Here is a 46,945-nt window from a genome sequence, read left to right on the forward strand (position 1 = left end):
GCGACGATTTGTTTATGGTATTGTGCGCCGTAGTGCTATTCATCGCACAGATATGGTGGTACGTAAAATGCAATTTCCAAGCCTCTTATTTTACGTTTTATAATGACAAGCTATTTTATAATTTCATGCAAGGTACAGAGCCCAATAAAATATGCAATCTTACGGATATAGAGAAAATAAGCTTTTACGTGCTTTCAGAGCTTATGGATAGCTTCGGTAGATTTCACTACTTTACCTCCTACGAGCTTTATAAAAAATCATCTATTGGAGTGCATATCGGCAAACTGGCGCTGTTTTTATACTATACGATAAATTTTATCTTGCTTGTTTTGCCGTTTAAAATTTTTATGTTGATTAAAAACAAAGAGCCGCTAAGTCTGCTAAATAAAAATATAGTAATTAGATTTAAAAATCGCAACTATTTTTTGATAAACATCTACTCAAAGCGCGAACTGGATGAAATTTTGCAGTATTGCAAAGATAAAAATATAACCGTAGTCCGACTATCAAACCCGAGGAGATGGGAAAATGGGTATTGCAAAGATAAAAATATAACCGTAGAGCAGAAAACAAATTTCATCCCGCATTGGCAAAATTTTACCTATTTCACTGATAAAAACGAAATTTGGAGCGATGATTTCGGTGATACGCAAATTCCAAAAGACACGTTTAAGCGAAAGCTTAGGCGATTTTTTAGCTTGGATTAAAGAGCGATTCCGTCCGTTTCAGCGTAAAATTTAGACCCGCGGGGTAGAATTACAAAAATTTTTACACGGAGCAAACAATGAAAAATTTCTTTCTAGCCGCAATAGTTTGCGCGCTTTTTAGCGGTTGTGCATATGAAGCGCAGTTTAATCAAAACGCCGATGTGGCGCCGTTTGACGATACTATAAGCGCGACTAACGCCATGCAAAGTGCGCTCATTTACATCCCTGGCGAGCTAATGGGGACGAAAAGCTACGCCGCAAGCTCGAAGTTAGGCAGAGACGATGAGCTTAAAATCGACGTCGGCGAGTTCGTCGCAGGCGAGGCAAAGCGCTTCTTCGGCACCTACCTAAGGCGCGTAAGCGTTACCGACGACGAAAAAGCGCTGCAAGGTAAAGGGCTCGTTATCGCGCCTGAGCTTAGCTCATTCGGCTTTGGCTTTTACAGCTCCGACGGCATCGACGTTTCGGCAAAGCCCTACGTGCGCTACAATCTACGTCTAAAAATGTTTAAAAACGGGAAGCCGATCTACAACCAAAATATCGCCGTGAACGAGCGCAACTTCGGTGAAGAGGAGTTTTTCGGCGGCGGTCAGGGCTCATACGCGCAGATCGGCGGGATCTTTCAAAAATCGATGGCGAACGACTACGCCGTGCACGCCAGAGAGATTTTGGACGTAATCAACGATAACTAATCGCGCTTGCGCCTTTGTGCGTGGTAAGCGACATCTGGTTGCTTATTTTTACCTGCCGTCTTGTGGTAAAATTTGTCGCGGCGATCTTGCGACACGCACTTGCGGATCGTCGCGCCTAAGCTCTATCTAGCGATATAATTAACATGGCTTTAAGGCGCCCATAGACGCGCTTTCTTGCGGGATTTACTCATCTGCGACATTAAATCCTTTTGATACCGAGTTTACCAGCGCTCTAGGCATAGAATTTATTTCGCAAGCTGGGTTAAATTCCGTAAAATGCGTTATGAAATTAACTTGGCAGCTTATATTTAAGTGCGGCAAGCCGATAAATTCCGCACCTTGACATACCGCCTAATTCCGTATTTTAGGGCCAAATCCTGCAAATAAATTTTTCGCGTTCGCTGCTACGCTTGCATAAAATTCCATATTCGCAGCACCAAAAAATTCGCCCTAAATTTAAAGCACCGATTAATATTAATTTTTATGTCATTACTAAATTTTTTAAGGAGAGAATTATGAAAAAGTTTTATTGCTTCCGTTTGTTTTCGCGGCGCTTTTTGCGGCACCAAGCTGCGATAATGTCCAACTCAAAGCCGCCGTGGAAGGTATCAATAAGAGTGCGCCGCTGAGAGTCGATGAGATTACCACTTTAACGGGCGCCGAGTGCAAAGACGGCACTTTTATCTACAACTACGAGCTAAATGACGGCATGGGGATGAAATTTGACAGTGTCGGAAATGATCAAAAAACCGTGATACAAAATGTCATAGATAGCCAAAATAAGCAAATTTTTGCAACCAGATGAAAGTAATGCATCCGCTAATAAACAGCGCGATATGGAGCTATAAGATAAAAAGTGGCGAAGAATTTATAAGGGTAGAATTTAAGCCTAGCGACTGCAAGTAGGGCTTGCGCGAGATTTAAAATTTAGCGCGGCGTGAGCCTTTGCCTGTTCGCCTGCGCAGCATCCGTTTAAAATTTATTCGCTTCGCTTTTGATTTCGCCTGTGCAAAAGCAACATGCTAAAATTTCTGCTTAGCTTTTACAGCGCCGCCGCGTATAGTATGACGCGGATCAGCGTGCATTTCGTCGCCACAAAGCGCTAAAACGCGCCGAGTCCTTTTTGAGCCGCGATCTAATGCGTCAGGTTCTGCCAGTGGCGTTTTTCATTAAAATTTTACTATTTCACGCGGAATTATATCTGTGTAGCAACGCAAACACCGCGTAAAGCTTTCGCGCGAAATTCTATAATTTGCGCGGAATTTTATTTGAAATAGCATCGTAGATTTTGAGTCAAAATTTTAGGATTTATTACTACGCTGCACCTGCTGCGATGAAATTTTGCTAAATTTCGTTCGCGACCTGCTCGCATAAAATTCTGCGTCAAACCATGAGCTTGCTTGCGAGCTTACAGAGGCACCAGCTGCCAACGTGCCGTCACATAAAACGCGGCTAATCAAATGCCTCGCTTGGGTTTTAAAATTCACCGTTCGCAGCTATTTTTATCAAGCTTTAGCTGTATTGGCGGCAAGCCCTTTATTTCGTAATTTAACACCATCACTTTGCCAAGCTCCCGCAGGCGCCGCGAAAAATCCGTGCTGCAAAAGCTGACCTTCGCCTTGGCAAACAGCATCTCTTTTAAAATTTCCGCATCGCCCGCATCCAGTGCGCTGAGGTCTAAATTCGGCGAACTATTTAGCGCGTAATCGTATATGAAGCTACCCTCTTCGCATGCGGCGCCTTTTAAAATCGTAGCATCGTCGATCCTGCGCGGCGCGCCCTCGTTTATCCGCGATAGCGCATCTCGCACCTGTTTGCTTTCGCAGAAATTTCGCTCCAGCTCGCCGCGTTTTTTCTCCGCATAAAATTCCATCGCCACATTTGCCAAAATTCCGATTCCAAAAAGCACTAGTAAAATTTTAATCGGCTTATTTAGCCGCGCGCTTAAGCTTCGCGCGTCCATCATTGCGCCCTTTCGCAGCACAGCAGCGTGTGTCCGACGCCTAGTCCGTCGTGAATTTGCGAAATTTTAAGTCCCGCGCGCTGCGTAAATTTAACCATATCGTCCGAGTGATAAATTTTGCTATTGCCGTTTGCCATGGCTGCGAAATACACACTGATCTGCGTCATGCTATACGCGGCGGTTTCGTAGCGCTGCCTGTCCCAAAACGGCTCCAAAATATAAAGCCGCGCCTGCTCGCTCATCGACTCCGCCGCACGCGAGAGGATACTTACGATCTGCTCCTCTGCAAAGCAGTCCAAAAACTGACTGAGCCAGATCGCGTCAAAGCCGCTCGGAAAGCGCGTAGCGGGATCTAGCAGATCGGCCGCAAGCCCCTCTATGCGCTCAGCGCCCTGCGCGCCTGCGACGGCATCTTTCATCATCGAAATTTGCCCTGCAAGATCCATTATCGTGACGCGCACATTTTCGTCGTAGCCTACGCACCGCTTAGCAAAGCGCCCCGTATTGCCGCCGACGTCTAAAATTTTATCCGTCTTGCGCGAGAAAATGATCTTTAGCGCGGGCTCAAACGCCAAATCCGAATAAAAATGATCAAACGCGAGCCAACTCTTGCGCACATGCAGCGGCAGATGCGAAAGCGCCTCGTAGATCGTAGCCCACTGCCCAAAAACCTTTAGTCCCTCTGGTTTGCCCGATTTTAACGTCTCTTCGAGCCTAAAGAGCCCCTCGTAGCACACGTCGTGGATGAAGTCCATATCCACGCCGACGAGCTCGTCGGTGAGCAGAAAATATCCCGCCTTGCTAAGCCGAAATTTCTCGCCACTCAGCAGCACCGTGCCGATGCTAAGTGAACTTTCCAGAAGTAGCTTTAACGCGTATTCGCTAAGCGAGAGCTTCTTCGCGATCTCGCTTATACTTAGCCCGCCCTCCGCCTCATGAAGCACGCTTAAAATTCCAAATTTTTTCATCAGCCGCGAGACTTGAAAGACCACCGGCGCAAAGGCGATCTCATTCGCCGTCCGCTGCGCCTCGCCCGCGCTTTGACGCTCCACGGCGTAACGATCTAAAAGCTGTTTGGGAAGTTTCATTTTTGGTCCTGCTCGTGTAAATTTCGCAAAATTTTAGCAAAAAATTCTAACTTTTCTTGCGCCCGCTAAGAATTTACGCGTATCTTAGAATTTTGCGATGAAATTTTAATATTCCGTCTTAAAAATTTAAGTCGTTTTGCAGCTGTATGTTTATTGAGATAAATTTATAAATTTTGTTTTGAGATCTTGAAAAATTTTCAATTTCGCCGTACAAGATTTGCGGGCGAGAAAAAAGGCTAAAGCGCGATAAATTTCTAAAAAATGCGTGTGTTGCTTCACACACCAGCTTTAGACTTTTACGCGCTGTAAATTTAATACTCTAAAGCCACTTTTGACTTATTCGATCCACTTTACTACGTCATCCATGCTGCGGCGGATCTTTTGCGGTTGCGGTTTTACGCGGTAGCCGAAAGGCACTAGCAGCGCCACGCGGCGATCGTTCCAATCAATGCCTAAAATTTCATTTAGCGCCGCGCGATCAAAGCCCTCCATAGGGCAGCTGTCGATGCCGCGGCTGGCAGCCTCGTTCATCATCGCAAGTGCTGCGAACATGCACTGCGCGTGCGACCAATTAAATAGCTCCTCATCGTCGTTGTGAAAATAACCGCTTAAAAAATCTTGATAAAATTTATGCCTGTCGCCGATATATTTAGGCGCTTCATCTTTTTTACGCGTAATCATTCGCTCGATATAATCACTTCCTAGCTTTATATCCTTGATCTTTGCTAAAATCACGACCAGATGTGAGCAAGAGGTGATCTGCGGCTGATTCCACGATTTTTCGCGGATCTGCTCGCGCAGCGCCTTGTTTTGTACAACCAAAAAGTCCCATTGCTCTAGCCCCGTAGAACTAGGTGCTAAGATTCCTGCCTGCAAAATGGCGTCGAAATCGGCCTTACCGATTTTTTTGTTCTCGTCAAAAATTTTGCACGCGTGGCGAAATTTCATAATCTCTAAATGTGTCATAGTCTCTCCTTAATTAGAATTTTTGTAAATCAAATACCCGCCATCTTTGCGTCTGATGCTGAGGTTGCCCTCGCGCGAGCGCACGCCGATGCGGTAGTAGCCGTCCTCTTTGGTGACGTTGATGTCGCTAAAGCCGCCGATATTTACAGCAAAGCTCGCGCCGCTAAGCGGGATCTCTTGGCGCCAAAACTCCGCTTCAAGCGTGCCCGAAGCATTTGCGTCGGAGCTTTTGAAATCGTCTGCGGTGATGAGCTGCACGCTGTCTTTGCGAATGACAAATTTTAATCCATCGTCAAATTTAAGCGTCTCTAACGGCAGCTCCAGGCGCGGCGCGAAACTAGGCGTGATGCCACTTTGCGAGGCCTGCTTTTGTAAATTTGGATCAGTCGAAGTAACCGAGACGTCCAGTGCCCTATGTAGCGCGGGTTTGGCGCTAGCGCTTAGCACGAAGTCATCGTGCCAATCAATCGAGCGATTGATATCAACGATCTTTTCGTGTAAGACCCCGTCGTCGTCCCTATATCGCACGATCAGGCTTTCGATCGTAAGGGCGTCGGAGGGAAGCGCAAAGGTTTGCTGCGTAAAATTTTTAGGCGCGGGAGTATTTTGCGACGTGACGGCGGAGCTTTGCGCCGGATTGGAATTTTGCGGAGCAGATTGCGCGTTTTGTTGCATAGTGGAGTTTTGCACCGTAGAATTCTGTGCTGTAGAATTCTGTGCCGCCCTAAAATTTTGCGCTATCGTAGAATTTGGCTCGCTTACTTCTGGCACGATCGGTAACTCATCAGGAGGCGGAAGCATCGCAACTGAAGGCTGCGCAGAAGAGTTCAGCTCCGTTTTTATGACCTGCAAAGGAGCGCCGATGCCCGCTTTGGGGCCAGGAGCTTTTTTTTCGGTCTGCGAGAGCTGTGCGCTCACGGCTTTTTTGGCGGCGCTTGCTTTAATACTGGAATTAGCTTCTGCGGCGCTTTTTTGCATTGCTGCGGTAGGGCTTTTAGATGTTTCAGGTCTCATTATAGCTTGCTTTTTAGCGTTTGGGCTTTGCGCACCCTTTTTTGGCTCTTTAATCGCCAAATCGGTAGAATTTTGCTCTTTTACCGCGACGATGCTGGATTTCGTAGCGTTTGAATTTGCGCCATTTAAATTCTCTGCGTTTAAAAAAGCGCAAAGACCTAAAATTAGCAAAGAAATTTTTTTCATTTTTTAAGGTCCGGATCGAGTGAGCGACGCTCTAAATAAAGCTTTTGCAGCTCAGCGTTTTCCTCTTTCAATCGCTCAACATCGGTGAATAAAAACGCCTTTTCTTTTTGCAGCTGGCGCAGCACTTCAAACGATCGCTTGCCGAACAGCACGTCACCCACAAAGATGCCTGCAAAAACAACGCAGACGATCAGCGCAAGAGCTGCAAAAATCTGCTTAAGCGGTGAAAACGGATTGATAAAATTCAGCCGTTCTTTTAAATTTTTACGCTTTTTTAAAGTTTTTTTAGCGGCAGGGGCTGCATTTTGCGGCGCAAAAGAAAATCCTTGCGTGGCATAATTTATGTCTTGCGCCGCAAATCCCGTGTCATTAAAGCCGTGCTCTACGCTCTGAGCCGTAAAATCTGCGTCGTTTGGGAAGTGATTTTCTTTCGCGTATAATTCTGCACTCTTTAAATCGCCGCCCACAATAAATTCCGCGCTGTAAAAGCCCGCATCTGCTTGCGCGCTGCCTTCGTAGTTTCCGCTTGCAGCAGAGCTTTTGCCGCTTAAATTAGAACTGCTGCTTGTGGCTTCAGAGGCAGAACCTGCTTCGTCTATACCGCGCGAAGCTCCGTTGCGATTTTTCCGGAAGCCAGCCCCTACCTCGCTAAAACCTCCGCCAAAATTTTCATCGCTATAAAATTCATCATCGTCAAAAAAATCGTCCTCGTCAAGGTCTGCGTCTGAATATCTGCCTTGCGTATCCGCGTAATTCGCTCCGTCCGTGTAGGTGCGCTGCGCGCCGCCCTTTAAGCCCCGCTTGGACTTTTTTTTAAAAAACATTTTAAATTTGGCTTCCCAAAAACTCGTCCGTCTCGCGCTCGATTTCGAGCAGGCGGTTGTATTTTGCGTTGCGTTCGCTTCTTGAGGTTGCGCCCGTTTTGATTTGACCCGTATTCATCGCGACGGCGAAGTCCGCGATAAAGCTATCCTCGCTCTCGCCGCTTCTGTGGCTCATCACGCAGCGGTAGCCTTTGCGCTGAGCTAGGCGGATCGTCTGCATAGTTTGGCTGATGGTGCCGATTTGATTTGGTTTTATTAAAATCGCGTTGCCTACGCCTTTTTGGGTGCCTTCGCGCAAAATTTTCTCGTTCGTTACAAATAGATCGTCGCCCACAAGCTGCACTTTAGAGCCAAGCTTGCTAGTTAGCTTCGCCCAGCCTGCCCAGTCGTCCTCGCTTAGGCCGTCTTCGATCGAAAATATCGGATACTTCTCGCAAAGACGTGCGTATCGCTCGATCAGCTCTTCGCTGCTAAATTCCTTGCCTTCTAGCTTATATTTGCCGTTTTCGTACAGCTCGCTAGCTGCGACGTCGAGGGCTAGTTTAATCTGCTCGCCGGCTTTGTAGCCTGCTTTTTCGATGGCTTGCATGATTAGTTTGATCGGCTCTTCATTTTCGTTTAAATTCGGCGCAAATCCGCCCTCGTCGCCCACTGCCGTACTATGGCCGGCCGCGTTTAGAAGGCCTTTTAGCGTGTGGTAAATTTCGCTCGCCGCTCGCAGCGCATCGCTAAATTTATCAAATCCAAACGGCATAATCATAAATTCTTGAAAATCCACGCTGTTGTTCGCGTGCGCGCCGCCGTTGATGATATTAAACATCGGCACCGGCAGTACGCTAGCGTTTGCGCCGCCCAGGTAGCGATACAAAGGCACGTCAAGGCTTTTAGCCGCCGCGCGCGCTACCGCCATAGATACGCCAAGCACCGCATTTGCGCCCAAATTTGAGTAGTTATCGGTGCCGTCAAGCTCCCTCATCTCGTCATCAAGCGCTTTTTGATCAAAGGCATCCAGTCCGATCACGGCTTCGGCGATCTGCGAATTTACGTTTTCCACCGCTTTTAGCACGCCCTTGCCGCAGTATCTATCGCCCCCGTCGCGAAGCTCTAGTGCCTCGCGTTTGCCCGTGCTTGCGCCGCTTGGGACTATCGCGCTTGCTACGGTGCCGTCGCTTAGAGCCACAGTCGCTTTCACGGTCGGGTTGCCACGGCTATCTAACACTTCTATCGCATAAACATCTTCGATATAAATCATTATTCATCTCCACTTTGTAAATTTTCTTCATCGTCCGCGTCTGCGCTGAAATTTACGCTACCCATCTGCTCGCGGATCTTTGCAGTGATCTCTTCAGCGACAGCAGGGTTATTCTCTAGATAAATTTTAGCGTTTTCGCGACCTTGACCTAGCTTCGTATCGCCGTAGCTGAACCATGCGCCGCTTTTATCGACGATGTCGAGCTTGACGCCGTAATCGATCAGCTCGCCTACTTTGCTGATGCCCTTGCCGAACATTATGTCAAATTCCGCGATCTTAAACGGCGGCGCCACCTTGTTTTTCACGACTTTGACCTTGGCGCGGTTGCCGATGCTCTCTTCGTTTTGTTTCAAAGTAGCGATCTTGCGTATGTCGATGCGCACCGAAGCGTAAAATTTAAGCGCATTGCCGCCGGTCGTCGTCTCGGGCGTGCCGTAACCCATCGCGCCGATCTTCATACGGATTTGGTTGATAAAGATCACCGTCGTATTCATCTTATGCACGACGCCGGCGAGCTTGCGCAGCGCTTGGCTCATAAGTCGCGCCTGAAGCCCCACATGCTGATCGCCCATATCGCCCTCGATCTCGTTTTTCGGCGTGAGCGCGGCAACGCTATCTACGACGATGAGATCGATCGCACCGCTTTTTGCTAGGGTTTCTACGATGTCGAGCGCCTGCTCACCGAAGTCGGGCTGGCTGACGTAGAGATTGTCGGTATCGACGCCTAAATTTGAAGCGTATTTGACGTCCAGCGCGTGCTCGGCGTCTACGAATGCGCAAATTCCGCCCGCCTTTTGGCACTCGGCGATGATATGAAGCGTGAGCGTCGTCTTACCCGAGCTCTCAGGCCCGTAAACCTCAATGATACGCCCCTTCGGCACGCCACCGATGCCAAGCGCGATGTCAAGCCCTACAGAGCCCGTAGAGATGGCGTCTATCGGCTCGACCTGCTTATCGCCCAGCCGCACGAGCGTGCCCTTGCCGAAAGCTTTGTCGATTGATTTTAGCGCCGCATCCAGTGTCTTTTTCTTTCCCTCGTCCATGTTTTTCCTTAAAAATGAATTCATCTAATTTTACCAAATTTGAAATGAATTTTTGATTATTCGCTCAAATTCGGCGCGGCATCGGAATTTGAAATTTTTAAGGAGCGCAAAAGCTCTGCAGGACGAGCGGAGAGCATTAAATTTAGCCTTTTAAACGGGCTTAATTTTTCACGTTTTTCTTTAGAAATTCCTTATTTTTATGAGGGCTGTAGCAAAATTTCACTATAATTTTGCAACATTTTGGAATTAGGCCGCGCGCGAAATTTAAAGCGGAGCAAAAAGGATAAAATTTGAAGATTTTTAAGCATATAAACGTCGCCCACTCACCCGACGCCGACGATATTTTTATGTATAAGGCGATCGATTTCGGTTGGGTGAGCTCCAAAAATCTAAAATTTAGCGCCACGGCGCTTGATATCCAGACGCTAAACGACGAGGCGCTAAAAGGCACCTATGAGGCCACGGCGATTAGCTTCGCGCTATATCCGCTTATCTGCGACGAATACGCGCTTTTGCGAACGGCGGTGAGTTTCGGCGAGGGCTACGGACCAAAGCTGGTTAAGAAAAAGGGCGCGATTTTAAAGCGAAATTTCAAAGTCGCGCTAAGCGGCAAGCACACGACAAACGCCCTGCTTTTTCGCATGGCATACCCGCAGGCGCGCGTGATTTATAAAAATTTCCTAGAGATCGAGAGCGCTGTCTTAAGCGGCGAGGTGGACGCGGGCGTGCTGATACACGAGAGCATTTTGGACTTTTCGGACGAGCTTTGCGTGGAGCGCGAGATCTGGGATATCTGGAGCGAGCTAGCGGGCGAAAATTTACCGCTGCCGCTAGGAGGTATGGCGGTTCGCCGCAGCCTGCCGATAACGGACGCCATCGAGTGCGAGCGCGTGCTAACGGAGGGCGTGCGCATCGCCACCGCGCATAAGCCGCTTTTGTCGCAGATGCTTCTCGAGCGAAATCTCATCCGCGTGGACGACGCAAAGCTAGAAAAATATCTGAGCCTTTATGCTAACGAGGCCTCGATCGAGCTTTCGCAGGTGCAGATAAAGGCGGTAGATAGGCTATTTGCGCTTGGCTACGAGCGCGGATTTTACCCTGCGCCGATTAGCGCGCAGGAGAATTTTATCCCGCGCGAATATAACGAGATTCGCTTTACGGACTGCGGCGGGCAAAACCCGATGTAAAGCGAGCGAGGTTAAAATTTAGTTGAAATTTGAGCCTTGCTTCGGCTGATTTTGCTCGGAACACGCCCCTTCGTTTCGGCTAAATTTCTAGGCGTTAAGGGGTTTGTGCCTCGGCGAAAATTTTACTTTGGCGTAAGGGTAGACGCGAGGTAGAATTTTACCCCGCGTTCTTGCCGTGGCGGTGCAGCCCCTTCGCCGCTTTTGGGTTTAGCTGCGGAGTGCGACGTGAATTTAAATTTGCGCGTAAAATTTAGCGCCGAGCTTGCCGCGGATTTTGCCGCCAAGCTCGTCTCGACCGTACGCCATAGCGCGATCTGTCGCAGTACGATAGCCACTACGCTTTCAAATTTAGGGCTACGCGGCGATGGAATTTTACACGCGGAGGTACATTGCGCGGCTGTATTTTGTACCGCAGAGTGCGAGTTGCGCGTGTGACGTAGCGCGCCACTGAAAACGTATCGAAAGCGAGATAAATTCAATCGCGCTGGCAGCGCTAAATTTTGAAATAGCGTTTGCATCTCGCACCGCACCTCGCGGCGGTATCGCTAAATTTTAAAACGATACGTGGCGGGCGGCAAGCGTGAAATTTAGAAATGAAATTTAAAAGGCAAAATTTTGAAAACAAAGCAGATAGATTTTAGCAAATACACCTCCGTGCGCATCGGCGGAAGTTTTGCGGTGCAAATTTTAAAAGACGAGGCCGATTTTGCGGAGTTTGAGAGCATAGCGGGGGGCGCGATCATCGGCGGCGGCAATAATCTGCTCATCTCGCCCGCGCCGCCGCACCTTGCGATGCTAAGCGAGGAGTTCGATCGCATAAGCTTAAGCGGCGATGTCCTTAGCATCGGGGCTGCGACGAAGTCGGGTAAAATTTATAATTTCGCCAAAAAGCAGGGCCTCGGCGGCTTTGAGTTTTTGCGCAACATCCCAGGCCAGCTCGGCGGGCTAATCAAAATGAACGCGGGGCTTAACAGCGCTAGCATCAGCGATAGCCTGCTTGCCGTGCGCCTGGCTCGCGGCTGGGTGGAGCGCGAGCGGATAAGCTTCGGCTACCGAAGAAGCGGGATCGAGGAGCCGATTTTGGGCGCCGAGTTTAAAATTTCGCGCGGCTTTGATGCCGAACTCGCCGCGGATTTCGCCGCCAAACGCGCCAACCAGCCAAAGGGAGCGAGCTTTGGAAGCTGTTTTAAAAACCCGCCGAATGACGCCGCGGGCAGGCTGATCGAAGCGGCGGGGCTTAAGGGTCACGCGATCGGCGGAGCGAAATTTAGCGAGCAGCACGCCAATTTCATCATAAATTTCGGCGGCGCGAGCTTTGAGGATGTGATTGCGCTCATAAATTTAGCGCAAAGCCGCGTTTTTGAGGAATTCGGTATCGAACTGGAAACCGAGGTCGTGGTGCTATAAAAGGAAATTCGTATATTTTGCCCCGACTAAACTTACTCGGTTGTCCATTCCGTCTTTTTTGCACTGGATTTTTTTATGCTTTGAAATTTTAAAATACCGACGAAATCGTCAAATTTAAAAGCGCTCGAATACAGTGCGCCGATGATACTAACTGTCGTTTCATCGCTTAAAATAGTCGCTACAAAAATAGTCCGCAAAAGCAATCAATTTTATCCCGTTTATCTCGCCGTGAAAAACAGTTGTTGAATTTTACGCGCCAAACCGACGCGGCCGTCTAAATCGGCGTTCCGTAACCGTCTAAGCGAGCAACGAATTTAGCTCAGATAGTAACCCACAAAAGCCGCGGCAGCAACGACGATAGTAAGCGCGGCCGTTAGTTTATATAGCCGCAAAGCTCCCGCGCAGCGACTTTTCATATCGCGGATTTTAGGCGGCTTGCTAGCTAAATTTAGCGCCGCAAGCGCCGCGTCAAATTTGCCGCAATCAAGCCTCCCCTCCGCAAAATCTCTAAAAATAAGCGCGTCAAAATGCAGCCTTACGTGCAGATAAAATAGCCCCACAAAAGCCGCCAAAAAGCCTGCAATGACGGCAAGATGCGTAAAAATCGTAAGGCAGACGGCAAGCTGAAGTAAATTTAACAAGAAAAACAGCCTATGCGTCGCCAAAAACCTAGCCGTAACCAGCGCCAAGGCCCTGTCGTCCGTCCTTTGGCGGCATTCGCGCTCCCCGCCTTGCGCCGCTTTTTCGTTTTGCTCCGCATTCGTCATTTTCTCTCCTCATTTTGGGCGTTTGGTTAAATTTTCGTTCGTTTTCGCCGAGAATTTTGCAATGCCGCTTGTTTCTAGCCTGCAGATTTTTTAATTTTGATCCCTCAAACCGGACTTGATCAAATTTGGCCCGCATCTATTTCGCGCTTAAATTTGCCGCACTTGCTTTTGCGAATTTGGCCGGTCTTTACTCCGCTTTCGAACTTACGCGGGCTTCTGCGGCTAGCCGCGTTATCCTCTCGCGCAGCGAGCTAGCGACTGCGATCTTTTCGCGGCGAGATTTTAGTAAATTTAGCGCCTCGTCAAAGCCCAGTCCCGCATAAATCACCAGCCACGCAAGCAGCACCGACGCGCTCCTGCCGTAGCCCAGCGCGCAGCACACCAGCACCTTTTTGCCGTTTGTCTCGGCGGCTCGTTCGTTAGCGCCTGTAAGATTTTGGCCCGCCTCGGCGATTTCGCTTTCGTTTGCCGTGCCGCGGGTTTGCAGATTTGTCCGCGAGTCCACTTGCTCGTTAAATTTAAAATCTCGCCCGTGCGCGTAGCCCGCTTTGGTGTTAAAATTTGATCCCAGCTCCGCCGCCATTTGCGGTAAATTTTCGCCGCCGCAAAGAGCCCTTTTTGCGAACCGCTCGAGTTCGTCCGCGCCGCGTTTTAGCTCGTCCGCGCTCGGCGTTATCATATCTAGCATAGGCACGCTCGTATAAATTTGCGCGCCGCCAGGCCGCTCAAACTCGGCCGCACAGTCTAGTACCGCGTCAAATTTGCCCGCTTCCTTAACCGAGCCTAGATACAGCCCGGGCAAAATCTCGTCTGAAAGCCGGCGTCCGCGCAACCAAAAAATCGCATTTAACTGCGCGACGCAAAGATAGGGGAAAAGTAAAGCTTTAGCAGCAGCGGCGTGACGGCCTTGCCCGTTTTTAGCAAAAACTCCCGCGCCCAAAAACGCGTAACCGCAAGCGATCAGCGCAAAACTAAGGCTCGCCCAAGATAGCCACAGCATCCACGCGCCCCAAATTTTAGCCCCCAAAATCGCCGCAAAAAGCGTCAAAAACGCAAGCCCCAGATATAGCGCCGCCCATTTGTAGCGAGCAGCCTCCCTAGCTATAGCGAAACCAAGCGGCGCGCCCTCTAGCGGGCGAATCAGTAGCACCAAGCAGCCCGCGGCCAGCCCCGTCGGAATGTCGATAAAATGGTGCTGATACGTGGTCAGCACGCTAAGGCCGATGAGCGCAAACCACGCGACAAGCGCCGCCTTAAGCCAAACCGAGCGCGCCTTGCGAAGGTAAAATGCGCCCACCACGACGCAAAGTATGATGTGTAGCGAGGGAGCTTGATTAAACGGGAGGTCAAAGGCGGCGAGGCTTGAGAATAAAAAGCCGTTAAAGCCCGAAACTGCGGGCTTCTCCCACGACATTTGCAAAGGAAAAGCGATAAAAAACAGCGTCGCGATCATCTGAGCGACTAGCAGCTGCGTAACGTAGCGCGCGAGCTCCCCGGCGTCACGGCAGAGGAAAAATCCAAGCGCGTAGAGCAAATTTAGCGACCAATACGGCACGATACTCCACGCCCAAAACGGCACCGCGCGCTCCCACGCGAAATAAATCTCGGGCACGTTTGCGCGAGCGCTCGCGAGGGCGTTCGTGGCGCCGTAGCTAGCGTAAAATATCGCCGCAACGACGACTAGCGCGGCCAGCTGCGATAAAAACGATTTTGTTTTCATTTTTGCCTTTTTTGCTAATTCTATCAAATTTTATCGGATTTGCGCTTTGGCGGCTTAATGGGCCGAGATCGCTCGCTTGACGCAAAAGGCGTAAAATTTACTGGCCGAGACCCGTATCTTTAAGGTGCTAAATTTGAATTAGTCAAATTTATCGTTATGAATTAAACTTTTTGTGCAAGTCAATCTTTCTTGTTAAGGGGGAAGGGGCTTGAATTACGAAGTCGCTCCCTTCCCCCTTAACAATCCCCCAACCCCTACGACGTGAGAGGTTGCTGCACTGCGTGCAGGTTTATCTGGCGCTGTCGCGCCGAAAATTTAAATTTGACATTTTCAGGGTACAGGTCTCGGCGACTCAAATTTGCAAATTTGAGCGTAAAACGATAAGGCGAAGTATCGCGAGATGATTTTTCGAGTTTTGAAACAAAATTGAGCGTGCGCTAGGCATATAGCCTGCGGAGCGAAAATTTTGCGAAATCTCGGAAAAGCGCTCGCGAGACGAGCCGCTAAAGACTAAATTTTAACGGCCAAACTCACGCTAAATATCCCATCCCCATCTATCCATTCACGCACCTTTTTAAACCCCGCCTTTTCCACGAGCTGGTCCATCTCGGCCTGGCTGCGGCGGCGCATGATCCACGCAGCACCCTGCCTGTGACTGGATAGAGCGCGCGCGATCATCTCGAGCTGCGGGTGCCACGGCTGGTTGGTGTAGATGAGGTAGCCGCCGCTTCTTACGCTGCTTGAAAAGCCTTGTAGTGCGGTGCGCACGACCGAGTTATCCGGAAAGAGCTCAAACAGCCCCGACACGACGCCAAGCGTGTATGCGTCCTGCAGCCCCTCGTAGCTAGCGGCGTCAAAGGCGTTTGCCTGCGTAAAGCTCGCGACGTCCTGCAGCCCGCGCTCCTTTATCATTTCGCTGCCGGCTTTTACGTTTATGTCGCTGTAGTCGCGTAGCGTTATGCGCTCAAATTTATGCCCTTGCGCGGCGTCTAGTATGTATCTGCCGTGCCCCGAGGCGATATCGAGCAGTCGTAGCGGCTCACCTCGCTCCTGCAGATTTGCCACGGCTTGATCGATAGCTAGCTTGATATTTCGTTTGCGCTCTCTGATGCCGCGCCAGCCGATGGCGTTTAGGTAAAATTTGTCGATAAATTTAAAAAATTTATTCGCCCCTTGCGGTTCGTTTCGGTAGACGTAATCAAGCGTACTGCCGCTATCGTAGCCGGTATTTTCGCCGATCTTTAGCCCGCCGACCCACGGCGAAACGGCTTGCATAAATATCCGCTGAAATTTAAACCGCAAATTTTTCGGGCTAAATCTCGGTAGCGGCGTAGCTAGCCTATCGGCCTCCTCGCGGCTAAAGCCGTATTCGTCCGCATGCGTGCAGTCCACCTCGCTAAAAGGCGCTCTAAACCTCTCGCCGACGAACTCGCGCACTATCTCAAACGCCCTCTCCCGCTCGCTTTCGCCCAGCGTATCGTGGTAAAATCCCTCTAAAATCTCGCGCCTTTTTACGCGCGCGCCAAGAGCGTTGTAAAACTCGTGCTGCGGGGCGTGCTCTACGACCCAATCATCGCCTGAAACCAGCAGCAGCGTAGGCGTCGTGATAGCCGCAGCATCCGAAACCACGCGCTGCGCCGCTTCGTAAAGCCCCAGCAGTATGCGCACTGAGATCGCGCGAGTGATGAGCGCATCGGCGTCGTAGCTTGCCTGACGCTGTTTGTCGTGAGTGAGATAGTGCGCCTTGACGTAGCTGTTTACGAAGAAATTTCCGCGCGAGGAGTAGAGCGCCTTTAGACCTGCTCTAGCAAACGGCACGTAAAGCTTCACGCTAAACGCCGGACTAGCCAGCACCGCGCAGCGAACGCGCGGAGCGTAGTCGTGCAGCCACGCCGAGACCAGCACCGCGCCCACGCTTTGAGCTATCACGGCTAGATTTTGCGTCTCAAAGCCAAATCTCTGCTCGATGTGCGCCACAAACTCGTCCACGTCGGCGATGAGGCGGCCGATACTCGGCGCGTCGCCCCGCTCTCCGTCGCTCCTGCCGTGTCCGCGCTGATCCCACGCAAAATAGCTAAAACTCTGATCCGCTAGCCCGTCCGCTACGTGCGTCGTCCTGCCAGAGTGCTCGTGCCCACGGTGAAATATCGCTACGGCTTTGGCGTTTGGCGCGGCTTTAAATTTGAGATTTTGTTCGGCGTTTTCGCTAGGCGTCTCGTTCAAATTTGACGCAGCGCATTTGCCCGTTTCGTTTAAATTTGAGTCCGAATTTTCGCCGCCGTTTGGTAAATTTTGCTCGCCTGATTTACCTTCGCCGCTTAAATTTAGCTTCATACTTTCATCCGCGCCGCCTATTTGCTCGCTAGTCAAATTTGACGTTTCGCTTGCGGCCCCGGCGCTTAAATTTGACCCGTCAAATTTACCGGCGTCGCTCAAATTTACTTCATTTGCGCCCGGGTTTTCGCACGCTACGTCGCTAGCCAGGCAGTATCTGTAAAATATCCTCGCCCCGTCGCTCGTTATAAAATAGCTCTCTTTAAACTCCATTTTTCGCCTTTCTTGCTTAAATTTATCGATTTTTCTACTTATTTTATCCTAAAGTGTCCCGTTATCTCGTAAACATTTAGCACGCCCTCTTCCTGCGCGCCAAGCCCGATGTTGTGGATCACGAGCGGGGTTTTGCCGGCGGCAAATTTATCCGAAACTATGCCGATGTGCGGCCTGCCGTTATCCAGCCGCCACGTCACGATATCGCCAGCTTTAAAATCGCCCTTCGCCTCGTAGCCCTTACGTTTTAGATAGGTGGCGATGTTTGGTACGCGGCGATGATCGATATTTTTGTCGGTCTTTTTCTTGCCCCAGTTTTTTGGATAGGCGCTAAAATTTGCGCTCATATCCTCGTGGATGAGCCGCTGCAGATCGATATCCTGTCCGCGCAGCGCCCTAACTACGACGTCGGTGCAAACGCCCTTCATCATATCCGCGTCGCCCATCGGATAGGCTAGCCTCTCGTACGAAGGATCGTAAAACAGCGTCCGTCCGACCTGCGCTCTAGCGTCTTGTATGAGCTTCTGGGCCGAAAAAGCAAAGGCTAAATTTGCCACGAGCGCTAAAAGTAAAATTTTGCTACCGATTTTCATCAAAACCTCATGCGTAAAAATATCTAACTATATGAAAAAATATCGGCGCCGCAAAGCACAGCGAGTCCATACGGTCAAGCATCCCGCCGTGCCCGCTGATCATGTAGCCCCAGTCCTTGACGCCCAGATCGCGCTTGATCGCCGACATAACAAGCCCTCCTAAAAAGCCCATCACACAAACGGCAAGCCCGATGAAAAACGCCCCCACCGCGCCAAAAGGCGTGAGATGATGCAAGCACGCAGCCAGCGCGCTAGCGCTAAGAACCCCGCCCGCAAAGCCGACCACCGTCTTAGACGGACTGATGCTAGGCGCGATCTTGCGCTTACCAAAAAGCTTGCCCCAGACGTACTGCAGCACATCGCTTGATTGCACGACTATGATCAAAAACAGCATCAGCTCCATACTGCTGCCCCGCTTAAGATCCAGCAAAAGAAGCGCGGGGATGTGCGAGATACAAAACACGCAGATCATCAGCGCCCACTGGATCTTCGTCGAGCGCTCTAAAAAATAGGCCGCATCTCCGCAAATAGCGGCCAAAATCGGCAAAAATAAAAATCCGTAAACTGGGATAAATATCATCGCCATCGCGTACCAACCCGTGTAGATAAATATATACTGCGCGGGCAAAATCACGTAAAAGCACGCCACGAGCGCGATGTGATCGCCCCTGCGGATATAGATGAGCGACAAAAACTCACGCAAAGCGGCAAACGAAACTAGCAAAAACAAAAATATCACGGCGTTTTTGCCCAGATAAGTAAACGCAAAAATCACCAAAATCATCGCCCACCAGGCGTTTATGCGCGAGGTCAAATTTGAGATGGTTTTGTTTTCGGCGCCAAATTTAGCCTTTAGGATAAAGGCAACGACGCTAGAGACGACTAGCACCGCGATGAGTCCTAAAAATAGATTTAAGATATGATTTTGCGGGTTCATTTTAGTGCCTTTTGGTTAAATTTAAAGCTAAATTTGACGTCTGCTTCGAAGCGCTCCGAGCGAGTCAAATTTGCGAGCGTTTGGTTTGCCTTGCGGGCGGTTTGATCGGTTAAATTTCGTATACGCTTTTGGCTCACGATTAGGTTAAATTTGACGCTTCTAGCCGCCGCTCTCAAAGGCTTGCCGTCAAATTTGCCGTAAAGATCGGTCACAAATCTCCCAGTCTTACGTGGCGGATTTACGGGGCTCAAATTTACCGCCATCGCCAAAGCCGCCGCGCTAGGCTTTCGTTCTATCATTTTGCGTATCGCTCATCGCTAGTAGCGCGTCCTGCGCCTTTTGTAAAAACTCGCCCTTGCCCTCGCCGCCGTAGATTATCTCCTCGCCCACTATCAGCTCGCAAAGCAGCGGGATAGGTATCATAAAGCCCTTAGGCAGGACGTTACGCGCATTTTTGATCCAAATCGGCACCAAAGGCACGGAGGGGCACTCCTGCGCTAAACGAAATATCCCGCTTTTAAACGGCTGTAGCGCGAGATCGTCGTCCATCTTGCGCGTGCCTTCCGGAAAGATGATGAGAGAGTGCGTCTGCAGCGCGTCTCTCATTTGCGCTAGCGCTTCCAGCGGATCTTTGCGGCGACTTATTAGCACCATGTTAAACACGTTTTTAGCAAGAAATCTGCGCATAGGCCCGCTCTCCCAGTACTCCGCCGCCGCGACGGGGCGCACGCGCTTTCTCACGCGATACGGCAGCGAGACGAAAATCAGCAAAAAATCGCCGTGGCTAGCGTGGTTGGCGTAGTAAATTTTAGTGCCCTCGCCGATATTTAAAAGCTCCTGCGGCGGTCGCACGCCCGTGATAAATATCGTGATACGGCAAAGGATAAAATCAAGCGCTGCAGCTAAAAATTCTTTCATCTCGTATCCTTTTTACTCTTTTACTTTTCAAAATCACTTTTTGCGGTGCCCTCAATTTTACGGTTGCGTGCAGCGAATAAGCTTCTCGCCCATCTTGCCGAAAACGAGTGTTTAGACATAAATTTGAGGCGATTAAAGTCGATACGGTTTTAAGTAATGCCTGCAATTTGCCGCTTTTGCTACTTGCTTTTGATAAAATGCTCGAAATTAACCGAGCGCGTTTTGTGCGCCTAGCGTCTTTTAAAGCGTCTAAATTAAGCGGACAAATTCGCCGTGATATTTTATCCTCGCCTCAAAAAATCTCGTAAATTTAAACAAGATCAAATTTATAACGATTACGTGCCCGCGCCGAGGCGAGCTTAAAACTTTTGCAATTATATCAAATTTAGACAAATTTACCTTGCGTAGATTTTGGAGATAGCTATTAAATTTATCCTCGTCCGAGGCTCCTTATTCCCCGCTTTTTAGTCCCATCCTCACGCGGTTTGCGCAAGTAAGCGCAAGCAAAAATATCGCGGCGTAAAGCACCCAGCTAAACCACTCTGGCAGTCGCCCAAATAGCGCATATATCGTACCGATAAGCCCAAATATAAACGCGCGGTCGCTCTTGCCCATAGGCCCGTCATATCGTCTACCGCAACCGTGCACCTGCCCTAGAACGCCCAAAAACTCACTCATAAAAGATAGAAAGACAACGAGTGTGATAACGCCCCAGTCAAACGGCGCTACGAAGGCAAACGGCAAATAAAGCGCAGCGTCCGAGATGACGTCCGTGGCTTCGTTCAGGTAGCCGCCCAGCGGACTTTTTTGATTAAACTCGCGAGCCAGCATGCCGTCGATGGCATTTAGCGCCATACGCAAAAACATCCAAACGGGCAGCAGAAAGAATAGCGTCGAAACTTCGGCGAATTTTATCAGAAGTCCGCCCAGCAGAACGGAAATGACGCAGGCTGTGATCGTGACTTGATTTGCGCTGACGCCCGCGTCGTAAAGGCGTCTTACTAACGGACGAAGTAAATTTTGAAATTTGGGCTTTAACTCGTAAATCGTCATGAGGACTCCGAAAATTTGATTTTCGTATTGTCGCTTAAAAATGCTTGGAGGCAGATTAAATGTGTAGTCGGCTTTTGTATGAGCTTTTTAATCGTCGATTTTTAAAAGCATTAGAATGGCGAAATGAACGATGAAAATATGAGTAAATTATCTCTTCTATCATTGCCGTGATCGGCACTCAATTTTTTTGGTGCGGGCTCGCGACGGTAAAAGTAGTGTTTGCGGCACGATGATAGGCAGCGTGGTAATCTCCATTATGGAAAGCGTACGGCGCAATCATCGTCATATCCGCATCCATCTTCGCTTAATTCGGTACGGAGAAGTGCTCAATTCCTCTATGCGGGTCGCAAAAATTTATAAATCGCATGAGATTTCATCGCGATAGATTTCAAATTTTGCCCTCTGCCGCAAATACAATAGATCTTGCGGCAAAGTCCACAAAACCTTGTCGCGAAAATTCTAAATCATAGCGACGCCGAGCTGGGAAGAGTGCTTTTAAATTTCAAAATTTCGCGGCGGCGCAAAGCCTCCGTATTTGCGGATTTAAAGTCAAATTTAAGATTTAATCTTGCCAGATATTTTCGTTTAATTTCAGACTTTTTACGATGGAGAGAAAGAATAGAAGCTCGTGCTTGATAGACGCGGCGGGATCAAAGCCAAATACGCTGCGATCCACGCTAGGCTCGAAACTATCGTATCCCGTGCGGATGAAAATATAGACGTTTCTGCCCGAAAAGCTTAATCTGATCGATCCGCCGGCACCGCTTCTAAAGCGAAGCAGGCGCCGCATAAAGGCGGGCGTGAGGGCATACATTGCAGACACCGCATCGGCGCTATACACGCTAAATGCGGAGCTAAACTCGCTATCGTCCATCGCGATCTTCTTAAGTCCGCCGAGTGTTGGCCTCGCGCTGAGCGAAGGCAGGATCACCGCCACCGAGTTTACGCGCTTTTTAAATTCTGCGTAGAAAAAAATCCCTCTGCTGCTACGTCGTTCGTCAGCATGAGTCACGCAAACATCCGCAAAGCTGAAAAATACTCCGTCATAAACGCCGGAAATTTTATCTTCGCAATCAAAATAGCTTATGCCGTCCACAAATAGACCGCTAGCGCGCAGATACGCCGGCCGAAACGAGCCTGAAATTTCGTAGCGATAACCTAGGCTTGCAATATAGGGCGCGATATATTGGTGTTTAAAGGCGCGGACGAATTTTTTAGATCTGTTGTATTTGATCCGCTCCAGCGCGGCATCCGCGATATTAAACAAAGAAAGGCAGATGGTTACGAGTGCGATGACGAAGCGCAAGGTATCATTCTCGCACATTTCTACGCCTTTGGCAAGCATCCACAGCAAGGCGCAAAAGATAAATACGCGCACTATATTTGCATCTTTATTCACTACTCTAAAAGAGATGCTGCCGCAGCTAAATACCACTATGATCCAGCAGAGGCCCACTGCTGCTTCTTGATCTCTAAAATTGAAAAATAGCCACAGCGCCGAGGCCAGCACCGCTAGTGCTATTATCGAAAACGCCGTGCCTTTATGCTGCTCCGCCTCATCTAGGATGCCGAGTCTTAGTTTTTCCAGTTCGTTTGCGGTCATCTTTATCTTTCTAAATTTAGCTAGTAAATTTTTAAAGCTTAGCTTCGAACCCACCTCTAAATTTAAAGAACTAAGCTTTAAAATTTATAAAATTCCGCGGAATTTCGCTCTTTAAATTTAGCGTAAAATTTAGCTCCGGCACAAAATTTCTACGATCACCTGCGGCAATAGCTCATGCTCGATCTCGTGGATTTTGGCCTCATAAGCTTCAAGGCTCATGCCCGCGCTCTTTTCAAACGCGCGCTGAGCGATAATCGCGCCGCCGTCGAGCTCCTCGCTGACCCAGTGCACACTCACGCCGCCCACTTTCATATCGCTCTCGAAGCTCTGCTCTATCGCATGCGCGCCCTTAAAAAGCGGCAGCAGCGATGGGTGCAGGTTTATCGCGCGAACCCTGTTCGTAAAAACGGGTGTGAGAATTCGCATAAAGCCCGCGAGCACCGTAAGCTCCGCGCCGCTTTTTTCGATCTCGCGCACGAGCGCGGCGTCGAACTCCTCGCGGCTAGCGAACTCTTTGTGATTTAGGATCACGCTTTTTAGACCGAATTTCGCGGCTTTTGCTATGCCTCCCGCATCCGCTTTGTTGCTTAGCGTTAGCGCAACTTCGATCTTGGTTTCGCCAAAAATTTTGCCGTGCAGCCTCTGCAGGATCGCCTCCAAATTTGAGCCGCTACCGCTAAAAAGCACGGCGAGCTTTTTCACAACCATTTTACCTCCTCGATGAGATCGAGCGGATTTAGCGCGTAGGAGTTTTTGGCGAAGGCTCGCGCGGCGAGTGCGTGGGCTAGGACGCCGCAGATTGAGGCTTGCAGAGGCGAGTAGCCTTGCGCGAGTAGCCCGCCGATGAGCCCTGCGAGCACGTCGCCGCTGCCGCCCTTTGCGAGCGCGGCGCTGCCCTTGTCGCAGACGTAGATAATGCCCGCTTGGGCGATGAGCGTGTTTGCGCCCTTTAGTACGAGTACGCCGCTAAATTTCTCGCTCCACGCCCGCGCAAGCTCGAAGCGCCGCTCTTGCAGCTCGCTCACGCTAAGATCTGCGATACCCGCGATCTTCAAAAGCGAGCAGAATTCCTTTGGATGGGGCGTTAGGATTAAATTTGAATTATCGCTAAGTAGGCTTAAAATTTCGCTATCGTAGCACAGATCGGCGTCGATGACGCAGCTTTTGTCCCGTAGTGCGGCAAGATCGATCTTTCGCTCCCCCAGCCCGCAGCCGCAGACTACGACCCGCGCGGCATTGAATGAGCTTTTTTGCATCAAAATCGGGCTTAAATTTAATGGCTCATCGCTAACGACGCTAACGAGCCCGCTGCCGATTGCGTGAGCCGCTAGAGCCGCCATCTGCGCCGCTCCGCTCATCTGCCCGCTTACGACGTAGGTGTGCCCGAAGTCGCCTTTGTTGGTGTTTTGCTTCCTGCGTAGCGGCAGCTTCAGATCGCTTTTTTGAAGCAGAAAATATTCGCTCCGCCCTTCAAAATTTGAGCGCGAAATTCCAAGATTTGCGACCTTGATCCGCCCTACATAATCCTTCGCGCCGTCCGAAAACAGCGCGAGCTTTAACGCGCCCATCGCGATCGTCAGATCCGCGCAAAATGCAGCTCCTAAAACGCGCCCGCTCTTATCGATGCCGCTTGGGATATCGACTGCGATTTTTAGGGATTTTGCGCTATTTGCGAGAGATAAAATTTCACAAATTTCAGCGCTTATCGGTTTATTTAAACCGCTGCCGAAAATTCCGTCGATTATGCAGTCTGCGCTTGTAATCTCATCGTGCAGGATGCGCGGTTCGCCGCATTCGTTGCCTAGTTTGCCGAAATCTCCGCCGTGTTCTACGGTTTCAAATTTAGCACCTGTAAATTTTGCGCATAATTTATCGTCGCCGCCTGAAATGTCCGTGCTGCTTGGGCTTTCGCGCTCGCCCCGCGGCTCGCTCGCGCCAGCGCCCTTTGAAGAGGAGCCGCCTGCGCTTTCATGCGCGCAAGCATCCTTGCTAGACGCGCTGCCTACATGCTTGCAATCGTCTTTTGCGCTTGCTATGTTGATAAGCCTAACGCCCGCAGCCCGCGCCGCTTCCACTTGAAATTTACTCGCCGCGCTTCTGTTTTGAAGCATGCAAAGCGCCGTGCAGCTAAAATCGCCGCTTAGCTTTCGCAGCGCCGCCAGCGCGTCCGCGCCGTTATTTCCGCCGCCGCAAAGCGCTAAAACGCGCGAGCCCTTTTTAAGCCGCTTTCTGATCTCGCGCTCGATCTTGCAAGCGGCGTTTTCCATTAAAATTTGCTCGCCAAGTCCAAATTTCGCGCTCGCCCTGGCGTCGAGCTCCTCGGTGCTAAAGAAAATTTTTTTCAAATTTCGCTCCTTATGCGAAAGCTAAGAGCCTCCAAAATATGCGCCTTAGCGATGATCTCGGCGCCTGCTAGATCGGCGATCGTGCGCGCGAGCTTTAGCGTCTTATTTACGCCGCGCTGCGAAAGGTCGTAGCGGGTGATCGCGGTTTGCAAAACCTCTCGCGCCGCGCTTTCACAGATGCAAAATTTTTCGGTCTCCTCGTCGCGCAGCTTTGCGTTTAGCTCGCTCTGTCCGCGAGCCTTTTGCGCGCGAAACGCCCGCAGCACCGCATCTGCCATCTCCTCGCTGCAAACGTCGCTTCTATCGTCTGCGCCGGTTTCGTCCATCGCGACGTATATGTCGATGCGATCGAGCAGCGGCGCGGAGATCGTGTTTTTGTAGCGCCTGATGTCGTTTAGCGAGCAGGTGCAGGTGAGGTTTTTGGAGAATAAATTTCCGCACGGGCAGGGGTTTTGCGCCGCTACGAAGATAAATTTCGTTTGGTATTCGACCTTGGAATTTACGCGCGAAATCAAAATTCTATTATCCTCCAGCGGCTCGCGCAGGCTTTCTAAAATTTGCTTTCCGAAGTGCGGCAGCTCGTCGAAAAACAGCTCGCCGCCGTTTGCGAGCGCGACCTCGCCGATCTTTGCGCCGCTACTGCCGCCGCCGAAAATCGAGCTGCGCGTGCTGGTGTGGTGCGGCGAGCGGAAGGGGCGCAGCGCGCTAAAATCGACGTCTTTGTTATTTAGCGACTCGTAAGCGCACGAGAGCAATACTTCGCCTAGGCTCTGCGGCGGCAGAATTCTGGCTATTCGCTTTGCGCACATGCTTTTGCCGCAGCCCGGGCTGCCCTCAAAGAGGATGTTGTGCATGCCGCACGCGGCGATCAGGCTCGCGCGCTTGGCGCGCTTTTGCCCTTTGACGTCTTTGAAATCGAGCGAAAAATCGCGGTTGGGAACGTAAGCTTGCCCGCCAATCTCCACGACGTTTTTAAAAAGCGGATGGGTTTCTCGCATGAGTCTGCTTGCGGCAAACTCCTCGTCTAAAAAAAATCTGACCGCATCGCTTAGGCTACCCACGGCATAAACGTCGTAGTTTGGGATCGTGCAGGCCTTTAGAGCGATGCTTTGCGGCACTAAAATTTTAGCGCGCTTCACCTTCGTGCTTAAAAAAAGCAGAATCGAAAAGAGGCTCGCCGTGCTCTTTAAGTTGCCGTCTAAACCGAGCTCGCCGAAGACGAAGAAATCGCCGTCGATGCGCTCTTTTTGCAGCGCGATGAGAAGTGCGATCGCAAGATCAAAGTGCGAGCCGTTTTTGGGCATATCGGAGGGGGAGAGATTTATGATGATTTTGGAGGCGGGAAATTTAAAATTTAGGCTCACAAGCGCGGCTTTTACGCGGCTTTCGCTCTCTTTTATCGTAGCTCCTGCAAGGCCAACGATATTAAATCCCGGCAGCCCCCGCACGAATGTCGACTCAACCTCTACGGGGATCAGTGCATCCGTGAAGGCAGCGCATTTTAGGGATTTCATTTCGATTTTTCTTTTAGACTTTTTTTGAATTCTTTATCAAATTTTTTGCGTTTGTTGTATCCGATGCGCTCGATGAAAAGATGTCCGTCGAGGTGGTCCATCTCGTGCTGGATACAGATGGCTAGCAGCTCGCTAGCGTCCATTTGCTGGGTATTGCCGGCGCGGTCTTGAAACTGCACCGTGATAAACTCGGCGCGCGTGACGTCCTCGTAAAAACCCGGTACCGAGAGGCAGCCCTCCTGATAAACGACCTCGCCTTCCTTTTTTAAAATTTGCGGATTGATAATCTCGATGAGGTCCTTTTTGTCTTGGATTTTTTCCTCATTGGCTAAATTTATAATCAAAGCGCGCACGGGCTTACCTACCTGGATGGCGGCAAGACCTATGCCGTTTTTTGCGATCATCGTCTCATACATATCGTCCAAAAACTTACCTAGCGCCGCGTCGAATTTCACGACCTCGGTCGATCTTTGATAAAGCTTTTTATTCGGATAGGTAAGGACGTCCAGGATCATCTATTTAAAGCTCTTTTGAAGTACTTGATCGATCAAGCCGTATTGCACGGCATCCTCGGCGCTCATGAAAAAGTCGCGATCGGTGTCCTTTTCGACCTGCGCGAGATCTTTGCCGGAATTTTGCGAAAGGATGCCATTTAAAATTTCTTTCATTCGTAAAATTTCTTTGGCTTGGATCTCGATGTCGGTAGCCTGGCCTTGCGCGCCGCCGAGGGGCTGGTGGATCATTATGCGCGAGTTTGGAAGCGCGTAGCGTTTGCCTTTGGCGCCGCAGCTTAGCAAAAACGCTCCCATCGACGCCGCTTGACCGATACAGATTGTGCTTACGTCGGGTTTGATGTAATTCATCGTGTCATAAATGCTAAATCCGCTCGTAACCACGCCGCCCGGGGAGTTGATGTATAGATAGATATCCTTATCCGGATCCTCCGCCTCCAAAAATAGAAGCTGCGCGACGATCGAGCTTGCCACCGCGTCGTCAATCTCGCCGCTAAGCATTACGATACGGTCTTTTAGCAGCCTCGAGTAGATGTCGTAGCTGCGCTCTCCGCGGCCGGTCTGCTCTATAACGTAAGGAATCACCATTATTCACCTTTCCCTTCGCCGCTCTTTTTACCTTGCTTGGCAAAGATGTCGTTAAATAGCTTCTCTTCGATCAGCGCCATTTTGACGGCGGGAAGCATGCCGTTGTTGCGGTATCTATCTAGGTGCTCTTTCGGGTTTGCACCGTAGGTGTAAGCCTCCATATAGACCGCTTGGACGAGCTCCTGATCGCTCACGTCGATATTGCGTTTTTTAGCTAGCTCGTCGATTAAGAATGTAAGTTTTACGCTGTTTTCGGCAGCCTTTCTAAACTCTTCGCGCTTTTTATCCAGGGCGTCTTTGTTGTTTTTAAATTCCTCGATCTGCTCTTTTGAAAAGCCGCTCCATGCGTTGTTAAACTGTAAATTTATCTCCTGCTCGACGATCGCTTTTGGAAGCGCGAAGTTAAATTTCTCGGCGAGCGCGTCGGCAAATTTAGGCTTTAGATCCTCGTTTATCAGCTTTTGAAGCTTATCGTTTTTGATGCGCTCTTTGATGCGCGCTTCAAATTTCTCTTTGCTCGGCTCTTTCTCGCCCGGAAGCGCTTGCTTTAGCTCCTCCTCGCCGAGCTCTTTGGCAGGCTTTTTAGCTTGAATTTCGTGAAGCTTGACTTTAAAGATCGCGTCCTTGCCGGCTAAATTTTTTGCGCCGTAATTCTGCGGAAATTTAACCGCCACGTCGCGCTCCTCGCCCACTCTAAGTCCGATCATTCCGTCCTCAAAGCCGGGGATGAATTGATTTGAGCCGATCTGAAGGACGTAGTCCTGCGCCTTGCCGCCGTCGAATGGCTTGCCGTCCACGAAGCCTTCGAAATCAAATTTTGCAAAATCGTCTTTGGCTAGAATTTTTTTGTTGGTTTTAGAAAGCGGAGCGATCATCTGCAAAAATTCCTCTACTTTCTCGTCGATCTCTTTTTGAGTAACGCGCGGGCTGCTAAATTTAGGGATCAGCTCCTCGTATCCCTCGACGCTAACTTCGGGTCTGAAAGAAATTTCGATCTCAACGTCGATATCGCCTTCTTTTTCGTCAAATTTAGAAAAGACCGGCTCGGATAAAATTTCATCTTGTTTTTTCTTTAAAATTTTAAGAGACTGATCGATCATATTTTTAAGAAGCTCCTGCTTTGCATCGCCCTCAAGCTGTTTGCCGTATCGCTTCAAAACCACCGCGGTAGGTACTTTGCCCTGTCTAAATCCGTCGATTCTTAGTTGCTTGGAGGCCTTTTTGGCTAGCTCTTCTACTTTGGCTGCGATCTGCTTTGCTTCGATCTTGCTCGCAGCTACCGCATTCGCGGCGTCTTTCATTTTTGCTTTTACTTCCATAAAATTCCTTTAGAAAATTTAAAAATAGTTCGTAATATATCAAAAAATTTCTTATTTAAAGTATAAATTCCTAAAATTTGCCGACTCTAAGCGGCTCGCAGCTTTTAAATTTTAAAATTTTTAAGAGCTCGCCTTGAAATTTAAAGCGGGACTAAGGCTAAAATTTTACCGATACGTTAAACATAAACTGCCGCGCGTAGCCCATCTGAATAGGTATCACGCTCGTGGTCGTGCCGGTTGAGGATGAGGTGTAGTATTTTTTGTCGGTCAAATTTTTGACGTTGAACGAAAAATTCGTATCATAGCCCGAAATTTTAGTATCGTAGCTCACGAAGGCGTCATAAACCACGGCGTGAGGCAGCTTAAACGCCGTTCCTGCGGGCACGCTCGGTAGGTTCGTGCGCATATAATAGGTGTACCACGAGCCGAAGTATCGCGCGCCACCGCCCAACCTAAGCCCCTTTGCGCCTAGATGCGCGAAATCGTAGTTGGCAAATAGGCTTGCTTGGTGCTTCGGCGTTGCTTCCAGCGGTTTGCCGATTAGCACTGCAAAAGCGCCGTCGTCCTCGCGCACCCTCGTTTTGGTGTATGCGTAGCTTGCCGACATGCTAAGCCCCTGCGTCACGCGCCCGTTTATATCGAGCTCAAATCCTCGCGAGCGAGCCTTGCCGATCGTCTCGCTTATATTATTTACCGTTCGCAGGATGTTTCTTTTATCGATATTAAACACCGCCGCGCCTGCAGTGACGCGATCGTTTTGAAATTTAGTGCCGAACTCCACGGATTTGCCTTCCTCCGGCTTTAGATCACCGCCTATCGCCTCGCCTATGGACATCTGCGGCGTGAAGCTTTGCGCGTAGTTAGTATATACCGACCACTGCGGGCTCAACAGGTACAAAAGCCCGCCCTGATAGGTCGTAGCGGCCTTTTTCTGATCGGTGCTGTTCGGTCCTTGCCAGCTTTGTTTGGCTACTTGATCGTAAAATTCCCTACGCACGCCCAAAGAAAGTATTAACTCGTCGGTTAAATTTATATTATCTTGGGTGTAAAGACCGATCGTTCTTAGCTTTTGATATTGTATTTTTGGCTCTCTATCGTTCGTTAGGACGGCGCCCGAAGCGGTCTGCCCGGTAAGCATATTGATGCGCCCTGCGGTGCCTTTTAGCGCGCCCGGGCGGTATCTGTAGTAGTTTTTGTAATCCGTGCCGAAAAGGACGTCGTGCTTAAGCGGACCCGTTTCAAATTTGCCGTTTAGTGTGACGCTTGCTGCGTGCGTGCGGTGTATGAAATTATCGTAGTAGTTATACGATCGCGTCGTGCCGGTAAGGCCTTGGGGCGTGAATGGATTGTTCGGACGGACGTAGCCGTATTCGTGCTTACTGCGCGAGAAAGCATAGGCGCCTTTTAATATCCAATCCTCGCTAAATTCCTTCTCAAAGCCCAAATCAACCGTATCGAGCTTGCTTTGTAGTTTATTTACCGGCTCGTCGAAGCGGACTTTGCCGCTGCCATAAATTTTACCCGTACTCGGCACTAAAAACGCGCCGCGATCCACCGGATCGGTAGAGCGGCTATGGGTGTAGCCTAAGTTTATCGAATAATCATCTCCTTGATACGCAAGCGACGGCGCAAAGAGCGTGTTTTTTATACCGCCGAAATTTCGCCAATAATCCTTCGCGTAGTAATCGAATATAAATCTATACGCAAAGCCGCTATCTGCAATCGGCCCTGTAGTATCAAATCCCGCGTCCCAATAGTTGTGATTGCCCAGCCCGCCCCAAAGCTCATTTATAAACTCATACTGCGGCTTTTTGGTTACCATGTTTATGACGCCGCCCGGTTGCTGCGCGCCGTAGAGCATGCTCGCGGGCCCTTTTAGAACCTCGACGCTTTGAATGGTTTTATTGAAATTGTGCATCACGGCGCCCGGCACGCCGTTGCGCATAATCGAGCCGTCGCGACCCTCGCCGAAGCCACGCTTGATGATCGCATCGAAAATATTTCCTGTCGTATTTGCGTAGCTTATGCCGCTTACGTTTTGCAACGATTCCGCTAAGGTGTCTGGCTTTTTGTCCTTTAGATGCTGCTGCGTTACGACGTTTACGGTCTGCGGAATTTCTAAAATTCGCTTAGTCGTCTTGCCGATCTCGCTGCGTACGGCGCGGTAGCCGTCGTCGTTATTCGCCCATTCTACGACCTCGATATCGCCTAAGTTTTCGCCCGAGGCGGAGCTTGCTGCGGCGTTTTGTTCGGCGCAAGCAAAGGAAAAAAGCGCCAAAGCCGCGCCAAAACTCATCTTAAATTTCATTACCGAACTCCTTTTAGATAAAGCTTATCGAAACGGCGGATTTTAAACAAAAATTTCTTAAATTTAAATATATTATCATTAACATAATAAGATTGATAAAATTTCGCGTGGAATTTTAAAATTTATCAGCGTTATAAAAGGCGTTTTTGAGTAATATCGCGCATCGATCTTTAAGGAATTGCTAAAAATGGACGAAAAAAGCCGAGCGAAATTTGAAAACTGCGTATCGCAGATGCTTGAAATTTTAGGCGAGGATCCGAGGCGCGACGGGCTCGCAAAGACGCCCGAGCGCGTAGCCAAAGCCTATGAGTTTCTAACTAGCGGCTACGAGCTGGACCCAAAAGAAATTTTAAACGACGCGCTGTTTGAGAGCAGCAACAATGAGATGGTTTTGATAAAAGATATAGAATTTTATAGTCTCTGCGAGCACCATCTGCTGCCTATCATTGGGCGCGCGCACGTCGCGTATATCCCGAATAAAAAGGTCGTGGGGCTTAGCAAAATTCCGCGTATGGTAAATATTTTCGCGCGCAGGCTGCAGATTCAAGAGCAGCTTACCGAACAGATCGCAAGCGCTATCCAAGAGGTGATCCATCCACTCGGCGTGGGCGTGGTGCTGCAAGCGCGGCATATGTGTATGGAGATGCGCGGCGTGCAAAAGATCAACTCGACCACGACTACGTCGGCACTGCGAGGGCTTTTTATCAGCCGAAACGATACGCGCAAGGAATTTTTCGATCTAATAAATTCTCCGAAAACTTTCGGTTTTTAAAACAGCAAGCGTTAAAGAAAAATTTAGCAATTATGTTATATTATCGTGCGAAATTGATAAAAGAGCGAAATTGTCTGATTAAATTTCAGACAAATTTTAGAAAGGAATTTTATGCAGCGCGTTTATTTAGATAATAACGCCACTACGATGGTCGATCCCGAAGTTTTCGAGGAGATGAAGCCGTTTTTTTGCGATAAATACGGCAACCCAAACTCCCTTCACAGCTTCGGCAGCGAGACGCACCCCGCGCTAAGAGCCGCGATGGATAGACTTTATGCGGGGCTTGGCGCTGCGGATGCGGACGACATCGTCATCACAAGCTGTGCGACCGAGAGCAATAACTGGGTTTTAAAAGGAATTTACTACGATAAAATTCTAACCGGCGAGAAGGATAATATCATCATAAGCTCCGTTGAGCACCCCGCAATCAGCGCGACCTGTGCTTTTTTAGAAAAAATTTGCGGCGTAAAGATCACTCGCCTGGGCGTCGATAAAGACGGACAGATCGATATTGATGAGCTTAGCGAAAAGATCGACGACAAAACTGCGCTCGTTAGCGTGATGTGGGCAAATAACGAAACCGGCACGATCTTCCCCGTAAAAAAAATCGCGCAAATCGCACACGAACACGGTGCGCTGTATCATACCGACGCGGTGCAAGCGATAGGTAAGATAAAGGTGAACGTGCGCAATGCGGACGTGGATTTTTTAAGCCTTTCTGGGCATAAATTTCACGCTCCAAAGGGGGTCGGCGCGCTCTACATCAAAGATAGCAAGCCGCTTACGAGCCTGCTTCACGGCGGCGAGCAGATGGGCGGGCGCCGCAGCGGCACGCTAAACGTCGCGGGCATCGTGGGGCTCGGTAAGGCTTTAGAGCTAGCGAATAAATTTATGGATTTTGAGCGCACTCAGGTAAGCAGGCTGCGCGATAAGCTGGAGGATGCGCTTTTGCAAATTCCAAACGTTAGCGTCGTGGGCGACCGTAGCATTCGCGTTCCAAACACCATCCTTGCCTCGATCCAAGGCGTCGAGGGAGAGGCGATGCTGTGGGATCTAAATAAAGCGGGTATCGCCGCTTCTACCGGCTCTGCATGTGCGAGCGAGGCGCTTGAGAATAACCCGATAATGGAAGCGATCGGCGCAGATAAGGAGCTGGCGCATACGGCGCTAAGGCTTTCGCTGTCGCGCTTTACGACGGAGGCGGAGATCGATTACGCGATCGAGCATATAGGCAAAGCCGTCGCCCGTCTGCGCGGGATTTCAAGCACGTTTGCTTATGCGCCGCAAGGTTATGAGAAGAAATAAAGGATAAAAAATGGCAAAAAATAGTTTGATAAACGGCTCGATCTGGGAGCAATACTCGCAAAAAGTGCAGGAGCGTATGAATAATCCTCGCTATATGGGTGAGATCACCGAGGAGGAAGCAAAGGCTAGGGGCGGCAAGCTCGTGGTCGCGGACTTCGGCGCCGAGAGTTGCGGCGATGCTGTGCGGCTGTATTGGTTGATCGATCCTAAGACTGATAGAATTTTGGACGCTAAATTTAAAAGTTTCGGTTGCGGTACGGCGATTGCGAGTTCGGATACGATGGCTGAGCTTTGTATCGGAAAGACCGTCGATCAAGCGGTAAAGATTACAAATTTAGACGTAGAGCACGCGATGCGCGATAATCCCGACGAGCCCGCCGTACCGCCGCAAAAGATGCACTGCTCGGTAATGGCATACGACGTCATCAAGCAGGCTGCGGCGAATTATAAGGGCGTCGATCCCGCGCATTTCGAGGATGAGATCATCGTGTGCGACTGCGCGCGCGTAAGCCTCGGCACGATCAAAGAGGTGATTCGTCTAAACGATCTTCATACGGTCGAAGAGATCACGCAATACACCAAAGCGGGCGCGTTTTGCAAATCCTGCGTGCGCCCGGGCGGACATGAGGAGAAGGACTACTATCTGGTCGATATTTTAAAGCAAACCAGAGAGGAGATGGAGCGAGAGAGACTTCAAGCTCAAGCCGAGGCGAGTGCCGCTACTAGCGCGAAAGCGGGAGCGGAGATGAGCTTTGAGCAGTTAAATTTAATCGGTAAATTTAAAGCGGTCGAAGGGGTGCTTGACGAGGATATCCGTCCGATGCTTCAGATGGACGGCGGCAATCTCGATGTCATCGATATCAGGCCCGCAGACGACGGCAAAACCGATATCTACATCCGCTACCTAGGCGCTTGTAGCGGCTGCGCCAGCGGTGCGAGCGGTACATTATACGCGATCGAAAATGTTTTGCAAGAAAACCTTAGCCCAAACATCCGCGTAATGCCGATCTAGGGCTATTGCTGCTACGTTTGCATCTTAGCTTAGTCTTACGAAATTTTAAGAGCTTAAGCTTCTGCGCAACAGTGGAGCTAAATTTCGCCCCTTAGCTAAATCCGCAATTAGACGCTAAATCTACGTAGAATTTCGCCGTTTACTTTTAAGAATATCGTAAATTTTGCTAAGGTTTTCTAGCGTGAAATTCATCCGTAAATTTTGTCTATAAAATTTAATTAAAAGAGCTTTTTATTTCGCTCGTGTAAGTTTTTTATGAGATTTCGTTTGTAAATTGGACATAGAATTTCTCCGCGAATTTCATCTTTTCATAAATTTAGATGAAAATGCGCCATAAATCGCAGAATTTTAGCTGGCTATAATTTCTTTTTATTATAATTGCGCCTTATTTCAACTAAAAGGGGAGCAAATGAAAGTATTTGTTTTGGCGGCTCTACTACTTGGTTTTCTATCTGCAAATTCTTTGGATCAGATCAAAAAGGATAGGCTCGTTCGCATAGGTGTATATAACGATCAGCCGCCGTTTAGTGCGCTCGTAGACGGCAAATATAGGGGATTTGAGATTGCTCTTGGCGAAAAGCTCGGTAAGGAGATTTTCGGCGATAATCCTGGCAAGGTAAAATTTATCCCGATCACGGCTTCAAGACGCATTAGCGCTTTACAGCGCAATGAAGCGGATATGGTGATTGCGACCTTTACTCCTACGCCCACGCGAGCGAAAAAAGTAGATTTTTCGGAGCCTTATTTTAAGGTGCAGGTAGGTGTGCTAGCCAAAAAAGACGAAAATATCACGAGCTTCGATCAACTCCGCAAAAAGAGGATTTTCGTCATCAAACACTCTCCTATTCACAATTTCTTACGCAAAGCGGGCTTTAGAAAGAATTTAAACTTTTGCGCCAGTTCGGCTAAATGTTACCGCGCTTTCAAAAGGGCGAAAAATGCCGTGCATGTCGATGATAACCTAATCCTGCACGCATACGCGATCATCGATAATAAAACGCAGGTTACTTTGGATGGTCTAGGTAAGCAAACTTACAACGCAATCGCCGTGCAGAAGGGCAATAATGCGCTGCTAGAGATAATCAATACATCTTTAGCAGGACTAAAAAAAGATGGATTTTTGGATAAGACCTTTGATGATACGCTCGGGATTTTTTATCATGGCACGATCGATAAGAAGGAATTCTTGGTTGAATAAAATTTCGTGCAGAATTTAATTCGTGCGTTTGATTCCCGCGTAAAATTCGATTCATTGTAATGATGGAGCGAGAAATACGTTGCGGGCTTAATTTGCTTTTAGAATTCGGTCTTGATTTTGCTTGCCTGTGTTTTGAGGCATGTAATTTTTATGGGGGTTTATTTAAATTCTACTATTCATAGAATTTTTAGGTAAACTTGCAAAATTTCATTTTTTTGATGCATAAAATATTTTTTGTGATGCATATTTTAAATTTTATAAATTTATCTACTTGAAAGAAATTAAGAATTTAATAGAATTTTATGCAAAAATTTGGGCTTGAAATTTTATGTGTAAAATCCTGCGTGCGCAGGGTGATAAATTTTGCCATAAAATTTTTATGGCAAAATTATACGATCAGGCTCGCAGTACGTTTAATCTTAGCTACAAATAAAATCATTTAGGCTCTAAGGCTTATTCTACTAGATAAGCTTAATTGGGTATTTATAAAAACAACTTGCGCCGTAAAATACTTGTGACAATTTTGCACAATATTGCTTTTAGGAATTAAATTCCGCGACGTCAAATCATAAAAATTTTAAGGATTTCGAGCTATTCAAGAAGTAAAACGCCTATTTTTTCGCTTCTTTCTGCGCTGCCGGCGGGTCGAGCTGCATGATCTTATCGCCTAGGCGCTGAAAATTTGCAAGGCTTTTTAGGTGGAAATACGCTAGCTCCAGATATCCGCGGCGCGCGAAATCCGCAAGCTTTTTATCGCTTAACTTCAAAAGCTTTTCGCGATTTACGACCGAAAAGCCGTTTAGCAGGGACGATTCCTTGCCGCTAGAGTTGATGCCAAGCTCCTTGGCCTCTAAAATCCCCGCCTTTTGAAATTCCGCTGCCGCAACGCGCGTGCGCATATCTAAATCGGCGTAATTTTTCATCACCTCTTTTAAATTTTCCAAAAACGGCGTCGGCTTGCCGTTTTTAAAAAGCGCCTCGCCGTCGCCTTTTATCTGCTGTGCGTCCTCATCAAAGCAGATCGCCGTCTGCTCGCCGATCTGGGCTAAGAAAAACGGATAATTCTGCACCGAGGAGGGCACCGCTCCCTTATAATCTTTATCGATTAGAACGTTTTTGGTGCGCCCTAGCAGCGCCACCATTTTGGGCTCTTTTTCGATGGTGAATACTATAACGAGGTTGTCCGCGCAAAACGGGATCTCCGGTGCGATCACCGGCACAAAAGGCGCGGTAGGGAATGCATCCGCGTGATATTGTAAATCCGCGTGTTTAACGCTATCTAATACGACTGGGGTCATGTTGATCCTTTAAAAAATTTTAGCAATTATATAAAAAAGAATATTAAAATTCTAAAGATTTTTGGAATTTCGTTCGTTTTTATTTGCGCAAATTTAGACGTTTAGAATTTTAAATTTGATAGAATTGCCGTTAAATTTAAGGAGCGAAAGTGGGCTTGGATGAGCTTTTGGCGCTCGCGACGGACGCCGCAAAAAAAGCAAACGCCGCGATAATGCAAAACTACGACAAATTTGATGTCTTTGTCAAAGCGGACAGATCTCCGCTTACGAACGCCGATCTTGCGGCAAACGATGTGATAATGAGCACCCTGGAGCCTAGCGGCATCGCGATCTGCTCGGAAGAGTGCGTGCTGGATAGTAAGCGGCGCATGAGCGAGGAGAGATTTTGGCTGATAGATCCGCTGGACGGCACGAAGGAGTTTATCGCGCGCAACGGCGAGTTTTGCGTCTGCATTGCGCTAATCGAGCATGGGCGCCCGATTTTATCGGCGATCGGCGTGCCTGTAAGCGGCGACGTATACAGCTCAAACGGCGGCGGAGTTTATAAAAACGGCGTGTTGCTCGTTCGCCCCGTTAGTGCGCCGCAAATCTTCATGCACGGCCGACATAGCAAATCCGAAAAATATCCGCAATTTGCGCAAAAATTTAAAATGCAGCTCGTGCGCAAAGGCTCTGCGATAAAATTTTGCATTTTGGCCGAGGGGGGGGCCAGCGCGTATGCGAGATTTAGCGACTGCTCGCTTTGGGACATCGCCGCGGGAGATTTTTTGCTGCATCAAAGCGGCGGAGCGGTAGTGGATCTAAAGACGATGAAGGCGCCGCTTTATAACGGAAAAAGCCTGATAAATAACCATTATTTGGCGGTCGGCGCGAATGCGATGAAATTTTTACCTGAAATGTTGGAGTTTGCGAAGAATTTTTAAGCTAAATTTATAGTAAACGTCTTATAATATAAGTCTAAAAATTTTTTATCAAAGGATAAAAACATGAAGGGCTTTACTATGATCGAATTAATTTTCGTGATCGTGATTTTAGGTGTTTTGGCGGCAATTGCCATTCCAAAACTAGCAGCTACGCGTGATGATGCGGAAGTCGTTAGAGCAGCGCAGAACGTATCTACATCACTGACTGATCTAATGGCTTATTATACTTCGCAAGGCGAGTATGATAATAGCACGACAGGTTTTAATAACATGACGAATGTTAAAAATCCTATTACCGCAAAGAATAAGGTTTGTGCTACATACACTGTCGATAGCAAAAATAAGGTTACTCTTAAAAAGAGTACAGATGGCCTATGTGCTCACGTATGGGAGATGCCGGGGCTAAAGAATATAAATACTGTATATTCGTCTGATGCTTTGCTAATTATTACACAGTAACTTCTTTGGCGCAGAGGCTACCTCTGCGCCTTCTTATTCAAAAACCCAAGAAAAATTCCAATCGTCCAAATAATTGCGAAAAATATAAAGATAAAACTCCAAAATTGTGCTAAATCCACGCTTTTACTTGCCGGGAATAGATACCAGCCTCCGCTATAAAGCGCCGTTAGTTTGGCTTGCAGTTCGTCTAGCGTTGTATCGGTCGGCACTGCCGGAACGTCGAATGCGCAGCTGTTAAACGGCTTAAAAATCGGCACCGCGCTTAAGTCGAAATTTAAAAATTTAACCGCCCCGCCACAGCCGCTCATCCCACTCATATCTCCGCTCCCTCGCAGTACCGTGTGAATTTTAGCTAAATTTAGCGATGAGGCAAATCCTAGCACCGCACCGTAGAACCACATCGCATATCCGCAGATCGCGCCGTGAACGTCCTTGCCGCAAACCGCTAAAATCACCGCTCCTAGCGCTATGGCGCAAAGCGCGAATCTCACGTGAATGCTAAAGCTTTCCGGATAGATAAAAAGGAATTTTTGCAAGAAAAAATATGAAAACGCTAGCCAAAAAAGCGCCCAAATAGCGCAAAAGGCGAGAAATCTTTTAGAGTATCTGTTTTGAAATTTTAAAATCATAAAAATCCTTTCCGCGCATAATTTTATAATAAATTGCAGATATTTTTGCTAAAATCCCAGCTTTCATAGCAAAAATTTCAAGCAAAGGGTAAAATTTTGAGGAATTTTTTACGCAAATTAGAAAGGGCTTTTGATGCGTTCGCAAATATCTTAGGCGTATTAAGTATCGTATTTTTGGCGCTTTTAGTTATAGTTGTTTTTTACAATGTTGTGGCGCGTTATCTTTTTCCAGCCGCAAATTCCGTCGCTATGCAAGAACTTACGTGGTGGCTATATTCGGCGATGTTTTTATTCGGTGTGACCTACGCACTCAAAGAAAACGCACACGTTCGCGTGGATATTTTTTACGAAAAATTTAGTCCTACTGCAAAAGCGCTCATAAATATCTTAGGCACGATATTTTTCATTTTGCCTTTCGTGGCGCTCGTGGCATTCTTTTCGATCGATTATGTAAGCGAGGCTTATACGAGCCATGAGGCCAGCGCCAATCCCGGCGGTATGCAGCATCTTTGGATCATCAAGTCCGCAATCACGCTTAGCTATGCGTTTTTATTTATCTACGCGTTTGGATTTTTGATTAAAAATATTAACGCCCTGCTTGATGTTAGGGAAAACAAAGGCTCGGAATTTCTTAGTGGGAATTCTTCGGGCGCACAGAGTGTGTGAGGGCAGAATGAGCTTAAATTTAAAATTCTATAAATTTTACGCTTTTCGCGCTTGGGCGGAATTTTGCCACGGTAAGATAAAAGGTGGCGAGCTATGATAGGCATAGTGATGTTTGCGGCAGCGCTTTTTATGCTGCTACTCGGTTTTCCCGTTGCGTTTACGTTCGGCGCTGTGGCGGTGATTTTCGGCTTTATCTATGGACTTAGTGAGGCGTGGGATTACGCGCAGGGCTTTGAAATTTTAACCGAAGCTTTCGAGGATATGAGCAGGCAGTTTTTTTCACTGATGCCTAATAGAATTTACTCGATTATGGAAAATCAGCTATTAATTTCGGTGCCGCTTTTTATTTTGATGGGTATGATTTTGCAAAAGACTCGTCTTGCGGAGCGTTTATTAGAGTCGATGGCATTTTTATTCGGCGGCGTACGAGGCGGCGTGGCGATCAGCACCGTTTTGGTGGGCGCATTACTTGCGGCTACGACGGGCATAGTGGGCGCGACTGTCATCGCTATGGGCGTCATCAGCCTGCCCGTGATGATGAAATACGGCTATGATAAGCCGCTGGCTACCGGCACTATCGCTGCTGCAGGCACGCTTGGGCAGATTATCCCGCCTTCTATCGTGCTGATTATTTTAGGCGATATACTTTCTGTCTCTGTGGGTGATCTTTTTTCTGCAGCAGTTATTCCTGGGCTCGTGCTAGTGGGTTTTTACGTGATTTATATCGCGATTATTTCATATATTTGCAAAGATTATGCGCCGCCTGTTCCGCCGCTAGAGGGACTTAGCAAATCAAAGCAAATTTTTATCGCGCTTAAAAACGTCGTGCCGGTGCTCGTGCTGATTTTGCTCGTCTTAGGATCTATTTTTGCGGGCATCGCTACGCCTACGGAGAGCTCGTCGGTAGGCTGCTTGGGTGCGATAGCGCTAGCTGTTTTATATCGCACGTTTTCGTTTAGGCTGATCTATGACGCGCTAAAAAATACCGCTAAAATTTCGGGCATGGTTTTTATGATTTTGATGGGCGCCACGGCATTTTCGATGATTTTTTCTTACACGGGCGGAGATGAGGTCGTGAAAAATTTTATGGAGAATCTGCCCGGTCAAGCGTGGGGATTTATCGCGCTTACGATGGTAGTTATCATAGTGCTTGGATTTTTTCTCGATTATGTTGAAATTTCATATATCATTTTACCGATACTTTTGCCGATAGTAGAGTCTTTGCATATCAATCCCGTGTGGTTTGCGATCTTAATCGCTGTAAATTTGCAAACGTCGTTTATGACGCCGCCATTTGGATTTTCGATATTTTTCTTAAAGGGCGTGACGCCGCCGCAAATCCATACCACGGATATTTACAAGGGCGTGTTACCTTTTATTTTATTGCAAATTCTAGTGCTATTAACGCTCGCAATCTTTCCGGGGGTTTTCGGTTTAAAAGCTTTTTTAGGCTAGAAATATTAAAATTCACGCATAAATTTAATCTAGGAGCTAAAAATGGCTAAAAAGCTTATCGACGTTATGGATACGACCTTTCGCGACGGATTTCAGTCGGTTTTCGGCGCGCGCGTGGCGATGGAGGATTTCCTGCCCGCCGTTAGCGCGGCCAAAGACGCGGGCATCACGCACTTTGAGTTCGGCGGCGGCGCGCGGTTTCAGAGCCTGTATTTTTACCTAAACGAAGACGCGTTTGAGATGATGGATAGATTTAGAAGCATCGTGGGGCCTGAGGCGAACCTGCAGACCCTTAGCCGCGGCGTCAATACCGTCACGCTCGATACCGGCAGCCGCGAAATCATCGATCTGCACGCCAAGCTTTTTGCCAAGCACGGCACGACGACGATTAGGAATTTCGACGCGTTAAACGATGTGGAAAATTTAAAATTTAGCGGCGAGTGCATACATCGCCACGGACTCAAACACGAAGTCGTAGTCACGATGATGGATCTGCCGCCGGGATGTAGCGGTGCGCACGACGCAGCGTTTTATGAGAGAATTCTGCGTCAAATTTTAGACGCGCAGATTCCGTTCGACAGCGTCTGCTTCAAAGACGCAAGCGGTACCAGCAGCCCGCAGAAGGTCTATGAGACGATCAAGCGCGCGCGTAAAATTTTAGGCGACGGGGTGCATATCCGTCTGCACACGCACGAGACGGCGGGAGTTAGCGTCGCATGCTATCAGGCTGCGCTCGTTGCGGGCGTGGACGGCATCGACCTTGCCGCGCATCCCGTAAGCGGCGGCACCAGCCAGCCGGACATTCTTACGTTGCTGCACGCGACGAAGGGGCAAAATTTCGACCTGGGACTGGATGCAGAGAAAATTTTAAAATACGAAGAGGTTTTGGGCGAGTGCTTGAAGGATTACTTCATGCCGCCAGAAGCTACGCAGGTAAGCCCGCTCATTCCGTTTAGCCCGATGCCCGGAGGCGCGCTTACGGCAAACACTCAGATGATGCGCGATAATAAAATTTTAGACAAATTCCCAGCCGTCATCAAGGCTATGCGCGAAGTCGTCGAAAAGGGCGGTTTCGGCACGAGCGTAACGCCGGTTAGCCAGTTTTATTTCCAGCAGGCGTTTAACAACGTAATGTTCGGCCCGTGGAAAAAGATCGCCGAGGGCTACGGCAAGATGGTGCTAGGCTATTTTGGCAAAACGCCCGTTAAACCCGACGAGGGCGTGATTAAAATGGCGGCGGAGCAGCTGGGGCTAGAGCCTACGACTAAGCACGCCGTAGATATCGCCGATGCCGACGAGAGCAAGAGCGTCGCGTATGCGCAGAAGATTCTACGCGAGCAGGGCATCGAGCCTAGCGAAGAGAACATATTTATCGCGCTTGCGTGCAAAGAAAAAGGTATCGCGTTTTTAAAAGGCGAGGGCAAGGTGATGAGTCGTAAAAAAGAGGACGTAGCGCCCGCCGCAAGCCATCAAAACGGTAATTCTAAAAACGGCAAATTTGACGTTAAGATTAACGGCAAAATTTACAACGTAGAATTTGCCGGACAAAACGTGCTCGTAAACGGCGATCGATACGACGTCAGCTTCGATACCTCAGCGCCCGCAAAGCCGCAGCCGCAACGCTCTGCCGGCGAGCAGCCCACTGCTAACGCGCGAAGTGGTACGGACGATAACGATATAAAAGCGACGCTTCCTAGCAACGTATTTAAAATTTTAATAAAGGAAGGCGACGTTGTTAAGGCGGGGCAGAATGTCATCGTTCTTGAAGCGATGAAGATGGAGATAAATATCGAAAGCCCACGTGACGGCATAATCGATAAAATTTTGATCGCTCAAGGCGATATGGTCGATGCCGATCAGGTGCTCGCGATTTTAAGATAAGCTCTAAAATTTAGGCGGCGCTCCCGCCTAAATTTCATGAGGGCCATCCTCGGTGCTTAAGCAAGCTCACCTAAATTTTAAGCTATAATAGCGCAATCTTTTATCAAAATTTAATTTAAAAAGGACGCAAAATGACAACTCCGAACGATCTGGATAAACTAGGTCTTAAAAATATCAAAAAAATCAACTACAACCTAAGCTACGACGAGCTTTTCGAGCTTGAAAAGGCGATGGGCGAGGGACGCGTGTCAAGCAACGGTACCTTTATGGTCGATACTGGCATCTTTACGGGTCGCAGCCCCAAGGATAAGTACTTCGTAAAACAAGATCCGAGCCAAAAATACATCGCTTGGGGCAAGATAAATCAGCCTATCTCAAAAGAGCTTTTCGATAAGCTTTTAGCCAAAGCCAAAGCCCAGCTAAGTGGCAAGGAAATCTTTATCCAAGACGCATTTTGCGGCGCTAGCAAATCCAGCCGCAAAAACGTTCGTTTCGTAACCGAAGTCGCGTGGCAGGCGCATTTTGTAAAAAATATGTTCATCCGCCCAAGCGAGAGCGAGCTAGCGGAATTTCATCCCGATTTTGTCGTTTACAATGCGTGCAAATGCAAAAACGAAGATTACGCGAGCGACGGGCTACACTCCGACGTTTTCGTTATTTTTAACGTCGAGGAAAATGTCGCGGTTATCGGCGGCACGTGGTACGGCGGCGAGATGAAAAAGGGAATTTTCTCGATGATGAACTACTGGCTGCCGCTTGCGGGCAAAATGTCGATGCACTGCTCGGCAAACGTGGGCAAGCAGGGCGACACGGCGCTATTTTTCGGCCTAAGCGGCACGGGAAAAACGACGCTCTCTACAGATCCAAACCGCAAGCTGATCGGCGATGATGAGCACGGCTGGGACGATGAGGGGATATTTAACTTCGAGGGCGGCTGCTACGCGAAGTGTATAAATTTGGACCCGAGCAGCGAACCTGAAATTTACGCGGCGATCAAATGCGACGCGCTGCTTGAAAACGTGGTCGCCAACGAGGCTGGCGTCGTGGACTACAAAGACGGCAGCAAGACCGAAAACACCCGCGTCAGCTACCCGATCTATCACATCGACAACTACGAGCCAAGCTCTGCGGGCGGCCATCCGAAAAACATAATCTTCCTGACCGCCGACGCATTCGGCGTTTTGCCGCCGGTCGCAAAGCTAACTAAAGAGCAGGCGATGTATTATTTCCTAAGCGGCTATACGGCAAAAGTCGCGGGCACCGAGCGCGGCATTACCGAGCCCGTGGCGACCTTTAGCGCGTGCTTTGGCGAGCCGTTTATGCCGCTGCATCCGACCGTTTACGCTAAGCTACTGGGCGAAAAGATCGACAAGCATAATGTCAGCGTCTATCTCGTAAACACAGGCTGGAGCGGCGGCGCGTACGGCGTTGGCAAACGAATGAGCATCAAAGCCACGCGCGCGTGCATAAACGCGATCCTAGACGGCAGTATCAAAAAGTGCGAATTTGAAAATTTTGAAAAATTTAACCTAGCGATCCCAAAAGAGCTCGCAGGCGTCGAGACGAAGCTGCTAAACCCTATTAATACGTGGACGCATCCTGCGGAATATAAGATCACGCGCGATAAGCTAGCAAAGATGTTTGAAGAGAATTTTAAACGCTACGAGGACGTAAAAGAAGGGGTCGAGTTTGCTAAAGCGGGCCCTACGGCTTAGGCTCCTGGGTCTTGGGGCGATTTGCGCGCTTTTTGCCGCATGCGAAAACACCCCTTCAAATTTAAAACAGCCGCTCGTTGCGATGAGCGGCTTTTCCTTTTACGACGATCCGCTAAGCTACATCAACAATGTGCGCGCAAAATCGGGGCTAAATCAGCTTTCGCAGAATGAAATTTTAAATATCTCCGCGCTTAATCACGCAAAATATGTCGTCGCAAACGAGGCGATGTCGCACGACGAGAGCCCGGGCAAGCCGAATTTTACGGGCGAAAATCCGTCAAAGCGCGCTTTTTACGCAGGCTATAATGCCGCAGTACGGGAAAATTTATCCTATAACTCAAGCGATCTAAAAAGCGCGATCGACGGGCTACTCAGCGCGATTTACCATAGATTTGCATTTTTGGATTTCGCCTCGGATGAGATCGGCATCGGCTATTTTGAGCACGGCAAAAAAAGCAGCTATGTTTTTGAGATGGGAAATTCGCGCCTCAACGCCTTTTGCTCGCGGAATTTAAACGACGAAGGAAGCGGTAAATTTCTACTGGGGATGTGTAAAAACGAAACGCTACGGATGAGGGAGGATAAGTTCAAAAGCGCTACCGCGCTGAACTCGCGCCCTTACGTCTACTACCCGAACGACGAGCCTGCGCTCGCATTTTTCAGCAATGAAATTCCAGACCCCATGCCAGAGTGCAAAATCACCGCAAATCCCGTAAGCGTGGAATTTAATTCCGCTCAGCCGCCCGTAGCGATGAAAAGTTTTAAAATTTACGAAGGCGGCAGGGAGCTTCAAAACGTTAAAATTTTAGACAAAAACTCCGATCCTAACGCGATTTTGAGTGACAGGCAGTTCGTACTTTTCAGCAGAGAGGTTTTTAAATTTGATACCAAATACGACGCGGAGTTTAATTACGAGCAGGGCGGGAAGCAAAAGACGCTGCGGTGGGAGTTTATCACGCAAGCGCCTAAATTTAGATACTTCGTCGTACAAGGCGGAGAAAATCTAAGCGTGAAAAACGGCGCGTTTTACGACATGTTCGTAACCCCGAAAGACTGCAACGATTTGATGAAAAGCTATAAAACCAGCTACTCTTTTATGGATAAGCCCGAAATTTCAAGTCCCGCGGCAAATATGCTGCGCGTAAAGCTAAACGGTGCAAAGGGCGCAAAGCTTGAAATTTCGACTGATAACGGCTCGGTAATAAACCTGTATTTAAGCGACAACTCCAAAAGCTACGGCGGCATGGGTAAAATTTACGCCGCAATCGCGGTGGTTTTGGCAGCGATCATTTTGTTTTATCTTTTGGCAAGAAGAAGAGGGCGATAGGCGAGACCTATTTTCGCGACCTCTGCTTTTGTCTGCGCGCACATGGGTACATAATGCCTATCTGGCGTAAAATTTAATGCAGAGACCTGCTTTTAAATTTTAAATTTCATCCCCGTTTATCTCATCCGCAAGTTTTAAAATTTTAGCCTGTACCGCCTCGGGAGCGTAGATATCGATCCACTCTATCCCGCCCCCAGCACTAAAAAGCACGGCGATCCGCCCCTCGCTCATCGCGCGCTTAGCAAGCTTGGTTGCCGCGGGGCTATTGCCCATATTTGGCGTTTCGTCTATACTTATCTCGGCGCAGCAGCGTAAAATAGGCGTTAAATCAAACTCTCCCTCGAGCGAAATAATAACCGAGCCGCGCCTAAAGCTGCAAGCGTTCCAAAAGATTTCGGCGCCGTTTACGCATTCGCGCGAGAGATCGAGGCGAAATTTGCCCCGCTCGCGCACGAGAAAACTAAACTCGCTCAAGTTTAGCGGGTGCTCCACGCTACCGAAAGCTCCCACGATGCTATCTTTGCGGCCGTTATAGACGTAGGCGGCGAGTGCGTTTTGCAGTAGCGGCGCGATGATCTGCTCATGCGCGCTCGTGTGATCGTCATCTCTGGCGCGGCCTGCGATCTTTACGAAAAACGGTTTGAAATACTCCATAAACGCTCCTTAAATTTATAAAATTTACTCGTTTTTGCTTTTAAATTTAACGCTCGCGGCGGTTAAATTTAGCCTGCCGTCGCCGCATTTTCGGCTCGTTTTTCAGACATCGCCGTTTTAAATTTTAAAATTTTACGTAGGCTTTAGCGCGTAAAATTTCAGATGCCGTTTTTCTAAATTTAACGCGCTTTTAGAACGCTGTGCGTTTAAATTTACCGCCTCAAAATTTCAAATTTATCGCCGTGCACCGCGATCGCCTCGGCGTTATTTATCGGCGCCAAATTTAGCTTGCCGCCGTAAGCTTTTAAAATTTCAGCCGCGCTTTGCACGAACGGCTCCTCACCGTAGTGTACTACTGGATAGAATTTAACAAGATCTAGCCCAGTTTGCGCTGCTACTGATTCACTACCACTCGCATCGTCCATCACGCTCGCGTATTCCACGCTGGGAGCTGCGATCATAGCGCCCGCCGACTCGCCCACGTACACGAGCTCGCCGCTTCGGACGCGATCTGCGATGAGGCCAGTAAGATCTTTCTTTTTTAGCTCGCGCAAAAGATAAAAGGTGTTGCCGCCGCTTACGTAAAGCACCCGCGCCG

43 protein-coding genes and 1 pseudogene are annotated in these 46,945 nt (G+C 48.8%); 17 read left to right on the forward strand and 27 right to left on the reverse strand.

The window, feature by feature from the left end; all coding sequences use genetic code 11:
* The 3 genes and pseudogenes from Q0605_RS04155 to Q0605_RS04165 all read left to right on the forward strand — a co-directional run.
* A pseudogene (locus tag Q0605_RS04155) lies at window positions 1–707 on the forward strand (hypothetical protein); the annotation flags it as partial.
* A 77-nt stretch (window positions 708–784) separates the two neighbouring features.
* Entirely contained in the window at window positions 785–1,399 is a 615-nt protein-coding gene (locus Q0605_RS04160; protein WP_298704460.1) for a hypothetical protein, read from the forward strand.
* A 598-nt stretch (window positions 1,400–1,997) separates the two neighbouring features.
* Window positions 1,998–2,204, forward strand: a complete 207-nt coding sequence (locus Q0605_RS04165) for a hypothetical protein (protein ID WP_298704462.1) — start codon at window positions 1,998–2,000, stop codon at window positions 2,202–2,204.
* A 678-nt stretch (window positions 2,205–2,882) separates the two neighbouring features.
* Here the strand turns inward: Q0605_RS04165 and Q0605_RS04170 are convergent.
* From Q0605_RS04170 to recA, 7 genes are all read right to left on the reverse strand, one after another.
* Complete coding sequence (locus Q0605_RS04170) at window positions 2,883–3,362, reverse strand: hypothetical protein (RefSeq protein WP_298704464.1); 480 nt, start codon at window positions 3,360–3,362, stop codon at window positions 2,883–2,885.
* A complete protein-coding gene (locus Q0605_RS04175) occupies window positions 3,362–4,450 on the reverse strand; it encodes a class I SAM-dependent methyltransferase (RefSeq protein WP_298704465.1) in 1,089 nt (362 codons plus the stop codon). The genes Q0605_RS04170 and Q0605_RS04175 overlap by 1 nt, the downstream gene beginning before the upstream one ends.
* Window positions 4,451–4,786: 336 nt before the next feature.
* Complete coding sequence (locus tag Q0605_RS04180; protein WP_298704467.1) at window positions 4,787–5,416, reverse strand: NAD(P)H-dependent oxidoreductase; 630 nt, start codon at window positions 5,414–5,416, stop codon at window positions 4,787–4,789.
* 9 nt (window positions 5,417–5,425) lie between these two features.
* Window positions 5,426–6,616 (reverse strand): hypothetical protein, encoded by a 1,191-nt coding sequence (locus tag Q0605_RS04185; protein WP_298704469.1) that lies wholly within the window; start codon window positions 6,614–6,616, stop codon window positions 5,426–5,428.
* Entirely contained in the window at window positions 6,613–7,440 is an 828-nt protein-coding gene (locus Q0605_RS04190) for a hypothetical protein (protein WP_298704471.1), read from the reverse strand. Before Q0605_RS04190 ends, Q0605_RS04185 begins: the two co-directional genes overlap by 4 nt.
* A gap of 1 nt (window position 7,441) precedes the next feature.
* Window positions 7,442–8,692, reverse strand: a complete 1,251-nt coding sequence (gene eno / locus Q0605_RS04195) for a phosphopyruvate hydratase (RefSeq protein ID WP_298704472.1) — start codon at window positions 8,690–8,692, stop codon at window positions 7,442–7,444.
* Window positions 8,692–9,735 carry a recombinase RecA gene (gene recA / locus Q0605_RS04200; RefSeq protein WP_297897512.1) on the reverse strand — a complete coding sequence of 348 codons (1,044 nt, stop codon included), beginning with the start codon at window positions 9,733–9,735 and terminating at the stop codon, window positions 8,692–8,694. Before recA ends, eno begins: the two co-directional genes overlap by 1 nt.
* A 290-nt stretch (window positions 9,736–10,025) precedes the next feature.
* Here recA and Q0605_RS04205 point away from each other — a divergent pair, with 290 nt between their 5' ends.
* From Q0605_RS04205 to Q0605_RS04215, 3 genes are all read left to right on the forward strand, one after another.
* On the forward strand, window positions 10,026–10,922 hold the full coding sequence (locus tag Q0605_RS04205; RefSeq protein ID WP_298704474.1) for a menaquinone biosynthesis family protein: 897 nt from the start codon (window positions 10,026–10,028) through the stop codon (window positions 10,920–10,922).
* A gap of 225 nt (window positions 10,923–11,147) precedes the next feature.
* Window positions 11,148–11,357: a hypothetical protein gene (locus Q0605_RS04210; protein ID WP_298704476.1), complete on the forward strand. Its 210-nt coding sequence runs from the start codon at window positions 11,148–11,150 to the stop codon at window positions 11,355–11,357.
* Between the two features lie 180 nt (window positions 11,358–11,537).
* Window positions 11,538–12,329, forward strand: coding sequence for a UDP-N-acetylmuramate dehydrogenase (locus Q0605_RS04215; RefSeq protein WP_298704478.1), 792 nt, complete (start codon window positions 11,538–11,540; stop codon window positions 12,327–12,329).
* Window positions 12,330–12,643: 314 nt separating this feature from the next.
* On the opposite strand, the gene Q0605_RS04220 is transcribed toward Q0605_RS04215, so the two are convergent.
* The 16 genes from Q0605_RS04220 to Q0605_RS04295 all read right to left on the reverse strand — a co-directional run bounded on the left by Q0605_RS04220 (window position 12,644) and on the right by Q0605_RS04295 (window position 31,053).
* Window positions 12,644–13,096: a hypothetical protein gene (locus tag Q0605_RS04220; protein WP_298704480.1), complete on the reverse strand. Its 453-nt coding sequence runs from the start codon at window positions 13,094–13,096 to the stop codon at window positions 12,644–12,646.
* A 187-nt stretch (window positions 13,097–13,283) separates the two neighbouring features.
* Window positions 13,284–14,816 carry a phosphatase PAP2/dual specificity phosphatase family protein gene (locus tag Q0605_RS04225; protein WP_298704483.1) on the reverse strand — a complete coding sequence of 511 codons (1,533 nt, stop codon included), beginning with the start codon at window positions 14,814–14,816 and terminating at the stop codon, window positions 13,284–13,286.
* Between the two features lie 510 nt (window positions 14,817–15,326).
* Window positions 15,327–17,363, reverse strand: coding sequence for a bifunctional alpha/beta hydrolase/class I SAM-dependent methyltransferase (locus Q0605_RS04230; RefSeq protein WP_298704486.1), 2,037 nt, complete (start codon window positions 17,361–17,363; stop codon window positions 15,327–15,329).
* Between the two features lie 38 nt (window positions 17,364–17,401).
* A complete protein-coding gene (locus Q0605_RS04235; RefSeq protein ID WP_298704488.1) occupies window positions 17,402–17,956 on the reverse strand; it encodes a DUF1287 domain-containing protein in 555 nt (184 codons plus the stop codon).
* A 7-nt stretch (window positions 17,957–17,963) separates the two neighbouring features.
* A complete protein-coding gene (locus tag Q0605_RS04240) occupies window positions 17,964–18,893 on the reverse strand; it encodes a phosphatidate cytidylyltransferase (protein ID WP_298704491.1) in 930 nt (309 codons plus the stop codon).
* Window positions 18,890–19,192: a hypothetical protein gene (locus Q0605_RS04245; RefSeq protein ID WP_298704494.1), complete on the reverse strand. Its 303-nt coding sequence runs from the start codon at window positions 19,190–19,192 to the stop codon at window positions 18,890–18,892. Before Q0605_RS04245 ends, Q0605_RS04240 begins: the two co-directional genes overlap by 4 nt.
* Complete coding sequence (locus Q0605_RS04250; protein ID WP_298704497.1) at window positions 19,173–19,811, reverse strand: lysophospholipid acyltransferase family protein; 639 nt, start codon at window positions 19,809–19,811, stop codon at window positions 19,173–19,175. The genes Q0605_RS04245 and Q0605_RS04250 overlap by 20 nt, the downstream gene beginning before the upstream one ends.
* Before the next feature lie 450 nt (window positions 19,812–20,261).
* A complete protein-coding gene (locus Q0605_RS04255; protein WP_298704500.1) occupies window positions 20,262–20,864 on the reverse strand; it encodes a CDP-alcohol phosphatidyltransferase family protein in 603 nt (200 codons plus the stop codon).
* 562 nt (window positions 20,865–21,426) lie between these two features.
* The gene (locus Q0605_RS04260) at window positions 21,427–22,467 is read right to left on the reverse strand and encodes a DUF3137 domain-containing protein (RefSeq protein WP_298704505.1); all 1,041 of its coding nucleotides are present in this window, start codon (window positions 22,465–22,467) and stop codon (window positions 21,427–21,429) included.
* Between the two features lie 129 nt (window positions 22,468–22,596).
* Entirely contained in the window at window positions 22,597–23,175 is a 579-nt protein-coding gene (gene purN / locus Q0605_RS04265; protein ID WP_298704508.1) for a phosphoribosylglycinamide formyltransferase, read from the reverse strand.
* The gene (locus Q0605_RS04270) at window positions 23,166–24,812 is read right to left on the reverse strand and encodes an NAD(P)H-hydrate dehydratase (RefSeq protein WP_298704511.1); all 1,647 of its coding nucleotides are present in this window, start codon (window positions 24,810–24,812) and stop codon (window positions 23,166–23,168) included. Before Q0605_RS04270 ends, purN begins: the two co-directional genes overlap by 10 nt.
* Window positions 24,809–26,326: a YifB family Mg chelatase-like AAA ATPase gene (locus Q0605_RS04275; RefSeq protein WP_298704514.1), complete on the reverse strand. Its 1,518-nt coding sequence runs from the start codon at window positions 26,324–26,326 to the stop codon at window positions 24,809–24,811. Before Q0605_RS04275 ends, Q0605_RS04270 begins: the two co-directional genes overlap by 4 nt.
* Window positions 26,323–26,841, reverse strand: a complete 519-nt coding sequence (gene def / locus Q0605_RS04280) for a peptide deformylase (RefSeq protein WP_298704517.1) — start codon at window positions 26,839–26,841, stop codon at window positions 26,323–26,325. The genes Q0605_RS04275 and def overlap by 4 nt, the downstream gene beginning before the upstream one ends.
* Entirely contained in the window at window positions 26,842–27,426 is a 585-nt protein-coding gene (clpP, locus tag Q0605_RS04285) for an ATP-dependent Clp endopeptidase proteolytic subunit ClpP (protein ID WP_177387512.1), read from the reverse strand.
* The gene (tig, locus tag Q0605_RS04290; RefSeq protein ID WP_298704520.1) at window positions 27,426–28,745 is read right to left on the reverse strand and encodes a trigger factor; all 1,320 of its coding nucleotides are present in this window, start codon (window positions 28,743–28,745) and stop codon (window positions 27,426–27,428) included. Before tig ends, clpP begins: the two co-directional genes overlap by 1 nt.
* 157 nt (window positions 28,746–28,902) lie before the next feature.
* Window positions 28,903–31,053 (reverse strand): TonB-dependent receptor, encoded by a 2,151-nt coding sequence (locus tag Q0605_RS04295; protein ID WP_298704523.1) that lies wholly within the window; start codon window positions 31,051–31,053, stop codon window positions 28,903–28,905.
* A gap of 187 nt (window positions 31,054–31,240) precedes the next feature.
* Here Q0605_RS04295 and folE point away from each other — a divergent pair, with 187 nt between their 5' ends.
* The 4 genes from folE to Q0605_RS04315 all read left to right on the forward strand — a co-directional run bounded on the left by folE (window position 31,241) and on the right by Q0605_RS04315 (window position 35,340).
* Window positions 31,241–31,825, forward strand: a complete 585-nt coding sequence (gene folE, locus Q0605_RS04300) for a GTP cyclohydrolase I FolE (protein ID WP_297894333.1) — start codon at window positions 31,241–31,243, stop codon at window positions 31,823–31,825.
* 111 nt (window positions 31,826–31,936) lie between these two features.
* Window positions 31,937–33,130: a NifS family cysteine desulfurase gene (locus Q0605_RS04305; protein WP_298704526.1), complete on the forward strand. Its 1,194-nt coding sequence runs from the start codon at window positions 31,937–31,939 to the stop codon at window positions 33,128–33,130.
* Between the two features lie 10 nt (window positions 33,131–33,140).
* The gene (locus Q0605_RS04310) at window positions 33,141–34,142 is read left to right on the forward strand and encodes an iron-sulfur cluster assembly scaffold protein (protein ID WP_177387504.1); all 1,002 of its coding nucleotides are present in this window, start codon (window positions 33,141–33,143) and stop codon (window positions 34,140–34,142) included.
* Window positions 34,143–34,551: 409 nt separating this feature from the next.
* Window positions 34,552–35,340, forward strand: a complete 789-nt coding sequence (locus tag Q0605_RS04315) for a transporter substrate-binding domain-containing protein (protein ID WP_298704529.1) — start codon at window positions 34,552–34,554, stop codon at window positions 35,338–35,340.
* Window positions 35,341–35,951: 611 nt separating this feature from the next.
* On the opposite strand, the gene Q0605_RS04320 is transcribed toward Q0605_RS04315, so the two are convergent.
* Complete coding sequence (locus tag Q0605_RS04320; protein WP_298704532.1) at window positions 35,952–36,638, reverse strand: SapC family protein; 687 nt, start codon at window positions 36,636–36,638, stop codon at window positions 35,952–35,954.
* A 149-nt stretch (window positions 36,639–36,787) separates the two neighbouring features.
* Between Q0605_RS04320 and Q0605_RS04325 the strand changes: the two genes are divergently transcribed.
* Together Q0605_RS04325 and Q0605_RS04330 are read left to right on the forward strand one after the other, a co-directional pair.
* A complete protein-coding gene (locus tag Q0605_RS04325; protein WP_298704535.1) occupies window positions 36,788–37,561 on the forward strand; it encodes a 3'(2'),5'-bisphosphate nucleotidase CysQ in 774 nt (257 codons plus the stop codon).
* Window positions 37,562–37,624: 63 nt separating this feature from the next.
* Window positions 37,625–38,020, forward strand: a complete 396-nt coding sequence (locus Q0605_RS04330; RefSeq protein ID WP_297894317.1) for a prepilin-type N-terminal cleavage/methylation domain-containing protein — start codon at window positions 37,625–37,627, stop codon at window positions 38,018–38,020.
* Window positions 38,021–38,037: 17 nt separating this feature from the next.
* Here Q0605_RS04330 and Q0605_RS04335 read toward each other — a convergent pair whose 3' ends face one another.
* The gene (locus Q0605_RS04335; RefSeq protein ID WP_298704539.1) at window positions 38,038–38,649 is read right to left on the reverse strand and encodes a disulfide bond formation protein B; all 612 of its coding nucleotides are present in this window, start codon (window positions 38,647–38,649) and stop codon (window positions 38,038–38,040) included.
* 96 nt (window positions 38,650–38,745) lie between these two features.
* Between Q0605_RS04335 and Q0605_RS04340 the strand changes: the two genes are divergently transcribed.
* From Q0605_RS04340 to Q0605_RS04360, 5 genes are all read left to right on the forward strand, one after another.
* Window positions 38,746–39,315, forward strand: a complete 570-nt coding sequence (locus tag Q0605_RS04340) for a TRAP transporter small permease subunit (protein WP_295150776.1) — start codon at window positions 38,746–38,748, stop codon at window positions 39,313–39,315.
* A 93-nt stretch (window positions 39,316–39,408) separates the two neighbouring features.
* Window positions 39,409–40,770: a TRAP transporter large permease subunit gene (locus Q0605_RS04345; RefSeq protein ID WP_005871492.1), complete on the forward strand. Its 1,362-nt coding sequence runs from the start codon at window positions 39,409–39,411 to the stop codon at window positions 40,768–40,770.
* Between the two features lie 42 nt (window positions 40,771–40,812).
* Window positions 40,813–42,651: a biotin/lipoyl-containing protein gene (locus Q0605_RS04350; protein ID WP_298704543.1), complete on the forward strand. Its 1,839-nt coding sequence runs from the start codon at window positions 40,813–40,815 to the stop codon at window positions 42,649–42,651.
* Between the two features lie 131 nt (window positions 42,652–42,782).
* The gene (gene pckA, locus Q0605_RS04355; protein ID WP_298704546.1) at window positions 42,783–44,366 is read left to right on the forward strand and encodes a phosphoenolpyruvate carboxykinase (ATP); all 1,584 of its coding nucleotides are present in this window, start codon (window positions 42,783–42,785) and stop codon (window positions 44,364–44,366) included.
* Window positions 44,341–45,693 (forward strand): CAP domain-containing protein, encoded by a 1,353-nt coding sequence (locus Q0605_RS04360; protein ID WP_298704550.1) that lies wholly within the window; start codon window positions 44,341–44,343, stop codon window positions 45,691–45,693. The genes pckA and Q0605_RS04360 overlap by 26 nt, the downstream gene beginning before the upstream one ends.
* 99 nt (window positions 45,694–45,792) lie before the next feature.
* On the opposite strand, the gene Q0605_RS04365 is transcribed toward Q0605_RS04360, so the two are convergent.
* The gene (locus Q0605_RS04365; protein WP_298704553.1) at window positions 45,793–46,347 is read right to left on the reverse strand and encodes a hypothetical protein; all 555 of its coding nucleotides are present in this window, start codon (window positions 46,345–46,347) and stop codon (window positions 45,793–45,795) included.
* A gap of 212 nt (window positions 46,348–46,559) precedes the next feature.
* Window positions 46,560–46,945 (reverse strand): Type 1 glutamine amidotransferase-like domain-containing protein (locus Q0605_RS04370; RefSeq protein WP_298704556.1); only part of this gene is annotated, 386 nt, incomplete at its 5' end.

It is taken from the genome of uncultured Campylobacter sp., from assembly GCF_938017705.1.
In the GTDB taxonomy this organism is placed as follows: Bacteria; Campylobacterota; Campylobacteria; order Campylobacterales; family Campylobacteraceae; genus Campylobacter_B.

Bases quoted from the DNA above. Each gene is read 5' to 3' on its own strand.
- Q0605_RS04160 (WP_298704460.1), top strand. From the start codon at position 785: ATGAAAAATTTCTTTCTAGCCGCAATAGTTTGCGCGCTTTTTAGCGGT.
- Q0605_RS04170 (WP_298704464.1), bottom strand. From the start codon at position 3,362: ATGGACGCGCGAAGCTTAAGCGCGCGGCTAAATAAGCCGATTAAAATT.
- Q0605_RS04175 (WP_298704465.1), bottom strand. From the start codon at position 4,450: ATGAAACTTCCCAAACAGCTTTTAGATCGTTACGCCGTGGAGCGTCAA.
- Q0605_RS04180 (WP_298704467.1), bottom strand. From the start codon at position 5,416: ATGACACATTTAGAGATTATGAAATTTCGCCACGCGTGCAAAATTTTT.
- Q0605_RS04185 (WP_298704469.1), bottom strand. From the start codon at position 6,616: ATGAAAAAAATTTCTTTGCTAATTTTAGGTCTTTGCGCTTTTTTAAAC.
- Q0605_RS04190 (WP_298704471.1), bottom strand. From the start codon at position 7,440: ATGTTTTTTAAAAAAAAGTCCAAGCGGGGCTTAAAGGGCGGCGCGCAG.
- eno (WP_298704472.1), bottom strand. From the start codon at position 8,692: ATGATTTATATCGAAGATGTTTATGCGATAGAAGTGTTAGATAGCCGT.
- recA (WP_297897512.1), bottom strand. From the start codon at position 9,735: ATGGACGAGGGAAAGAAAAAGACACTGGATGCGGCGCTAAAATCAATC.
- Q0605_RS04220 (WP_298704480.1), bottom strand. From the start codon at position 13,096: ATGACGAATGCGGAGCAAAACGAAAAAGCGGCGCAAGGCGGGGAGCGC.
- Q0605_RS04225 (WP_298704483.1), bottom strand. From the start codon at position 14,816: ATGAAAACAAAATCGTTTTTATCGCAGCTGGCCGCGCTAGTCGTCGTT.
- Q0605_RS04230 (WP_298704486.1), bottom strand. From the start codon at position 17,363: ATGGAGTTTAAAGAGAGCTATTTTATAACGAGCGACGGGGCGAGGATA.
- Q0605_RS04235 (WP_298704488.1), bottom strand. From the start codon at position 17,956: ATGAAAATCGGTAGCAAAATTTTACTTTTAGCGCTCGTGGCAAATTTA.
- Q0605_RS04240 (WP_298704491.1), bottom strand. From the start codon at position 18,893: ATGAACCCGCAAAATCATATCTTAAATCTATTTTTAGGACTCATCGCG.
- Q0605_RS04245 (WP_298704494.1), bottom strand. From the start codon at position 19,192: ATGATAGAACGAAAGCCTAGCGCGGCGGCTTTGGCGATGGCGGTAAAT.
- Q0605_RS04250 (WP_298704497.1), bottom strand. From the start codon at position 19,811: ATGAAAGAATTTTTAGCTGCAGCGCTTGATTTTATCCTTTGCCGTATC.
- Q0605_RS04255 (WP_298704500.1), bottom strand. From the start codon at position 20,864: ATGACGATTTACGAGTTAAAGCCCAAATTTCAAAATTTACTTCGTCCG.
- Q0605_RS04260 (WP_298704505.1), bottom strand. From the start codon at position 22,467: ATGACCGCAAACGAACTGGAAAAACTAAGACTCGGCATCCTAGATGAG.
- purN (WP_298704508.1), bottom strand. From the start codon at position 23,175: ATGGTTGTGAAAAAGCTCGCCGTGCTTTTTAGCGGTAGCGGCTCAAAT.
- Q0605_RS04275 (WP_298704514.1), bottom strand. From the start codon at position 26,326: ATGAAATCCCTAAAATGCGCTGCCTTCACGGATGCACTGATCCCCGTA.
- def (WP_298704517.1), bottom strand. From the start codon at position 26,841: ATGATCCTGGACGTCCTTACCTATCCGAATAAAAAGCTTTATCAAAGA.
- clpP (WP_177387512.1), bottom strand. From the start codon at position 27,426: ATGGTGATTCCTTACGTTATAGAGCAGACCGGCCGCGGAGAGCGCAGC.
- tig (WP_298704520.1), bottom strand. From the start codon at position 28,745: ATGGAAGTAAAAGCAAAAATGAAAGACGCCGCGAATGCGGTAGCTGCG.
- Q0605_RS04295 (WP_298704523.1), bottom strand. From the start codon at position 31,053: ATGAAATTTAAGATGAGTTTTGGCGCGGCTTTGGCGCTTTTTTCCTTT.
- folE (WP_297894333.1), top strand. From the start codon at position 31,241: ATGGACGAAAAAAGCCGAGCGAAATTTGAAAACTGCGTATCGCAGATG.
- Q0605_RS04305 (WP_298704526.1), top strand. From the start codon at position 31,937: ATGCAGCGCGTTTATTTAGATAATAACGCCACTACGATGGTCGATCCC.
- Q0605_RS04310 (WP_177387504.1), top strand. From the start codon at position 33,141: ATGGCAAAAAATAGTTTGATAAACGGCTCGATCTGGGAGCAATACTCG.
- Q0605_RS04315 (WP_298704529.1), top strand. From the start codon at position 34,552: ATGAAAGTATTTGTTTTGGCGGCTCTACTACTTGGTTTTCTATCTGCA.
- Q0605_RS04320 (WP_298704532.1), bottom strand. From the start codon at position 36,638: ATGACCCCAGTCGTATTAGATAGCGTTAAACACGCGGATTTACAATAT.
- Q0605_RS04330 (WP_297894317.1), top strand. From the start codon at position 37,625: ATGAAGGGCTTTACTATGATCGAATTAATTTTCGTGATCGTGATTTTA.
- Q0605_RS04335 (WP_298704539.1), bottom strand. From the start codon at position 38,649: ATGATTTTAAAATTTCAAAACAGATACTCTAAAAGATTTCTCGCCTTT.
- Q0605_RS04345 (WP_005871492.1), top strand. From the start codon at position 39,409: ATGATAGGCATAGTGATGTTTGCGGCAGCGCTTTTTATGCTGCTACTC.
- Q0605_RS04350 (WP_298704543.1), top strand. From the start codon at position 40,813: ATGGCTAAAAAGCTTATCGACGTTATGGATACGACCTTTCGCGACGGA.
- pckA (WP_298704546.1), top strand. From the start codon at position 42,783: ATGACAACTCCGAACGATCTGGATAAACTAGGTCTTAAAAATATCAAA.
- Q0605_RS04365 (WP_298704553.1), bottom strand. From the start codon at position 46,347: ATGGAGTATTTCAAACCGTTTTTCGTAAAGATCGCAGGCCGCGCCAGA.